This window comes from Enterococcus sp. BWB1-3 (genome assembly GCF_016745275.1).
GTDB lineage: Bacteria > Bacillota > Bacilli > Lactobacillales > Enterococcaceae > Enterococcus_L.
Map to the genome: position 1 here is coordinate 1 of NZ_JADOEP010000019.1, position 57,671 is coordinate 57,671.

Annotated in this window: 50 protein-coding genes and 3 pseudogenes (1 of these 53 running past the window's edge); 41 read left to right on the top strand and 12 right to left on the bottom strand. The window is 37.9% G+C overall.

What is annotated here, in order from left to right; genetic code table 11:
* Both IW492_RS12650 and IW492_RS12655 read left to right on the top strand, forming a co-directional pair.
* A pseudogene (locus IW492_RS12650) lies at positions 1–538 on the top strand (hypothetical protein); the annotation flags it as partial.
* A 2-nt stretch (positions 539–540) separates the two neighbouring features.
* A complete protein-coding gene (locus IW492_RS12655) occupies positions 541–1,011 on the top strand; it encodes a DUF2247 family protein (protein WP_202068004.1) in 471 nt (156 codons plus the stop codon).
* A gap of 773 nt (positions 1,012–1,784) precedes the next feature.
* Here the strand turns inward: IW492_RS12655 and IW492_RS12660 are convergent.
* Positions 1,785–2,492 carry a helix-turn-helix domain-containing protein gene (locus tag IW492_RS12660; protein WP_202068005.1) on the bottom strand — a complete coding sequence of 236 codons (708 nt, stop codon included), beginning with the start codon at positions 2,490–2,492 and terminating at the stop codon, positions 1,785–1,787.
* 200 nt (positions 2,493–2,692) lie between these two features.
* Here IW492_RS12660 and IW492_RS18540 point away from each other — a divergent pair, with 200 nt between their 5' ends.
* Positions 2,693–3,397: a transposase gene (locus IW492_RS18540; protein ID WP_202068006.1), complete on the top strand. Its 705-nt coding sequence runs from the start codon at positions 2,693–2,695 to the stop codon at positions 3,395–3,397.
* 353 nt (positions 3,398–3,750) lie between these two features.
* Here IW492_RS18540 and IW492_RS18110 read toward each other — a convergent pair.
* From IW492_RS18110 to IW492_RS12675, 3 genes and pseudogenes are all read right to left on the bottom strand, one after another.
* Positions 3,751–3,870: pseudogene (locus tag IW492_RS18110) on the bottom strand (helix-turn-helix domain-containing protein); the annotation flags it as partial.
* Between the two features lie 122 nt (positions 3,871–3,992).
* Positions 3,993–4,811: a TIGR03915 family putative DNA repair protein gene (locus IW492_RS12670; RefSeq protein WP_202068007.1), complete on the bottom strand. Its 819-nt coding sequence runs from the start codon at positions 4,809–4,811 to the stop codon at positions 3,993–3,995.
* The gene (locus IW492_RS12675; protein WP_202068008.1) at positions 4,801–6,114 is read right to left on the bottom strand and encodes a putative DNA modification/repair radical SAM protein; all 1,314 of its coding nucleotides are present in this window, start codon (positions 6,112–6,114) and stop codon (positions 4,801–4,803) included. The genes IW492_RS12670 and IW492_RS12675 overlap by 11 nt, the downstream gene beginning before the upstream one ends.
* Positions 6,115–6,282: 168 nt before the next feature.
* Here IW492_RS12675 and IW492_RS12680 point away from each other — a divergent pair, with 168 nt between their 5' ends.
* The 6 genes from IW492_RS12680 to IW492_RS12705 all read left to right on the top strand — a co-directional run bounded on the left by IW492_RS12680 (position 6,283) and on the right by IW492_RS12705 (position 13,181).
* The gene (locus IW492_RS12680) at positions 6,283–6,879 is read left to right on the top strand and encodes an alpha/beta hydrolase (protein WP_202068009.1); all 597 of its coding nucleotides are present in this window, start codon (positions 6,283–6,285) and stop codon (positions 6,877–6,879) included.
* A gap of 80 nt (positions 6,880–6,959) precedes the next feature.
* Entirely contained in the window at positions 6,960–7,178 is a 219-nt protein-coding gene (locus IW492_RS12685) for a hypothetical protein (protein ID WP_202068010.1), read from the top strand.
* A gap of 250 nt (positions 7,179–7,428) precedes the next feature.
* Entirely contained in the window at positions 7,429–8,247 is an 819-nt protein-coding gene (locus IW492_RS12690; RefSeq protein WP_202068011.1) for a ZIP family metal transporter, read from the top strand.
* Between the two features lie 228 nt (positions 8,248–8,475).
* Positions 8,476–9,528, top strand: coding sequence for an aspartate-semialdehyde dehydrogenase (locus IW492_RS12695; RefSeq protein WP_202068012.1), 1,053 nt, complete (start codon positions 8,476–8,478; stop codon positions 9,526–9,528).
* 1,070 nt (positions 9,529–10,598) lie between these two features.
* The gene (dapA, locus tag IW492_RS12700; RefSeq protein WP_202068013.1) at positions 10,599–11,471 is read left to right on the top strand and encodes a 4-hydroxy-tetrahydrodipicolinate synthase; all 873 of its coding nucleotides are present in this window, start codon (positions 10,599–10,601) and stop codon (positions 11,469–11,471) included.
* Positions 11,472–11,498: 27 nt separating this feature from the next.
* Positions 11,499–13,181: a ribonuclease J gene (locus IW492_RS12705; protein WP_202068014.1), complete on the top strand. Its 1,683-nt coding sequence runs from the start codon at positions 11,499–11,501 to the stop codon at positions 13,179–13,181.
* Positions 13,182–13,389: 208 nt separating this feature from the next.
* On the opposite strand, the gene IW492_RS12710 is transcribed toward IW492_RS12705, so the two are convergent.
* Positions 13,390–14,061 (bottom strand): GntR family transcriptional regulator, encoded by a 672-nt coding sequence (locus IW492_RS12710; protein WP_202068015.1) that lies wholly within the window; start codon positions 14,059–14,061, stop codon positions 13,390–13,392.
* A 303-nt stretch (positions 14,062–14,364) separates the two neighbouring features.
* Between IW492_RS12710 and IW492_RS12715 the strand changes: the two genes are divergently transcribed.
* The 5 genes from IW492_RS12715 to IW492_RS12735 all read left to right on the top strand — a co-directional run bounded on the left by IW492_RS12715 (position 14,365) and on the right by IW492_RS12735 (position 21,939).
* Positions 14,365–15,963: a mannitol dehydrogenase family protein gene (locus tag IW492_RS12715; protein WP_202068016.1), complete on the top strand. Its 1,599-nt coding sequence runs from the start codon at positions 14,365–14,367 to the stop codon at positions 15,961–15,963.
* A 15-nt stretch (positions 15,964–15,978) separates the two neighbouring features.
* A complete protein-coding gene (uxuA, locus tag IW492_RS12720; protein ID WP_202068017.1) occupies positions 15,979–17,055 on the top strand; it encodes a mannonate dehydratase in 1,077 nt (358 codons plus the stop codon).
* A 442-nt stretch (positions 17,056–17,497) separates the two neighbouring features.
* Positions 17,498–17,770, top strand: a complete 273-nt coding sequence (locus tag IW492_RS12725; protein WP_202068018.1) for a hypothetical protein — start codon at positions 17,498–17,500, stop codon at positions 17,768–17,770.
* Positions 17,771–18,605: 835 nt separating this feature from the next.
* Entirely contained in the window at positions 18,606–20,990 is a 2,385-nt protein-coding gene (locus tag IW492_RS12730; RefSeq protein ID WP_202068019.1) for a phosphoketolase family protein, read from the top strand.
* Between the two features lie 304 nt (positions 20,991–21,294).
* Positions 21,295–21,939 (top strand): class I SAM-dependent methyltransferase, encoded by a 645-nt coding sequence (locus tag IW492_RS12735; RefSeq protein WP_202068020.1) that lies wholly within the window; start codon positions 21,295–21,297, stop codon positions 21,937–21,939.
* A 458-nt stretch (positions 21,940–22,397) separates the two neighbouring features.
* Here IW492_RS12735 and IW492_RS12740 read toward each other — a convergent pair whose 3' ends face one another.
* The gene (locus IW492_RS12740) at positions 22,398–22,853 is read right to left on the bottom strand and encodes a methylated-DNA--[protein]-cysteine S-methyltransferase (RefSeq protein ID WP_202068021.1); all 456 of its coding nucleotides are present in this window, start codon (positions 22,851–22,853) and stop codon (positions 22,398–22,400) included.
* Between the two features lie 1,110 nt (positions 22,854–23,963).
* Between IW492_RS12740 and IW492_RS12745 the strand changes: the two genes are divergently transcribed.
* The 22 genes from IW492_RS12745 (at position 23,964) to IW492_RS12850 (ending at position 44,844) form a co-directional block, all read left to right on the top strand.
* Entirely contained in the window at positions 23,964–25,373 is a 1,410-nt protein-coding gene (locus tag IW492_RS12745) for a bifunctional metallophosphatase/5'-nucleotidase (RefSeq protein WP_202068022.1), read from the top strand.
* A 1-nt stretch (position 25,374) separates the two neighbouring features.
* Positions 25,375–26,025, top strand: coding sequence for a YutD family protein (locus tag IW492_RS12750; RefSeq protein ID WP_202068070.1), 651 nt, complete (start codon positions 25,375–25,377; stop codon positions 26,023–26,025).
* Between the two features lie 5 nt (positions 26,026–26,030).
* The gene (locus tag IW492_RS12755) at positions 26,031–26,798 is read left to right on the top strand and encodes a TIGR01457 family HAD-type hydrolase (RefSeq protein WP_202068023.1); all 768 of its coding nucleotides are present in this window, start codon (positions 26,031–26,033) and stop codon (positions 26,796–26,798) included.
* 1 nt (position 26,799) lies between these two features.
* Positions 26,800–27,441, top strand: coding sequence for a TIGR01906 family membrane protein (locus IW492_RS12760; protein ID WP_202068024.1), 642 nt, complete (start codon positions 26,800–26,802; stop codon positions 27,439–27,441).
* Positions 27,442–28,018: 577 nt separating this feature from the next.
* On the top strand, positions 28,019–28,585 hold the full coding sequence (locus IW492_RS12765; RefSeq protein ID WP_202068025.1) for a DUF1836 domain-containing protein: 567 nt from the start codon (positions 28,019–28,021) through the stop codon (positions 28,583–28,585).
* A complete protein-coding gene (locus IW492_RS12770; protein WP_202068026.1) occupies positions 28,578–29,435 on the top strand; it encodes a DegV family protein in 858 nt (285 codons plus the stop codon). Before IW492_RS12765 ends, IW492_RS12770 begins: the two co-directional genes overlap by 8 nt.
* A gap of 182 nt (positions 29,436–29,617) precedes the next feature.
* On the top strand, positions 29,618–30,286 hold the full coding sequence (locus IW492_RS12775) for an MIP family channel protein (protein WP_202068027.1): 669 nt from the start codon (positions 29,618–29,620) through the stop codon (positions 30,284–30,286).
* A gap of 191 nt (positions 30,287–30,477) precedes the next feature.
* Entirely contained in the window at positions 30,478–31,182 is a 705-nt protein-coding gene (yycF, locus tag IW492_RS12780; protein WP_202068028.1) for a response regulator YycF, read from the top strand.
* Positions 31,183–31,188: 6 nt separating this feature from the next.
* A complete protein-coding gene (gene walK, locus IW492_RS12785; RefSeq protein ID WP_202068029.1) occupies positions 31,189–33,021 on the top strand; it encodes a cell wall metabolism sensor histidine kinase WalK in 1,833 nt (610 codons plus the stop codon).
* Positions 33,018–34,331, top strand: a complete 1,314-nt coding sequence (locus IW492_RS12790) for a YycH family regulatory protein (RefSeq protein ID WP_229441183.1) — start codon at positions 33,018–33,020, stop codon at positions 34,329–34,331. Before walK ends, IW492_RS12790 begins: the two co-directional genes overlap by 4 nt.
* Positions 34,331–35,194 (top strand): two-component system regulatory protein YycI, encoded by an 864-nt coding sequence (locus tag IW492_RS12795; RefSeq protein WP_202068030.1) that lies wholly within the window; start codon positions 34,331–34,333, stop codon positions 35,192–35,194. Before IW492_RS12790 ends, IW492_RS12795 begins: the two co-directional genes overlap by 1 nt.
* Before the next feature lie 58 nt (positions 35,195–35,252).
* Positions 35,253–36,059 (top strand): MBL fold metallo-hydrolase, encoded by an 807-nt coding sequence (locus IW492_RS12800; protein ID WP_202068031.1) that lies wholly within the window; start codon positions 35,253–35,255, stop codon positions 36,057–36,059.
* Between the two features lie 223 nt (positions 36,060–36,282).
* A complete protein-coding gene (locus IW492_RS12805; protein WP_202068032.1) occupies positions 36,283–37,296 on the top strand; it encodes a lipid II:glycine glycyltransferase FemX in 1,014 nt (337 codons plus the stop codon).
* Positions 37,297–37,429: 133 nt separating this feature from the next.
* Positions 37,430–38,128 (top strand): DUF554 domain-containing protein, encoded by a 699-nt coding sequence (locus IW492_RS12810; RefSeq protein ID WP_202068033.1) that lies wholly within the window; start codon positions 37,430–37,432, stop codon positions 38,126–38,128.
* Positions 38,129–38,357: 229 nt separating this feature from the next.
* Complete coding sequence (argC, locus tag IW492_RS12815; protein ID WP_202068034.1) at positions 38,358–39,386, top strand: N-acetyl-gamma-glutamyl-phosphate reductase; 1,029 nt, start codon at positions 38,358–38,360, stop codon at positions 39,384–39,386.
* A gap of 13 nt (positions 39,387–39,399) precedes the next feature.
* The gene (gene argJ / locus IW492_RS12820; RefSeq protein WP_202068035.1) at positions 39,400–40,593 is read left to right on the top strand and encodes a bifunctional glutamate N-acetyltransferase/amino-acid acetyltransferase ArgJ; all 1,194 of its coding nucleotides are present in this window, start codon (positions 39,400–39,402) and stop codon (positions 40,591–40,593) included.
* Between the two features lie 22 nt (positions 40,594–40,615).
* Positions 40,616–41,368 carry an acetylglutamate kinase gene (gene argB, locus IW492_RS12825; RefSeq protein ID WP_202068036.1) on the top strand — a complete coding sequence of 251 codons (753 nt, stop codon included), beginning with the start codon at positions 40,616–40,618 and terminating at the stop codon, positions 41,366–41,368.
* Positions 41,365–42,519 (top strand): acetylornithine transaminase, encoded by a 1,155-nt coding sequence (locus tag IW492_RS12830; protein ID WP_202068037.1) that lies wholly within the window; start codon positions 41,365–41,367, stop codon positions 42,517–42,519. Before argB ends, IW492_RS12830 begins: the two co-directional genes overlap by 4 nt.
* Positions 42,512–43,450 carry an ornithine carbamoyltransferase gene (gene argF, locus IW492_RS12835; RefSeq protein WP_202068038.1) on the top strand — a complete coding sequence of 313 codons (939 nt, stop codon included), beginning with the start codon at positions 42,512–42,514 and terminating at the stop codon, positions 43,448–43,450. Before IW492_RS12830 ends, argF begins: the two co-directional genes overlap by 8 nt.
* A 361-nt stretch (positions 43,451–43,811) precedes the next feature.
* Positions 43,812–44,081: an IreB family regulatory phosphoprotein gene (locus tag IW492_RS12840; RefSeq protein WP_202068039.1), complete on the top strand. Its 270-nt coding sequence runs from the start codon at positions 43,812–43,814 to the stop codon at positions 44,079–44,081.
* On the top strand, positions 44,078–44,506 hold the full coding sequence (gene ruvX / locus IW492_RS12845; protein ID WP_202068040.1) for a Holliday junction resolvase RuvX: 429 nt from the start codon (positions 44,078–44,080) through the stop codon (positions 44,504–44,506). The genes IW492_RS12840 and ruvX overlap by 4 nt, the downstream gene beginning before the upstream one ends.
* A gap of 41 nt (positions 44,507–44,547) precedes the next feature.
* Positions 44,548–44,844 carry a DUF1292 domain-containing protein gene (locus tag IW492_RS12850; protein ID WP_202068041.1) on the top strand — a complete coding sequence of 99 codons (297 nt, stop codon included), beginning with the start codon at positions 44,548–44,550 and terminating at the stop codon, positions 44,842–44,844.
* A 166-nt stretch (positions 44,845–45,010) separates the two neighbouring features.
* On the opposite strand, the pseudogene IW492_RS18115 reads toward IW492_RS12850, so the two are convergent.
* From IW492_RS18115 to IW492_RS12870, 4 genes and pseudogenes are all read right to left on the bottom strand, one after another.
* Positions 45,011–45,235: pseudogene (locus IW492_RS18115) on the bottom strand (transposase); the annotation flags it as partial.
* Between the two features lie 173 nt (positions 45,236–45,408).
* Positions 45,409–45,867: a type II toxin-antitoxin system HicB family antitoxin gene (locus tag IW492_RS12860; protein ID WP_202068043.1), complete on the bottom strand. Its 459-nt coding sequence runs from the start codon at positions 45,865–45,867 to the stop codon at positions 45,409–45,411.
* A gap of 35 nt (positions 45,868–45,902) precedes the next feature.
* Positions 45,903–46,085, bottom strand: a complete 183-nt coding sequence (locus tag IW492_RS12865; protein WP_202068044.1) for a type II toxin-antitoxin system HicA family toxin — start codon at positions 46,083–46,085, stop codon at positions 45,903–45,905.
* 370 nt (positions 46,086–46,455) lie between these two features.
* A complete protein-coding gene (locus tag IW492_RS12870; RefSeq protein ID WP_202068045.1) occupies positions 46,456–47,088 on the bottom strand; it encodes a hypothetical protein in 633 nt (210 codons plus the stop codon).
* A gap of 703 nt (positions 47,089–47,791) precedes the next feature.
* Between IW492_RS12870 and IW492_RS12875 the strand changes: the two genes are divergently transcribed.
* Positions 47,792–48,022, top strand: coding sequence for a helix-turn-helix domain-containing protein (locus IW492_RS12875; RefSeq protein WP_202068046.1), 231 nt, complete (start codon positions 47,792–47,794; stop codon positions 48,020–48,022).
* Positions 48,023–49,772: 1,750 nt separating this feature from the next.
* Positions 49,773–50,408 carry a MarR family winged helix-turn-helix transcriptional regulator gene (locus tag IW492_RS12880; RefSeq protein WP_202068047.1) on the top strand — a complete coding sequence of 212 codons (636 nt, stop codon included), beginning with the start codon at positions 49,773–49,775 and terminating at the stop codon, positions 50,406–50,408.
* Positions 50,409–51,001: 593 nt separating this feature from the next.
* Here IW492_RS12880 and IW492_RS12885 read toward each other — a convergent pair.
* Both IW492_RS12885 and IW492_RS12890 read right to left on the bottom strand, forming a co-directional pair.
* The gene (locus tag IW492_RS12885; protein ID WP_202068048.1) at positions 51,002–52,300 is read right to left on the bottom strand and encodes a murein hydrolase activator EnvC family protein; all 1,299 of its coding nucleotides are present in this window, start codon (positions 52,298–52,300) and stop codon (positions 51,002–51,004) included.
* Between the two features lie 213 nt (positions 52,301–52,513).
* Positions 52,514–53,131: a helix-turn-helix domain-containing protein gene (locus tag IW492_RS12890; protein WP_202068049.1), complete on the bottom strand. Its 618-nt coding sequence runs from the start codon at positions 53,129–53,131 to the stop codon at positions 52,514–52,516.
* 206 nt (positions 53,132–53,337) lie between these two features.
* Here IW492_RS12890 and IW492_RS12895 point away from each other — a divergent pair, with 206 nt between their 5' ends.
* The 3 genes from IW492_RS12895 to IW492_RS12905 all read left to right on the top strand — a co-directional run.
* Positions 53,338–53,901: a hypothetical protein gene (locus IW492_RS12895; protein ID WP_202068050.1), complete on the top strand. Its 564-nt coding sequence runs from the start codon at positions 53,338–53,340 to the stop codon at positions 53,899–53,901.
* Positions 53,902–54,090: 189 nt separating this feature from the next.
* Positions 54,091–56,121 carry a heavy metal translocating P-type ATPase gene (locus IW492_RS12900; protein WP_202068072.1) on the top strand — a complete coding sequence of 677 codons (2,031 nt, stop codon included), beginning with the start codon at positions 54,091–54,093 and terminating at the stop codon, positions 56,119–56,121.
* A gap of 203 nt (positions 56,122–56,324) precedes the next feature.
* Positions 56,325–57,671, top strand: the 5' portion of a protein-coding gene (locus IW492_RS12905) for a helix-turn-helix domain-containing protein (protein ID WP_202068051.1). 129 nt of this gene lie beyond the right edge of the window; the window shows 1,347 of its 1,476 coding nt (coding positions 1–1,347); the start codon lies at positions 56,325–56,327; the stop codon falls past the right edge of the window.

Below are 57,671 nucleotides of genomic sequence, written 5' to 3' on the forward strand. Positions count from 1 at the left end.
AGACCTGATGCGAAAGTACGGGGATGAGTTTTCGGAAATGTTGGGGAAATATAGTGAGGAAATGCTGGAGCTGGCAGGTATCCCATCGAGTTATCTTGATGATGCAGCCAGATATGGCGATGATTTAGCGATAAGCGCCAGCAAGCATGGGGATGAAGCGGCAAGTGCTGGTAAGAAAGCCAGTGGGGCTGAAACAACTGCTAAAGACTTATCTCAATTTGAAAATCTAAAAGGAGAGTATGCTTCTAAAGAAATACCTAATGCTGACAGAATTGGTAGTGGATTGAAAGATGACCCCAGCCATAGAGCTGCAAGTTTCATAACAGAAGAACAACTTGCAAAAGGAAGAGTTACGAGTTTTACTGGTAGCGATAATAAATCTTACTCTATACTTCAAACAAATGGAGATTTTAATGGACTAGATGGCATATATGAATATATTTTAGATCCAACGGGAAAAATAACTCATCAAAGATTTATTGAAGGTGGCAAAATAACAGGTTTTCCAAATCAAAAAGTTCCTAAAGGAGGATATTAAATTTGAGTGACAAGTATGATTTTTTTAGTTTTTCTCAAACAAAAACTAACTGGAGCTGGCAAGAAATACTATCTGGGATGGAGAACAAAATAATTGACCGAAGTGATGTTATAAATTATGCTACACGTGTTCTTGAGGAAGGCATACTAGGATTTGATTGGGTTTTAAAAATAGCGATAGCTGATGAATATGAAGATATTTTACCATATATTTATGAATTGATTAATTTAGAAGATAGTGAAGAAGATAGCATGATACAAGATAAATGGAGATACTTCATTTTGAAAGAATTATATGCTAAAAAATCTAATTATGAAGATTTTAACGAAAAAGTTGAAGAAATCTATGCTGATTTTGATTATCCAGAAGACATGGCTGGATTTATTGGATATATGCCTTCAGTAGATGGAAAAAGTATGGAAGAATCTTGGCAAGAATATTTAACTAATTTTGAGGAAAAATTTGAAAACTAAATAAAAAAGGCACTCTATCGCTCGACGGGAATCGAGAAAATAGAGCCTTGACTAGTAAGAAATATGCTCACTAATCAAGTTGCCAATAGCAAACAAAAGCTAGCTGCATTTATTGTACAAAACTTCAAAGGACTTTTCTAGTCTTTTCGACTGTTTATTTGAAGTACAATCAGTTAAGTTGTAGACTATTGAAACGGTATTAGTGAGAAAACGACCACTGATACCGTTTTTTCGTGTATCAAAAATTAAAGGAGTGAAAAAATGATTCAAACAGAAAATAAGCAACCAATCAAAGAAATCAGTCATCAAGATATTTACGCACTTTGTGATGTATAGGAACAACTTCAATCATGGCAAGAAGTATTACCTGTGCTAGAAAAGTTTTTCGAGGATGAAAATAGACCCGTCAACAAACAACAAATTGCTAGAAAATACTATGCCTGTTCACAAGTCTTTATGTTGTTTTATTTGGATTTTAGCCAAACCATGCAAAGAATGGAAAAGCAGTTATTAGAGTTGCGAAGTAAGAAAAAGGTCTAGAGGTTTTAAAAGTCTATTTTGCTAGATTCTGAGGGTAAAGAAAGAAGAATTTAGAAGAATATATTTTAATGTTAAAGCAAACGATAGGCATGCTAGGCTAAAAAAGCTCGAGGAACTAGCCAAAGTATTAGCTATTTTGTGAGTTCCTCGGGCACTAATAAATGGACATGCCCGCTAATACAAGTCAATGGCGATGAAATCGACGAAGTGAACCATTTACTTGTATTAGAGTGTTATTCAGTTGGTGGCGTATATTTTTTCATAATCTGTTTGGCAGAATAATAGTTGTACAGCTCTAACAACTCATTGAAGCTAAATCGTTCAAATTCTTTCAGCAGAATATTTTTAGCTTGTTCGTCATTCGTAAGGATTTTCGTGTAATAGGTATCAGTGTCAACGTTGTATTCTTCTATATTGATGTGTTCACCTTGATTTTTTGTTTCAATAGCAGCCTGTATAACATACTGGCTATACTGGAGGAATTGCTCCAATTCAACCTCTAAAAGGGATTTTGTGATAAGGTCATTTTCCATTAACTCGTCACTAGAAACAGAAAGTGTTTCTGCTATTTTTTCTAACAAATTTGGAGAAGGTCGCTGACTACTATCCTCAAGTCCAGATAGTTGAGTGACAGAGATCCCTATTTTTGAAGCGAGTTCATCAAGAGATAACTGTTCTTCGTTTCTTAAGCGTTTTAGATTTCGTGCAAAAGGCAGTTGACTATTAAAGTCATCAGTTTCGTCGTTGCTGTAAAGTTCATTAGCGGAAACATTCAATGCTTGCATAATCTTTTCAAGGGTTTCAGATTTAGGATTTACGTGTCCTTTTTCAATTTTTAAAAGACTCTGTGGTGTGATACCAACAGCTTTGGCAAGGGATTTTTGAGAAATTTTTTTCTTTTTGCGAATAATGACGATATTTTCCCCGATATGATTGGACATGATGTCACCTCGATTAGTATTTTAATTAATAAGGTTAATTCTAACATAAATAAAATTAAATTAAAAGATAATATTCTGTTGACTTATATTTGTTTTTAGGTTAATATTCAAATATCGATAATTGCTCTTTGGGATTGTTTTGGTTGTTTGGTCGTGGTGCCATGCGCGCGACGCCAGCAAGGCAGGAGCGCAAGCAATGAGTGCCAACGACCAAAGCCTTCTTTGAGCGGTACCCATCGCCGAGGTATTTGGAAGGGATAACGGTAGAAGAGTTGGCAAGATTCCTGCGAATCCCAAGTCACAATGCCTGTTCAACGAAACGAGCGAAACAGATCCTTGGTTTAGTGGCAGAAGAGGCGACGAAAGAGCGAGACTACCAATTTGCTCGAGATACGATTATCAAGAGTATTACAAGGCAAATCAGAGCGTATCAGCGAGAGATAGCGGAGTTGGAGCAGACAGAGAAACAACTGTATCAAGAACTCGACTATCAGTTAGAAACAATGCCGGGGATAGATGTCGTTACAGCCTGTGCATTGGTGGCTCATATTGGAGATATCCATCGATTTCCGACTGCGGATAAACTGGCAAATTATGCGGGAGTGGCGCCGTTGAGATTCAGCTCAGCGGGCAAAGGAAAAGACGTACAGAACAAGTCACAAGGGAATAGAAAGCTATATTCAACGTTGTACTTCCTCGCCATACAACAGATTTATATGACGAACAAGAAAGAACCACGAAATCCAGTATTTCGAGCTTATTTCGAGCGGAAAGTATCAGAAGGTAAGACGAAAATACAGGCGTTGCTTTGTATTATGCGCAAATTAATCAAGATAATTTACAGCATGATGAAGCGAAAAACGGCGTATAATTTACCGAAAATGAAGGAAGAAATTGCGTGTTAAGAAAAGTGTGCTAAACTGTTGGTATAACAGCATTTTAGCTAATTTTTAACAGAAGTGCTTCCCCGCCCCAAGAAAGCCAGTGGGGCTAATGTCAATAAACCTCCTAGAAACTTAATTGATAATATGGATGAAATTGCTGATGATATTAGGAATATAAACAAAAAATATTCTAGTGGGCTTGAACAGAATAATTCAATAAATTTTGTATAGATTCTTTTGTTTGGATAGTAGTCTTCTAAATAATCTTGGATTAACACCTTCATCTCTATTTTACTTTTATGCTTGTTGGGTTCGATTAATTCTCATTTGATCGATCGATGAAACGATTTGATTCGACGATATTCTGAAACCTATCGGGAAATTATTGGACGAGAGATGTTGTATTCTTCAGATATTCTCTTGGTAGTTACCTTCTTCTCAAGGAGATCCTGTGAAATCTTTAGTTTAAATTCACGATTATATGTTTTTCTCAATAGAGTTCATTCCTTCCGGTAATGTAACTGATAGTCAAGAAAAGTGTATCATAGCCCGATTTTTTGACCGAGAGTGTAAAATAAACCGTGTAAGTAACCCCTATCCTAGGAATGAGGTTGCTTTACAGTTTTTCTTTCGCATCCTTCCAAAAGAGAGCACTGCTATTTTTGGAAGATAGTTTATCAGTTTGATAAAATTCAACCATATTTTCCCGAAAGCGCAGAGGAAGGTGACTCATCTGGGTTTTCTTATTTACTCTTTCCTGAATGGTTACTGATTCCAGAAATGCCGTCCATTGTTTCTGAATTGTGCCTTCTTTCGTTTGTGCATTGTTAAATTCAGGACAATCTGTATTTTCAATAAATGAAATAGTCCCCTTATCAATTAGAGCCAGCAGTCGATGCGTTGTGTCATAGATCATGATACTTTCCAACGGGTATCGCTCCGCAAAATGTGGACAGATGTATGGAAGTGAAAAATGTTTGGGTGTTATTTTACTGAAAAGCAGCTCACCTGCATATTCAAAACGAACAAATCCTGTGTAAAGATGTACTTCACCAAACAGTGATTTTAACCCCTTGTCTATTGCCAGTACAGAAGGATGTCCAATGAAATTTTTTAATGAATCTCTTGTATCCAAAGCAATTGCCAAAGCTTCTAAAAGATGGAGTTCTTTATTATCCATCGTTGCGTAAAAACCATCGTGAATAAAACGAAAATTTTCAGAGGTTAAACGCTGCTGCAGTCTGTTGACTATTTTTTCAGCGAGTGTGACATTCGTATCGATCCAATCACTGATAAAAAGACTTTCCATAGCAGTTTCCGGCGTCAAGATGATTCCTGGAAACTGTTTTTTCCTGAATGCTCGATCTACAATTGTCAGAAATCCTGCGAAGCTGCCATCATATTCCCATGTCGCTGTTGTTCTTTCAATGGACATACAGAAGCTCCTTTTCTTTGGTATGATGAAACTTTTCAGCATCGAATAGAGAAAGCTGTTCATGGTCACTTTGCGTATTTGCCTGTTTCAATGCTTTGTACTGACGAGTAGAAACGAGCGAAGCAATGATCCATTCGGGTTCTTTGATTAATCCATCCATAATGGTACCGTTACAGCTTACAAAATACTTGGCGCGTTTGACAACTACCCCTAATTTCTTTAAGTCGGTTAAATGAAGGCGATAGTATTTTCTTGCTTTTACGATATTTTGTGCACTTTTAGGACCAATGCCCGGAATTCGCAGTAATACGTCATAACTGGCAGACTGCACATCCACTGGAAAACGATCATAATTTTGAACTGCCCAGTTGGCTTTTGGATCTAAATATAAATTGAAATTTGGCTTTTCAGGAGACAGAATTTCATCTGCAGTAAAGCTGTAAAAACGCATCAGCCAGTCAGCCTGATAGAGCCTGTGCTCTCTTAATAAGGGCGGATCAGTAGTTATTGCCGGCAAAAGGCTATCCTGATTTACCGGGATATACGCTGAATAATACACACGCTTCAGTTCGTATTTATGATATAAATTTTCTGCAATTTTAACAATGGTACGGTCTGTCTCAGGTGAGGCGCCAATAATCATCTGGGTTGACTGCCCGCCAGGAACAAATGCAGGGCTGTGTCTCACAGCTGGCAACGCTGCCAGTTCCTTCTTTTTCTGAGTAATCTGCTTCATAGGCTTGTATAGCGCATAGGGATCTTTGTCCGGTGCGAGAAGCTTCAAGCTTTCTCTTGAGGGCAGTTCCACATTCACACTCATTCGATCTGCCAGATAACCTAATTCTTCGATTAATGCCTCATCTGCACCTGGAATTGCTTTTACGTGAATATATCCTTTAAAACCTTTTTCATGGCGAAGAATTTTCAATGTCTTTATTAAAAGTTCGGAAGTGTAATCAACATTTTTAATAATTGCCGAGCTTAAAAAAAGTCCTTCAATATAATTTCTCATGTAAAAATCCATCGTTAAATCTGCTACTTCCTGAGGTGTGAACATTGCCCGCGGAATTTGATTGGACTTGCGGTTAATGCAGTAATGGCAGTCAAAAATACAGGCATTTGTAAATAGAAGCTTCAATAAGGAGACACAACGGCCATCACTGGTAAAAGAATGGCAGATTCCGGCAGCTGCTGTGCTTCCCACTGTTCCTGTTCGTGTATTTTCAGTGACACCGCTGCTGGCACAAGATACATCGTATTTCGCGGATTCTGCTAAAATTTCTATTTTTCTGGTGAGATCCATAATTAATGCCTCCTTTATCGAACGTACGTTCTTGTTTTAACAAGAGATGTATTCAATGTCAAAGAGTAAATCAGACAAAATATTTGTTGACTTGACGAAGCAGTGATAAAATAAGGTTGCTTACTAAAAGTAAGTTTTTGTGTTTTAAATTAAAGGAGGTTGATATAAATGAAGTATCTTTTTGAAAAAGGAACCGGTCGAAAGTTTATTTTGCTCCATGGAACAGGCGGAGATGAGTATTCAATGGTGGATATTGCACAGCACCTTGATCCACAGAGCACAATATTGTCTTTTCGCGGTGAAATTAATGAAAATGGAATGAATCGTTTTTTTAAGAGAAATGGACTGAATCAGTTTGATATTCCAAGCTTAGAAAAGGAAACAGATCATCTGTTGGAACAGATTACAGCAATCAGCGATGAGCAGGGAATTAATATGGATGAGTGGATTATTTTGGGCTATTCTAATGGAGCAAATATAGCTGGGCATCTTTTTTTAGAAAGACAGACAGAACTAAATAAGGCGATTCTGCTCCATCCAATGTCCCTGGGAGTGGATTCCAGAACAGAACCATTAAAAGATAAAAAAGTTTTTCTTTCCTATGGAGAGGAAGATCCAATTGTGTCTTTAGATGCTTTTAAAACACTGGAAAATCAGCTCGGAACGAGAGGGACTCAAATAACTGAAGCCCATACAGAAGCCGGGCACCAGATTACTGTAAAGGAACTGGAACAAGTAAAGAAATGGCTTGCAGATCTTGAATGAGCGGATTATTTGTGGCAAATTTTTAGGGATGTTATGCTGTTAATGTAAATAAAATTATATTTTATGGGAGGTTTTCAATTATGGCAGATTTAAATGGACGTATAAACGATGCAAAGGACAAAGTTGAAGGGAAAGGAAAAGAAGCAGAAGGGAAACTCCAAAGCGGTTTGGCCGATGTAAAAAGTAAAGTCCGTGATGCTGCGGATGATGTCAAAGAAGGTGCCGAATCATTTGGCGACAAAATCAAAGAAGGTTTTGAGGATATTAAGGAAAAATTCTCTAAACATGATGACAAATAGTTAAATAGTAAATAGCGAGTATCAGTTGTATAAAACTGTAACTTCTCATTATATTTTGAAAGAACTGCGGCAAATGAAAGCTGGGGTTCTTTTTTTGAATGTTCAAAAGGTGGATAATGTATTCTTGAAAAATTAAAAAAATGAACTTTACTTTTATATTAAGGTTATCCTAAAAATTAAATAAGCTAGACTGTAAAATAGGCCTATGGTAGAATGTAGGCAACAGTAACTGAAAAAAAGAGGGATGAAAATGATTGATTGGTTAGTGTCACTTGAACCATGGCAGCAGGCTTTGGGTGGAACTGGATTTACTTACTTTATGACTGCTTTGGGATCAGCGCTGGTATTTTTTTTCAAGGACATAAAAAAAGAGGTTTTAAACTTAATGCTGGGGTTCGCTTCAGGAGTGATGATTGCAGCCAGTTTCTGGTCCTTGTTGGCTCCGGCAATTGAACGGGCTGAGGAAAACGGCAGTATTGCCTGGCTGGTGGTAAGCTTTGGCTTTGGTATGGGCGGAGTATTTTTATATATTGCAGACAAAACATTACCCCATATGCATTTTGGGCCAAATCACGAGAAAGAAGGACTTCCCAGTCACCTGAAACGGACCATTCTACTCGTTTTTTCAATTACACTTCATAATATTCCAGAGGGTCTGGCTGTAGGCGTTGCTTTTGGTGCCGCATCATCAGCTGATAATCCAAGAGCAGTCGTTTTAGCGGCCGTATCTGTTGCCTTGGGAATCGGCATTCAAAATTTTCCGGAAGGAGCTGCGGTTTCCATTCCGTTAAGGCAGGAAGGGCTTAGCCGTTCAAAAGCGTTTCTTTACGGACAGGCATCAGGAATCGTTGAACCCATCGCCGGAGTAGTTGGAGCTGTTCTTGTTACAAAAATGAGCTTGCTTCTCCCTTATGCACTTGCTTTCGCTGCGGGGGCAATGATCTATGTTGTCGTTGAGGAACTGATTCCCGAAGCACAGCAAACACTTAGCAGCAAGCGGCATTTCGCTGTATTTGGTGTAATGCTCGGTTTTATTATTATGATGATTCTTGATGTGGCACTGGGCTGACTATACCTAGACAAATAGATAGTGAGCAGTGACTGAATAGAAAACGGCAGTAGGTGAATTGTTTCGGGTAATCCCCGTGAGCCAGCTGTTGTTTTTCTTTAAATTCAGAAGAAACTAACCGAAAATATTATGAGAAATAGAATTACTTCCTATGTAGTAATTCGTTATCCTGTGGTAAAATAGAAAAAGCAACTTTCTTCAGTAAGATTGAGAGGGGATTAAGTAAGTATGGAAAAATCATATGTTGTTGCAGTGGTAGGTGCAACGGGAGCAGTTGGAACAAAAATGATTGAAATGCTGGAACAGACAAAATTACCGATTAAACGAGTTAAATTATTAGCTTCAAAGCGTTCTGCGGGTAAAGAACTGACTTTTAATAACAAAACGCTGGTCGTTGAGGAATTGGTTCCGGAATCATTTGAAGATGTTGATATTGCATTGTTTAGTGCAGGCGGGGGTATTTCTAAAGTATTTGCCCCAGAAGCGGTGAAACGAGGGGCAGTTGTTATCGATAATACCAGTCATTTTAGAATGGCTCAGGATGTTCCACTCGTTGTTCCGGAAGTGAATAAAGCTGCGTTGAAAAATCACAAAGGAATTATTGCTAATCCAAACTGTTCAACGATTCAGCTGATGGTGGCTCTTGAACCAATCAGACAGGCAGTGGGTCTAAATCGTGTTCTTGTTTCTACTTACCAGGCAGTCAGCGGTGCTGGAATCAGTGCAATGGAAGAACTGAAAAGTCAGGCGGTTGAGTATATTAACGGAGTTCCGGCTGATCAGCTGAAGGCTGATATTTTACCTTGCGGCGGAGATAAGAAACATTATCCGATTGCTTTTAATGCGTTGCCGCAGATTGATGTTTTTTCAGAGGATGACTACACGTACGAAGAGTGGAAAATGATCAACGAAACGAAAAAAATTATGGAAGATGATACGTTGAAAGTAACTGCTACGTGTGTGCGGATTCCTGTTTTATCAGGACATTCTGAGTCTGTTTATATAGAAGTAGATAAAGCTGCTTCTGTTAAAGAAATTAGAGATCTGCTGATTGATGCACCGGGAGTTGTATTACAGGATGATCCGAGTCAACAGCTTTATCCTCAGGCATTGACAAGTATTGATAAAAAGGAAACGTTTGTCGGAAGAATTCGTAAAGATGTAGATGTAGAGAACGGCTTCCATTTATGGGTAGTTTCTGATAATCTCTTGAAGGGTGCAGCATGGAACTCCGTTCAGATTGCAGAAACACTGCATGATATGGATTTGGTTCGGGTATAAATTATGCTGTAGCTTGTTTTGAAGGTGAGGGCTGTGACATTAATATGTCTCAGAGTCAAAAAATGAATAGACAGTATTCCAAAAGCAGCTTCTTTGACAATATGCCGAAATTATCGAGAGTCACTATTTTATATAAAATAGATGTTTCCTTGTGAGACACTCGTCACAGTTTAGGTTATATAAGTGATAAACAATACCTGCTTGGTTACCTCAAATTTGTGGAGCACCAAGTAGGAAGGTGTATAAGAACATGTTGCCTTTAACTGAGAGAGTAAATTGCAGGAGCATACGTATGCCCTTAACTGCGACGAGTAATCGCAGGAGCACTGAATTAGTTTTATTGTATCTACGGCTCCCATTGCGTTGAGATCCTCAATACAAAGCTTTTAGTGCTTAACAGCTTTCTTGTCATTTTCGTGAATTCCTTCTTATTGTCATAAATCACTGCGAATGACTTGTCAGAATAGATGATGCATGATATCTACCCTGTCTCTGCGATTAGTTAGCTCCTATTTAAGGATGAATGTTTACACATTCATCAGATGGTTGTTTCGCATACAGCTATCTCTTTGTACATGGAATAAATTCTGATAAATTTATCTTCATCAGAGCTGTGTATACCATTCTGCTAGCTGTTCCTGCAATAATGGGAAATCCTTGTATCTACGAGTCTCACTACACTACACTACACTTCGTTTCGATCTCATCAATTTCTAAATGGCAAAGCCACTAAGAATTGAAGGACTTCGTTTCGATCTCATCAATTTCTAAATGGCAAAGCCATTAAGAAGTGAAGGACCTTGTTTGATTCTCGATACAAATACGCCTGCTTGAGAAAGCATTGGTAACTGGAGATACGCAAAGAGCTGTCACAACCTTAACGCTTCAAACAGGAAATTTAAAGTGTAGAGTGATAAACTGAAAGATAGAGGGGATCGTGTCTGTTTGAAAGGACACCATTTTAAATTCTTGACGGCAGTTTTCTTTATTGTTTTAAATAATGAAGAAAGACGGATTTTTCTGAGATGCAATGTATATAATACTTAAAAGAATGGTTGGAGGTTAAGTGTATGGAATTAACAAATGCGTCAATAATTACTGCAATGGTTACTCCCTTTAATGAGGCGGGAGAGATTGATTTTGGTAAGCTGCCTGCTTTGGTGGAGCATTTGCTGGGAACACATACAGAAGGATTGATATTGGCGGGGACAACGGGAGAGTCGCCAACATTGACACATGATGAAGAAATTGAATTGTTTAACGAAGTCATCCGATTGGTAAACGGTCGAGTACCGATTATTTGCGGTGTAGGTACAAATGATACACGGGATTCTGTTGAATTTGTAAAAGAGATTGCAGAAATGGATGGAATCGATGCTGGTTTGGCGGTAGTGCCGTATTATAATAAGCCTAATCAAGAAGGACTTTACCAACATTTTAAAATGATTGCTGAGGCCAGTGATTTACCGATTATTTTATATAATGTGCCGGGTAGAACTGTCGCCAGCTTGGATGTGGAAACGACATTGAGATTGGCAGAAATTGATAATATTATTGCGGTAAAAGAGTGCGCTGGTTTGGATGCGCTGACCGAACTGATTGAACGGGCACCAGAGGATTTTCTTGTATACACAGGAGAAGATTCACTGGCGTTTTCAACAAAAGCTTTGGGTGGCCAGGGAGTCATTTCTGTTGCCAGTCATATATTCGGAAATAAAATATATGAAATGTTTTATTCTCTGGAAAGCGGAGATATTAAGAATGCAGCAAGCATTCAGAGAAAACTGCTTCCGAAGATGGATGCATTGTTCTCTGTGCCTTCTCCGGCACCTGTAAAAATGACATTAAATCACTTGGGTGTTTCCGTTGGTGATTTGAGATTGCCTCTTGTATCATGTACTTCTGAAGAGAAAGAAAAAATTTTGAAAATACTTGATGTTTAATCAAGCAGAAATAGAGAGGTGAAAAGAGTGAGTACAATAAGAATCATTCCGCTGGGCGGCGTACGCGAAAATGGAAAAAACATGTATATCGCTGAAGTGGAAGATGAAATTTTTGTGCTGGATTGTGGATTGAAATATCCAGAAAATGAACTTTTGGGAATTGATGTGGTTATTCCGGATTTTACTTATTTGGAAGAAAACATTGAGCGAGTTTCAGGTGTGTTCCTGACTCATGGACACGCAGATGCAATCGGTGCATTGCCATACCTTTTATCAAAAGTTCAGGTACCAGTATTCGGTACAGAATTGACTGTGGAATTAGCAAAATTAAGTGTGGGAGATCATCCTTCATCAAAAGATTTCAAGGATTTTCATATTGTTGATCCTGATACTGAAATTGATTTTGCTCATGCGACAATCAGCTTCTTCAAAACGACGCATACGATTCCCGATTCTATCGGAATCAATGTGAAAACGTCTGAAGGAAATATTGTTTACACGGGAGATTTTAAATTTGATCAGACGGCTGAACCGATGTATCAATCTGATTTCAGCAGATTGGCGGAAATTGGTAAGGAGGGTGTTTTAGCATTGCTGAGTGATTCATCTAATGCTGAAAATGCCAGTCCGGTTGCTTCTGAGCTGCAGGTTGCAGAAGAAGTGTACGATACGATTCGTTACTGGGAAGGTCGAATTATCGTTGCTTCAGTTGCCAGTAACTTGAAACGTGTACAACAGGTTTTGGATGCTGCTTATCGTTCTAACCGAAAAGTGGTTTTAACTGGGATCGATTTAGAAAAGATCATTCGAACTGCAATGCGTTTGAATAAAGTGAAGCTGCCAAGTGATGAGCTGATTATCACATTGAAAGAAATGAAAAAGTACTCTGACGATGAGCTGCTGATTTTGGAAACCGGTCGTATGGGCGAGCCTATAAAATCACTTCAAAAGATGGCAAATGGCACACATCGTTCAATTAACATTAAAGAAGGAGATCTTGTTTATATTACAACAACTCCTACTACAGCGATGGAAACAATGGTAGCCAAGACGGAAGATATTATTTATCGGGCTGGCGGAATTGTAAAACAGATTTCTGATAATCTGAGAGTTTCCGGCCACGGCAATTCAAATGATTTACAGTTAATGCTGAACTTGATGAAACCTAAATTCTTTATTCCGGTTCAAGGTGAGTACAGACAGCTTGCTGCACATGCAGATTTAGCGCATGAAATCGGTATTCCTTATAAAAATATTTTTATTACCGGACGAGGGGATATTCTTGAGTATGCGAAGAAAAAAATGTCTGCTTCAGGATCAACAACTGCTGACAACATTATGATTGACGGACTGGGAGTTGGAGATATCGGAAATATTGTGTTAAGAGATCGCCGCATCCTTTCAGAAGATGGAATCTTTGTTGTCGTTGTAACCATTAATCGTCGTGAGAAGAAAATTGTTTCTCCTGCAAAAATAACGTCCAGAGGGTTTGTTTATGTGAAGACCAGCAAGGATTTAATACAGGAAAGCGGAAATATTGTGACAGAAATCGTTGAAAAGCATCTTGATAGTAAAGACTTTGAATGGAGCAAGCTGAAACAGGATATTCGCGAACAGCTGAGTCGCTATCTGTTTGAACAGACAAAACGCAGACCAGTTATTCTTCCTGTTATTATGGAAGCTTCACAACGAAAAAAAGCAAATAATTAAGAATAGAAATGAGCCAAATGTGAGGAAGTATTCTCGAACATTTGGCTTGTTTTTTTATTTTTTCTAAGTAAATTTGCAAGTATCTCTTAAACACACAGCCATATTTTTGTACCCATCTTCTTTTTTAGTTTGTTTCTACATTTTTTCATAGGCAGCTAATCAAAGCGGAAGAGCACTCTCATAGGTGTTTGGGTCTGCCGTTTGGAACTTAGAGGTTTCTGACAAAATAGTCAGGAAAAGCCTGGATTACAGCTGCAGCATCATCATTGACTTTATGGATATGGGCTTCTACAGTTTTGCGCAATTGTACCTTGTCTTTTCTTTTAATCAATTCCAGAATTTGCTGATGCTCCTCTAAAATATTATCCCAACTCAAGTCTTTAACCTCCAGACGTAAAAAGCGATAACGATTTAATGCCCCATTCAACATTTGTAACCACTGCCATACAAAATTTTTATTAGTAATTTGATAAAAGAAACGATGGAACTCTTCATCTAAATGAAAATACTGGTCTACATTTTTTGATTCAAAATAAACTTGCTGAATTTTCAACATTTGTTCCAGCTGCTCGATTTGTTCAGGCGTTATGACGGCTGCTACTTCTTCCATGACAGTCGTTTCTATGTTTTCTCTCACAAAGCGGGCTTCAGATACTTCTTGCAAGTCAATGTGTGAGACATAGGTTCCGCTTTGAGGAATGACCACAAAAAGCCCTTCTTTTTGTAAACGGAGAATTGCTTCTCGAACAGGTGTATCGCCGATACCGATGCTTTTTACTAAAGCATTTTTCGAGATTTTTTTTCCGGGTTTCAGCTCAGCTTTCATTACCATCTCTTTAATCAGTTCGTATGCACGTGTTTGGCTATTGGCTTTTTCCATGAAATTACCTCATTTTTAGATTAATTGAAAATCATTCTATCTCATTTTACCGTAAATAATGTCAAAAGAAATACGAAGTTGCAAATTTATTTTTTGATTAAAGAAGGCGATCGGTTGATAAGTTAGATATTTTATAGTAAGATACTAATATATCAGTTTGAGTGCTGCAAGTATTTCTATTTATTATAAAGCAGAATTTATGTTTATTAAGGAAAATTTCTTATTTTATATGGGCGATTTCTATCACGTCAGTTAGTTGAACAGTCTTTTAGAACATGGAAAAATTACAAGGAGGTAGGAAAGGTGAAATTGAACAAAGCGAGTCTGACCAACAAGGAATTGATTGCTGCCGGGTATCAGATGCCTCAATATGATGTAGAAGTAATGGCTGCCAAAACCAAAGCAGCGCCTAAATGGGTACACTTAGGGGCCGGAAACATTTTCCGTGCCTTTTTAGCAGCTCACCATCAACACCTGTTGAATGAAGGAGTGACTGATACTGGAATCATCGTAGCGGAAGGTTATGATGATGAAATCGTGGATATTTTATCCAGCTATGACAATTTAACGATTAATGTGACTCTGAAAGAGAACGGGCAAGTTGAAAAGGAGATTTTGGCTAGTGTCTCTGATTATTTAAAAATGGATACAGATTCTGCTGATTTTGATACGTTAAAAGAAATATTCAGAAAATCTTCTCTTGAAATGGTTTCAATGACAATTACAGAAAAAGGATACAGCTTGGTGGATGGTTTAGGTAATCTCATTTCAGCAGTACAAACTGATTTTGATAACGGTCCGACGAAACCAGTCAGTTACTTAGGGAAATTAGTTGCCTTGTTATATGAGCGTTTTCAAGCAGGTGAATTACCGATAGCGCTCGTTTCAATGGATAATATGTCCCATAATGGTGAAAAACTGCAAGCTTCAGTATCGGCTTATGTGGATGCTTGGGTGGAAAAAGGATTGGTTCCAGCGACATTTAAAACATATGTTGAAGGCAGCAGCAACGTAACATTTCCTTGGTCTATGATTGACAAAATTACACCACGACCGGATGCTGCAGTGCAAGCCGTATTGGAAGAAGACGGATTAGAAAAAATGTTTCCATCTAAAACATTAAAAAATACCTTTGCAGCACCCTATGTCAATGGAGAAGAAACAGAGTATTTGATCATAGAAGACGAATTTCCAAATGGCAGACCTCATTTAGACAAAACCGGTATCATTTTTACGGATAGAGATACTGTAAACAAAGTAGAAACGATGAAGGTGACGACTTGCTTGAATCCGTTGCATACTTGTCTTGCGATTTTTGGTTGTCTGCTGGATTACACATCCATTCATGAAGAAATGAATGATGAGGATTTGGTGAAATTGATAAAAATCCTTGGCTACAGAGAGGGGTTGCCAGTGGTAATAAACCCCGGCATTATTAATCCCAAACAATTTATTGATGAAGTTGTTGAAAAACGACTTCCCAATCCCTTTATCCCAGACACACCACAGCGGATTGCATCAGATACCTCTCAAAAGCTGTCTGTTCGTTTTGGTGAGACGATCAAGTCTTATTTAAACTCTGATGTGCTGGATGTTCAAGAGCTGCAGGTTATTCCTTTGGTTTTTGCTGGGTGGTTGCGCTATTTGACAGGTATTGATGATCAAGGGGAAAGGTTCGATGTCTCTTCAGATCCATTGCTGGACACGCTCCAGCCAATGTTTGCTGACTTTGAGTTAGGAAAAGAGCAAGCGGATAGAAAGGTATATGCAGTGCTTTCTAATAGCAAGATATTCGGTGTTGATTTAGTGAAGATCGGTTTGGCCGAAAAAGTTTTGACCTTTTTTAATAAAATGTCAACGGCACCGGGAGCGATACGAGAAACAATTCAAACGATCAAATAAAAGGAGCAAATGAATATGAAGCTATCATTTAGATGGTATGGTCGAAACAATGATCCGATTTCATTGGATTACGTCCGTCAGATTCCAGCTATGGAGGAGATTGTGTGGGCGTTACATGATAAGCAGGCTGGAGTAGTGTGGTCAGAAGAAGAGATCAAAGATGAAATCGCTTATATTGAATCTCATGGCCTGAAGGCGACGATCGTGGAGTCTGTCAATATTCATGATGCGATCAAGTTAGGCTTGCCGGCGCGTGATGCGTATATCGAAACGTACAAAGAATGTTTGAAAAATTTAGGGAAGAACGGTGTTAAGGTTGTTTGCTATAACTTTATGCCTATCTTTGATTGGACTCGGACAGATATGTTCCATCCGCTGCCTGATGGCTCAACTTCATTGTTTTTTGAAAAAGAAAAAATTATGTCGCTGGACCCGCAGGAACTGGTCAATATGATGGAGAAAGAAAGTAACGGTCTGACTTTACCAGGTTGGGAGCCGGAGCGTTTGGCACATATCAAAGATTTATTTGCAGCTTACGATGGGTTTACCGATGATAAATTACGAGAAAATTTCAAATACTTTATGGATGCGATCATTCCGACATGTGAGGAATACGACATTAAGATGGCGATCCATCCGGATGATCCGCCGTTTTCTATCTTTGGCTTGCCGCGTTTGGTGAATACACGAGATAATATTAGAAAATTATTGGCTGTTAATCCAAGTCCATACAATGGATTGACTTTTTGCACTGGTTCATTAGGTTCAGATCCAAATAATGAGGTTGTGACTATGCTGGATGAGTTTATTGATCGCACACACTTTATGCACGTACGGAATGTCTGTGTATATCCAAATGGTGATTTCTCTGAAGTATCTCATCGGACATCAGATGGGACTGTTGATATCACTGGTGTCATGAATGTTTTGGCAAAGTATAACTTTGACGGATATATCCGTCCCGATCATGGGCGGCATATCTTTGGCGAAAATTCAACAAATGTACGACCAGGCTATGGTCTGTATGATCGTGCGATGGGTGCCATGTATTTGACGGGGAATTGGGATATGGCACAACGCTTGCACCAATAATCGTGAGAATTGATAAAAAAATATTTTTAAATAGTTGATTTGCTGGCATTGACTATACGTAGAAAATGGTGTTGGGATGGGAAATTTTGGAATTTACTGAGCTTGGCTGGGATTTCCCGCTGCACGCTGTTCCTTATGAGCCTGCTGTTTGATTTTTGCAACTTAACTTTAGTGATTAGGATGTGTTGGAAGACCTTGCGGCGAATCGTTTCGAAGGAATAGAAAGGAACAAACACCATTTGAAAAAGGAAGGGGCTTCTATTCTTCGTATAAGTCATATGCTGCCATTCCAGTTAGAGATAGAGGAATCGGCAACTCATTATCATAACTACGTGAGGTCGGGTCAAAAGCAATCAGCTCTGAGAATTAAGAAGGAATATCCGAAAATAGTCAAGGAACACTAGCCATAAAATGAATAGCTGAGAATTGAATAGGCTACACTTTGTTTGACAATTTTTCTGTGGAAAATAGAGCGTTAAAAAACACGATCTACGGTGGTTTGTTGGCGAAGCGAACCATTGACAATGAGTTGGGGGATGTTATCCGGAGGGAATCGTCTGTGCCGTTTCTAGGCTCAGGCGACAAGACAAAAACACATACCCCAGAAGGCTCATTGTCAATGGCAACCGTAACAGAACAAACGGATGTACCTCAATTATTTATAGAAACTGTCAAAAAATTGTTGCCATTCCAGAATGGATACACTCCGCTGTGATCATCTCAACTTCTGCGTATGAAACATACGAGAGTTGACAGGCTTCACTAGGATTGCTTTAGCAGAATAGATGAAGTCTTGTCAACTACTCGATGAAGGATCTGGAGGTTCTCATATTTTCAGGATTGTTGGGCTTAATTCTGAAGGAGCTGCTCCTGCGGGTACTCGTCGCAAAAAGAATTTTTGTTTTTGTACCGCTGTTTATTCGAGGGTAGATACGAAGAGAGCTTGGAACTTTATTTCTGTCCCATTCTCGATATTTCATTGTTGGATTTCTCTCAAAATTCCTGAAGAATTCGGATGTCACAATACGTTTCAGATACATCCTGATAAGATTCTTGTAAACAGTTGTTTTTAGGGTGTCAATATTTGAGGGGGCTCTTTGTTTTTTTAGTCTCTTTTAGTGTACTTTCGAAAAATAGAGCGAAATGGTTCGGATATATTTTTTAAAGTAGAAATTTGTGAATTGTTTAACTAACGATCCGAATAGCTGTAAAGAGAATCAGAAGCAATTTACTCAGTAAAATACTTCTGTACTTACATGAATTTTTCAGTACTTTTAGCTTGAAATTGGTTATCATCATTACAGCTGATTGATCAGAGGAATGAATCTTGTTTAACCTGACCTCGGTCAGATGATTGGAAAAGGTACAAATAAAAACAGCCAATATAGAAGGTCAGATTTTTATACGCATTGGTTGATTGGAGGTCCATAATTCCTATTTTAAATATGTTGGAGAATAGGGCATCATTGCTCATCCCATATTTTTTAATGGGAACGATTACTGGTATTAAAGAGCTAGTCTCTTAAATAATAAATAAAGGAGTTTTATGTATGGAAACCAAATTTGATACGAAAGAATACTTAGAGAAGGTCGATGCCTGCTGGCGTGCTGCAGATTATATCTCTGTGGCTCAAATGTATTTGAAGGACAATCCTTTATTACGCCGACCTGTTCAAAAAGAAGATGTGAAAACCCATCCAATTGGTCACTGGGGAACGATTTCTGGACAAAATTTTCTTTATGCGCATTTAAATCGTGCCATCAATAAATTTGATTTAAACATGTTTTATATTGAAGGTCCTGGTCATGGCGGACAAGTCATGGTGTCAAACTCGTATATCGATGGCAGTTATACAGAAATTTATCCCGAGTACACTCAGGATGAAGCTGGATTAAAGAAATTATGCAAGATCTTTTCATTCCCAGGAGGTATTGCTTCGCATGCGGCACCAGAAACACCAGGCTCTATTCATGAGGGTGGGGAGTTAGGCTATTCGCTGGCACATGCAACTGGTGCGGTTTTGGATAATCCGGAAGTAATTGCGGCTACAGTTATCGGTGACGGTGAGGCTGAAACGGGTCCATTAGCAGCCAGCTGGTTTTCTAATGTTTTTATTAATCCGGTCAATGATGGGGCAGTTCTGCCAATTGTCTATTTGAATGGCGGAAAAATCTCCAATCCAACGATTCTTGCTCGTAAAAGCAATGAAGACTTAACTAAATACTTTGAAGGACTGGGCTGGAAACCTTATTTTGTTGAGGGAACAGATCCAACTTTGGTTCATCCTATAATGGCGGAGACACTAGATAAAGTAATTGAAGAAATCAAAGCGATTCAATCAGAAGCTCGGAAAGGAAATGCTGAAGATGCCGTAATGCCCCAATGGCCAGTTATCATTTTCCGGACACCAAAAGGCTGGACTGGTCCGAAAATATGGGATGATGAGCAGATAGAAGGTACTTTTCGTGCCCATCAGGTGCCAATTCCTGTTGATTCCGAACACATGGAGCATATTGATCAATTGGTAAACTGGCTGAACTCCTATCGTCCAGAAGAATTATTTGATGAAAATGGAAAAATCATTGATGAGCTAAAAGAAATGGCTCCAAAAGGAGATAAACGGATGGCGACAAATCCGATCACAAACGGCGGAATCGATCCAAAGCCGATGAACATGCCGGATTGGAAACGTTATGCTGTTGATACTTCTACACCAGGTGCTGTGATAGCACAAGATATGATTGTCTTTGGTGAACAGGCACGAGATATGATTACTGAAAACCCAACAAACTTCCGTATTTTTGGACCAGATGAAACCAAATCCAATCGATTGAACAAAGTCTTTGAAGTAACGAATCGACAATGGCTGGAACTAAAAGACAGCAGCGATGAATGGCAGTCTTCTGTTGGACGAGTGATTGATGGTCAACTATCTGAACATCAGGCAGAAGGATTGTTGGAGGGGTATGTGTTGACTGGACGTCATGGCTTCTTTGCCAGCTATGAATCATTTCTGCGTGTTGTTGATTCCATGATGACACAGCATTTTAAATGGATGCGAAAAGCCAGTGCCCATGCATGGCGTAAGCAATATCCATCCTTGAATTTGATTGCAACTTCAACTGTTTTCCAACAAGATCACAATGGCTATACCCACCAAGATCCTGGTGTGTTGACCCACTTGGCTGAGAAAAAACCAGAATTTATTCGTGAATATCTACCGGCAGATGCCAACAGTTTGATGGCAGTGATGGATAAAGCGATGCAGGAAAAACAAGTCATCAATCTAATTGTCTCCAGTAAACATCCACGACCGCAGTTCTACTCTGTAGAAGAAGCAGAGGAACTGGTGGAAAAAGGTTTTAAGGTGATTGACTGGGCAAGTACAACTGGTATAGAAGAGCCGGATCTGGTAGTCGCCGCAGCTGGGACGGAACCTAATTTGGAAGCATTAGCTGCAATAAGTATTTTGAATAAGCAATTTCCTGATATGAAGATTCGATTTATCAATGTTGTGGATATTTTGAAACTTCGTCATCCAGAAGTTGACCCTCGCGGGCTATCAGATGAAGAATTCGATACATTGTTTACAGCAGACAAACCAGTACTTTTTGCATTCCATGGTTATGAAGGAATGATTCGAGATATGTTCTTCAAACGTCACAATCATAATTTGTTAGTTCATGGATATCGTGAAAATGGGGATATCACTACGCCGTTCGATATGCGGGTCTTTAGTGAATTGGATCGCTTCCATTTGGCTCAAGATGCGGCCAATGCTGTATATGGTGATAAAGCAGCAGCATTCTCGAAAAAAATGGATGAAACAATCCAGTTCCATCATGATTTCATTAGACAAAATGGAACGGATATTCCAGAAGTTACTAATTGGAAATGGGAAATGCTGAAAGTAAAAGAATGTAACTTCAGCTAAAAAAGATAGAGTAATAGGAACTTTAAAAGCAGTAAGCAAAATAAGTTTTATTGGCTGGCATGAATTCGGACTTAAACCGAACCCATGCCGCCAATTTTTTAATGACTTTAGTTAATTTAATGACTAAAGTGAATAGAAAAAAGGCAACCATTAATAATATGAAATTTCTGAACCGTTTAAACAAGTAATTTGTCGGTTTATAATCTTATTATTGATAGTCCACAACTTATAAACAAGGGTATTCATTGACCTTTCATACTTGCAATGAAATAATAATGGTATTCGTTCTGATGGAGGTATTCGTGTGAAAGACTTTGAAAAAGAGAATTATGCCGCTTATTATACAGAGGATATCGCATTGAAGTTGCCCGGATATTTTCTAATGTTTGACTTGATTTTCAAAGGTGTCTTACCTGTGGAAGCTCAAAAAAAGGTTGATAATATCCTGCTTGTGGGTGGTGGAGAGATTGAAAGCGGCATGCTATTGAAGCAGTATCCGACAGCTAGTTATACATTTGTTGATCCCAGCAAGGAGATGTTGGAAAGAGTGAAGCGATCGCTGCCTAAAAATGAACGTTTGATCTATAAAAATCAGGCTTTTGAAGAATACCAGACGGAGCAGTGTTTTCAGCTTGTTTTATCGTTACTTGTTATCCACTTTATAGAGGATAAGGAAGCTTTCCTATATAAACTATATCGTCTTTTAGATCATAAGGGAATTTGTATTGTTAGTGCTTTTTCTAATCAACATTTGGAATGGTGGAAAGAGTATGCAATCAAAAATGGTGCAAACAAAGAGGAGGTAATGCGAACCTTTTTGAATCAGGAAGAAGTAATGCAAAGTGTTACGCCAAGAAAAATAGAAGAATTTGCAAGCAGTGCAGGTTTTGTAAAAGTAGAAAAAATTGCTCAAATCCTATCTATTGATTTGTGGTTATTAAAAAAATAGAAAATTGGATGCAGACTGGCTAAAGTTGCTGCTCAAAGAGAGAGCACGCCCATTGTATAGCCCTATAACTTTAGGAAGCTATTTCTTGTGTCAGGGCTTGTTTTTATTTTTTGAAAATAATTGTGTTTCAGTTGCTGGTAAAAGAACAGCAGCTGAAACTGAGAGATGTTTCTGCAATTTTCCAATTTGATTGGTTGAGACTGTGAATGGTATAAGTTATAGTCTCTTAAAACCGAATAAACGGTATTCCAGTCTTTATATGCCTCTGCGATTAGCTATTTCCTATTTAAGAGTGAATGTCTGCATATTCATGAGATCGTCAAAGCAGCCTTATTCTCAGTATGCAGCAAGTCCTTTTGTGCTTCAAGTAATCACAGAAGCAGATGATGCATAGTATCTACTTGGTTTTGGCGGAAAAACCCTTCTGTTACCCTCTTAATTATTGGATCGATTATTCGTTACAGAGCATTTTCCAACTCAAGGAGATATGACTTTATTGAGAGTCCTTCATCATTTGTTTTGCCCAGATAGCCTGTCAGCTTCCCATTTTTTCCAATCACACGATGGCAGGGAACAATGATAGGGAATGGATTGTTCCGATTGGCCTGTCCAATGGCTCGAACTGCTTTTTCTGAATTTACTGCTTTGGCAATATCCAGATAAGAGCGGGTTTCCCCATAAGGAATATTGAGAAGAGCATCCCAGACTTTTTTTTGAAAAACTGTTCCCTTTTCAAATAATAGAGGAGTGGTGAACTCTTTTAATTTTCCTGAAAAATAAGTGTCTAATTCCAGTGCAGCCTGTTCTGTCCAGCAATTTGTCTGATGATCTGCTATTTGGAAAAAGGAAACCTCAGTCAATCCTTGTTCATTTGCATTTAGCCAAATAGGCCCTATTGGTGTAATTATTTCCATTATCTGATCCTCTGAAACTTTCGTTTTTTTCATTATACCCTAAAATTAAAGTGTAATATACTAGGAGAGAGCAGTATACTAATTTAAAGTAAAATAGGTGTCTCGGCTGTTAACCTGTCTAAAAACAGTTGAAACAAGAGGGTAAGTCCTTGGTCAGTGCTTTCTGTAAAGCTGCTTGAGTATATTTCAGCTTCGCATCAAGATATATCGTAAAATGCCTGGTTATCATTCATCATGTCCTTTGTCATTTGCTTAAAAAGTATGATTAAGGGTTTCCAAATAAAATAAGTTTTCTTGTGGATATATCCTTATTTTTTATACGAATAATTGTTTTTTATATAATGATGATATTTCTTTATGTTTGTTTTTTTAAGGTTGATTATATAGAAGTACAAGCCAAATATATTTTACTGATTCCGGCAAAGAGTGGGGAAATTTTCAGAACTTGAAAACAGCAGCTGAGGGTGAGCTGCTGTAAGAAGAAACAAACGACAGTTATGTCTTTTTCTATTTCTAGGATTTATTAGAATTGTCTAAAAGGAAAATCAGTTTATAGTGAAGATTTTTGACTACATGTATGTATCAAATATAGATAATCTTTTAGCTGTTGGGAACCTGAGCGGCTAAATTTACTTAACATGTTAGAAAGACGGATGTTTTTGAAGTATGTTACTATAATTAGTGAACAGACGCTATGAGAGAATGGCGGCTAAAGCCTCTCAGAAATAGTATGTAAGAAGGAATCAGGTGGGGGAAATACTAATCTACAGTGTTTAATTCAATTAAGAATAACAATTGTATAAAAAGGAATAGTTGAGTAATTTTAATATGGCAACTCAAAAGAAGCTATGAAAAACTGATCGATTAAATATCTGGAGCACTTGACAAGGGGCCTCCATCATTGAGCATTCTGACGATACTGAGAGCAGTAGAGAAATCTACAATCATTGCAGCTCAATGCTGCTCAATATAAAGTGTTTGCTTAGACACCTAAGATAACCTAATTAGATTGTTGCAAGGGAAGAGAATAAAAACAGGCTGTGAATCCTTGCCTATCAAGGATATGGAGATTTTAGGCAAAATTATTTTTAATAGACAAGGAGGGAATGTATGGAAGAAATTATTATACTGCATACCAATGATCTGCATTCTCATTTTGAAAACTGGCCGAAAATCAGGAGATTTCTTTTGGAGAAAAAGGCAGAAAACACCGAAGTCAGTCAAACAACAGTAACAGTTGATCTGGGAGATTTTGTAGACCGTTGGCATCCTTTGACTGAGGCAACAGATGGTCAGGCTAATATTGATTTGATGAATACGATTCACTACGATGGAGCAACCATCGGAAATAATGAAGGTGTGGGAAACTCCAAGCGTCAATTAAATAATTTATATAACGAAGCGAATTTTGATGTTCTTTTGGGTAATTTGTTTGATCCGGATACAGGTGAACGACCTGAATGGGCTGAACCCTATAAAATCATTGAAACTCCGTCTCATACGAAGATCGGCTTGATTGCATTAACTGCGCCTTTTCCTTTGACATATAAGCCGAATGGCTGGGATATTCGTCGGGTTGATGAGGTTCTTCCAGAGTTGGTTCAAGAAGTCAGACCAAAATGTGATTTGCTGATTTTACTCAGTCATTTGGGAATAGACAATGATATAAAAATTGCCACTAATTATCCAGAAATTGATGTTCTGCTGGGCTCACATACCCATCATTTGTTTAGATATGGTGAAAAAATCAACCGTACTCAGTTAGCTGCTGCCGGAAAATTCGGACAGTATGTTGGTGAGGTTCACGTATTTTTGGAAGATGGAAAAATTTTTAAAACAACTGCAGAAGCTCATCCAACTGATGAACTGCCTTTTTTTCCAAAAGACGAAGAAGAGATAATCGGGTATATGGAGCAGGGGCATGAGTTGTTAAAAAGGAAATCAGTTGCTGAACTGCCTTATGAGCTGTCTAATGAACTGGATGATAGATATCCTGTTATCTTTAAGACCCTTGATGCAGTAAAAAAGAGAGGTAGGACAGAGGCTGCTGTTTTAAATACAGGACTGTTCTTAGATGAGCTTTCAAAAGGAGTCGTTACGGAAGATGATCTTCATCGAATTTTGCCTCATCCCATGCATTTGATTCGGGTAACATTGGTTGGGGAGGATATGATTCGTCTAGTAAGAGAGATGGAAAAAAACAGGCAGTATCTGAGGAAGTTTCCGATTATGGGAATGGGCTTCCGAGGGAAAATATTTGGAGAGCTTTGCTATGACGGTATCTTCTATGACAAAGAGACAAAGAACGTTTTATGGAATGGGGAAAGGATTCAAAAAGATCGAAAATATACACTGACTACGGTAGATCATTTTTTATTTATTCCTTTTTTTCCAACAATAGAAATTGTTGGCGAGACAGAATTTTTATTCCCGGAGTTTATTCGAAATGTTTTAGGAGACTATTTGAGACGCCACTATCCAATCAATAAAAAACAAGGTATAATAAACGACAGGTGGTGAGATTGTGACGGAGAAAACTGAAGAAAAGAATGAATTAACTGCAGAAATTGCTGCTGTGATTGAAGAGATAAATGAAGAACCTGCTAAAACCAAACAGCGAGGTGAAGTAGTAACTGCTGTAGATGAAAGCCAGATTATGATTGGAGATCGTCAGTACATGCTGGTGAAAAATCATCGGGATGCTTTTGATGCAGAGAAAATAGGTGAACGTTTCAGTGATATTTTATCCAGATACGATTTCATCGTAGGGGATTGGGGATATGATCAGCTTAGATTGAAAGGCTTTTTTGAAGCAGGCAATCGAAAGGCTTCTCCTGATCAGCGGATTGACAGTTTGGAAGATTATCTTTATGAATTCTGTAATTTCGGCTGTGCTTATTTTGTACTTGAGCGAATAGGTGGAAAGCGGGAAAAACAGGGACTTAAAAGAAAGCGAAATAATAAACGAAGCAACTATCGAAATAATAATCAGGCTCATACAGAAGAAAAGAAAGGACCTGCAAAAAATCAAAAAGATTTTAAGAAAAATAAACCAGTTATTCGTAATAGAAAAGAAAACACTGGGGCAAATCAGCAGGCTGCTGAAAAGAAACCGGAGAAAAAAGAGGCGAACAATAATCGATCATTTACGATTCGCCAACGTGAGGAGTAGAAACAGTGGGAAATTACAAGGGCTATTTGATTGATTTAGATGGAACGATCTATCTGGGTAAGGAAATTATACCGGCAGGAAAACGTTTTGTTGAAAGGCTTCAGAAAACGAATCAGCCCTTTCTCTTTGTAACAAATAACACAACAAAAACGCCTGAGGCAGTTGCAAACAGGCTGGAAAAAGAATTTGATTTGCATGTTCCGGCTTCTGTTGTTTACACCGCATCTCTGGCAACGATTGATTATATGAAAGAAATGAATCAGGGGAAAAAGGTTTATGTGATTGGCGAATCGGGTTTAGTCGACTTGATTCTGGCTGCAGGATTTGTCTGGGAGGAAGAGAGTCCTGATTATGTAATTGTAGGGCTGGATACAGGAATTACCTATGAAAAATTTGTGAAAGCGACACTGGCTATTCGCAGAGGTGCCGTTTTTATAGGTACAAATCCCGATAAAAATATTCCAACGGAAAGAGGCCTTCTTCCCGGAGCCGGCTCGATGATTGCTTTGGTACAGTCAGCTGTGCAGAAAGAGCCTGTTATAATCGGCAAACCGAATTCTGTGATTATGAACGAGGCAGTTAAACTTATGGGCTTGGAGAAAACAGATGTGTTAATGGTTGGCGACAATTATGAAACGGATATACAGTCCGGTATTCAAAACGGTATTGATACATTGCTGGTTTTGTCTGGTTTTACTCAGAAAGAAGAGGTGCCAAACTTGCCGACTGCAGCGACTTATACTCTTAACTCATTGGATGATTGGGAACTGTAGCATGACAAAACGCAAAGGAGCAATTATAGAATATCTGGGATTTACCTGTCTTTTTTTGGCAGTCATTTCCCTGTGCATCGCCATCACAATAAATTTTCGACCGTTGTATCGTTTTGACATTAACTACTTAAATATTCTTGATTATACAATGATCAGCCAAAAAGAGCTGCTGGAAAATTTCGATCAGCTGATGAGCTACCTGAATAATCCTTTTGTTACAACACTGAAAATGTCTGATTTTCCAGTTTCTGAAAGCGGAGCCTTCCATTTTTATGAAGTAAAACGTCTATTTTTACTGAACTACGGGGTGTTGCTGGTGACAATTATTCCAGCAGGCTTTTTTTTACGGTACTTGAAAAAGAATGGCTGGTTATGGCGTTTAATGCGTCCCTGTCAGATTGCTTTATTTATTCCTGTGGTTTTTCTGCTGTTAATGGCTGTAGGTTTTGATCAGTTTTTTGTTCAGTTCCATGGAATCTTTTTTAATAATGATGCATGGCTGTTTGATCCTGTAACCGATCCGGTGATTAATGTTCTGCCGGAAATGTTCTTTATGCACTGTTTCCTTCTATTTTTTATTTTGCTGGAAGGGACCCTGTTCGCTGGTTTTTTAGTTGGCAGGAGAAGTTTAAGAAAAAAATAATTAATTGAATAAATTACGCGAGGTCGGGACTGTGACAAAACTATGTCTGAGATCCCTAAAACCGAATAAACGGTGTTCCAAAGCCCCTCCATGCTTCGAGGATCGGAACGAAGTGAGAACCGTAGACGCAGAAAAACGGATACAGTGTAATGTTTTGTCTCGAGAATCGTTAGACTCGTAGAGACAGTAGTTCTGGAAATAAGTCGAACGATACTGAAAATATGAGTAGCTCCAGGGAGGTATCAATTCACAGCTAGTCATTTTATGACTAGTGTTCCTTGACAATTTTCGTATAGTCCGACTTATTGTCATAAATCACTACGATTGACTCGTCAGAGTAGATGATGCATGATACCTACCTGGTTCTTGAGACAGAACACTTCTGTCTCAACCTCGCTGTTTATTCGGGTTTAGATATGAAAAGAGTTTGGACCTTATTTCTGTCCTAAACTCTTTTTTATTTTATGCATAGTATCTCTTATAAAAAAGAAATTAAAGTTGATCTAGTTTCGACAACTAGATTGAATCATTTTAATAAATATGTTATTATTTTTTTATAAAAAGGTGGTGTGTTTTTTTGAACGATATAAGAGCTTCGCTGGAACAGTGGGGGAAAAATTTGAAGGGCATTCATTTACCCAGATGGCATGAACTGCCGGATATAGAGCTGTATATGGATCAAGTAATTACTCTTGTGGAAAAATACTTGTCACCATTGATTACTACTGACAAACATACCTTGCTGACATCTTCAATGGTTAATAACTATGTAAAGCTTGGTTTGATTCCGGCACCTGAAAAAAAGAGATACAATCAAAAACATTTAGCATTTCTTGTTGCTATTACGTTGTTGAAACAGGTTCTGACCATTCCCGAAATTAAACAGGGAATTTTGTTTCAGGGGGCTGCAGTTGGAATTAGGGAAGCTTATAATCAATTTTGTAATGAACAGGAAAAAGCCTTGAAAGTTGTTGTTGCCCAGGCATTAGGGGAAGAACCTGTTTCGTCGTTTAGTGAAAATATTCCTACAGAATCTCTGGCTGTAAAAGCAGCAACCTTATCTTTTGCAACAAAAATGTTCAGTGAAAAAGTGATCGAATTGGAGCAACTATATTTAGAGAAGATGGAGAAACGTGATGAATAAACAAAAAATAGCAATACTTGTAGATTCCGGTACTGATGTACCGCAAGAACTAATTGAAAAATACGGAATATATGTGATTCCTTTGCAAATCATTTATAAAGATCGAGTATACACGGATAAAGTGGACATCACCCCGGAAGAGGTATATAAGCGTTTGCCGGTTGAAATCCCGAGTACTTCATTACCTGACGGAGACACCATTACGAAAATTTTTGAAAAGATTAAAGCAGACGGCTTTGAAAAAATTTTGGCGATTACAATTTCCAGCGGTTTGAGCGGAACATTTAATATTGTTCGTTTGATCAGTGAGGAGTTTAAAGATGTGGAAACCTTCTGTCTCGATACGAAAAATATAGGGATCGGCAGCGGACTTCAAGTGATTGAGGCTGCTAAAATGGTTGAAGCTGAGATGCCATGGGCAGAAATGAAAGTACGTCTATCTGAAAACGTTGAAAAATCCACTGTCTATTTTAATGTGGCGACATTGGAATATCTGCAAAAGGGCGGCCGGATTGGTTTGGTAGCATCTATTTTGGGAAATGCCTTAAAATTGAATCCCATTATTTCCTGTAATGAAGAAGGGGTTTACTATACTGTAGCAAAAGCTCGAGGCAGAAAGAAAAGTCTGGAAAAAACGCTTAGTCTGATTAAAGAATTTATTGGGAACCACAAAAAAGTTGTTTTGGCTGTTGCGCATGGAGAAGCAGAAGAAGAAGCCAAAACTTTCTATCAAAAGTTGAAAGAAAATTTTCCCCAAGCTGAAGAGATTTATTTTGGCACTATCAGCCCGGCATTGGTTGTTCATACCGGACCTGGACTCCTTGGAATCGGTGTTCAAATCTTGGACTGATTTTGTTATGTAATCAATTGCAAGTTCAAATAATTGCGTTAAATTAACAATATGATAAAATGAAAACTGGAACTGCTGAATCAGTCTGTTTCGGTTTTTTTGATATGGAAATTTTATGAAAAGTATTTTAAAAAGACGATTGTTATGTTAAACTCATTATTGTTGAAAGGAGATAATAAAAAATGAAAAAAGCAATTGCAGAAATTATTGGAACATTTATTTTAGTATTTTTCGGAACAGCAACCGCTGTTTTAGGAAACGGAATGGAAGGAATCGGAACAACAGGTATCGCATTAGCCTTTGGGCTGACGATTATTGCAGCAGCCTACAGTATTGGTACAATTTCAGGTGCTCACTTAAATCCTGCTGTATCACTGGGAATGTGGGTAAATAAACGAATCACGACAGTGGAATTGGCCTATTATATTGTTGGGCAAGTGATTGGTGCACTATTGGCATCCTTCTCATTACTGATGATTTTAGAAGCAGGAAGTCTGAACACTTCAAATCTTGGACAAAACGGCTTTGGTGATTTCACAGCTATGGGTGCGTTAGTTATTGAAATTATTTTAACATTTATTTTTGTTCTGGTTATTATGACTGTCACAAGTGCTAAAAAAGGAAATGCCAAACTTGCAGGAATCGTTATTGGTCTTACACTGACAATGGTTCACTTGGTTGGAATTCCGTTAACCGGTACATCAGTAAACCCTGCAAGAAGTTTGGGTCCTGCGATTTTTGCCGGCGGAGATGCATTGTCTCAGCTGTGGGTCTTTATTGTTGCACCGCTAATCGGCGGATTGCTTGCAGCGCTGGTTGCCAAATATGTTTTAGATACTGAAGAAGTATAACAAATTAAATCAACAGTTAATCAGAATCGGTCTTTAAGGACTGATTCTGATTTTTGTTTTTTGTTGATTTTCTTAAGAAAGGTGAATAGAAACAGCGAAATCAGTGAACAAAGATGAAAGACTTCAAAAAATGAGGTATAATGAAAAAAATACTGCAAAACTATGTAGGAAAGAAAAAGAGGTGTCTCTTTATGAAAAAGATTTTAGTCGTAGATGATGAAAAACCGATTTCCGAGATTGTAAAATACAATTTAGTAAAAGAAGGGTATGAAGTTTCAACTGCTTATGATGGTGAAGAAGCATTGGAAAAAGTGAAAGAAGAAGAGCCGGATTTGGTGATTCTTGATCTGATGCTCCCTAAAATTGACGGTTTGGAAGTTGCTCGGGAAATCAGAAAAACCTATGATATGCCGATCATTATGGTAACTGCCAAAGATTCTGAGATCGATAAGGTTCTAGGACTTGAATTAGGAGCAGATGATTATGTGACAAAACCATTTTCAAATAGAGAGTTGGTTGCTCGTGTTAAAGCCAACCTGCGTCGTGGAGCTGCCAGTGTTAAGGAAGCCGACGACAATACACCTTCTGAACTGTCAATTGGCGATTTAACCATTCATCCGGATGCCTATATGGTATCAAAACGCGGAGAAAAAATAGAGCTGACTCACAGAGAGTTTGAACTTCTTTTCTATCTGGCAAAACACATAGGTCAGGTAATGACAAGAGAACATTTGCTGCAGACAGTCTGGGGGTATGACTATTTTGGAGATGTCAGAACAGTGGATGTGACGGTTCGACGACTGCGTGAAAAAATTGAAGACAATCCGAGCCACCCTACATATTTGGTTACCCGAAGAGGTGTCGGCTATTACCTAAGAAATCCTGAACAGGAGTAGTGATCTATGAGGAAAAAGGTTAACTTTTTTCAATCAGTCAACTTCAAGATTGCGTTATCCTTTATCCTCCTTCTTTTGATCGCTATACAGATTATTGGAGGATATTTTATTCGTGAACTGGAGACGACGACAATCAGTGAATACAAAAAAAATATTGATTTGCAGGTGACTCAGCTCGTTAACTCATTGAGCAATCCGCTAAATAATGAGGACGACAATGTCAGCGCGGATGTTGATACAGATATAAAACGAGTCCTGAGCAGCTTTTCAAATTCAGAATTTCTTGAAGTCAGAGTGATTGACGATAAGGGAATTGTTCGTGCAACCAGTGATTTAAACCAACAGGGAGTGGTTGGTAAGAAAAATGAATACCGTAATCTGAATGAGTTTGTCGCAAAAAAATACCCTGCAGTTGAAAACGGGAAAAGGGTATATATTAATATCCAGCCAATTTATTCCCCGACCGGCGATACTGTCATCGGGGCTGTTTATGTTAAAAGCAACATTGAAAACAAATATAAGGAAGTTACGGATATCGCCCGGATATTTTTTACTGCATCATTGATGGCGGGAATTATCTCTGTCATTGTCACACTGTTGATTTCTCGTTCGATTACTCAGCCTATTGGAGAAATGAAAGAGCAGGCGCTGCGTATCGCAAGAGGCGATTACAGCGGGAAAGTAAAAATCTATGGAAAAGATGAGCTTGGACAGCTGGCGGAAACCTTTAACCAGTTGAGCGAACGAGTGGAAGAAGCGCAGGAAACGATGGAGTCAGAACGAAATCGACTGGATAGTGTGCTTACGCATATGACAGACGGAGTTATTGCAGCAGACCGGCGAGGAAAAGTCATTACTATTAACGAAATGGCTACGACTTTATTAAATGTTAAGGCAGAAGAAGCGATTGGAATGTCCTTGCTGGAGCTGCTGGATATTGATGGAGAATACACGCTGAGAAAGCTTTTAGAGGAGCCGGATGAATTACTGATTGACCGTTCCCTCTCTGATAATCCCGAGGATCAAATGATTTTGAAGGTTGATTTTGCGATGATTCGAAGAGAATCAGGTTTTATTACCGGGATTGTTTGTGTGATGCATGATGTAACAGAGCAGGAAAAAAATGAACAGGAACGCCGTGAGTTTGTTTCCAATGTTTCTCATGAACTGCGTACGCCTTTGACAAGTATGAGAAGCTATATAGAAGCGCTCAATGAAGGAGCTTGGGAAAATCCCGAAATCGCACCGCATTTTCTGAAAGTCACATTGGAAGAGACAGACCGGATGATCCGCATGATTAACGATCTTCTGAATCTTTCCAGAATGGATTCCGGAAATTCTGAATTGCAGATGGAGTATGTCAATTTTAATGAATTAATAAATTTTGTACTGGATCGTTTTGATATGATGGTTGAAAATGACGAGAAGAAATTTGTCATTCGCCGTGAGTTTACCAAGAGAGATCTTTGGGTTGAACTTGATATGGATAAAATTATACAAGTACTAGACAATATTATGAATAATGCCATTAAATATTCTCCAGATGGCGGAGAAATTGTCTGCCGTCTGTTGGAAACCCACAGTAGTGTTATTTTCAGCGTAACAGACAGAGGACTTGGTATTCCAAAGAAAGATTTACCGAAAGTGTTTGAACGCTTTTATCGAGTGGATAAGGCGCGGGCGAGAGCACAGGGCGGTACAGGACTGGGACTGGCAATCTCAAAAGAAGTAATGAAGGCTCATAATGGGGCGATCTGGGTTGAAAGCCGAGAAGGTCAGGGATCAACATTCTATATTTCTCTGCCTTATGAACCTTATGAGGAGGTTTGGTGGGAATGAAAATGACTATTACTGAGAAACTGATTCGGATCGGTCTGATTCTGATGGTTTTGCTAAGTCTCTATTTCAGCTATTCAATTTGGAGCAGTTCTTCAATTAAAGAAGATAGCTTGGAAAATGAGGGGCAGGTCACTTCTACAACGAAAGAAAGATCCAGCAGCGATGTTTTTCTCCCTCTAAGAATTGTCAGAATGGAGAATGACGAGATAACTGTAAGTACGAGCGAAAGTCTAATCAGCTCCATTCAAAAGGTGTTGAGCAGCAGTATAATTGACCAGCTTTCTTTGGTAAGCAGCGGAAGCGAAGAAGAATACGAAAATTACTATTCAGATAAAAGAGGATTTGAATTTCTTTATGAAGGACGTTTCCTGCTAAGTGAATATCTGTCCGTGTATAATCTTCCGATTGATCTTACTGATATCTCGTTGGCAGAAGAAGTCTATTTCAGCAGTATACAAGTCGATTTTGATGGAAAAAGAATCTATTTTTTTGATTTTGAGAATAAAAATGTTTACTCAGCATTTATCTCGATTGACCAGGAAAAGATAGAAAATTTATTGAAAAAAGACGGAATCAACTATTTTAAGGCTATTGAACGTTCGTCAATTGCAAATAAGCAATACTATATGATGAGCGACCTAAAACTTAAAAAATACAGCTATATTTTAGCATCTCAGCCTATAACACTTTTCAGAAATGCTTTTTTTGCCAATCCGGACAGTGTTCATACAAATGAGGACAGTAACGATCTTTCATATACAAGCGGGGTTGAAAAGCTGGTTATTGACGAAGAAACGAGTACAGTGTATTTTAGTGGAAATCTCCAGGTATCTTCTGAGGATCATAATGTGTATGCTGACAGTTTTGGCTATATGAAAAAATTGGGAACCAATATTGGGAATATACGCTATTTTGATTACTCAGATAATAAAGTGAATTACCGTACATTTGTGGAAGGTTTTCCTGTTTTCAGTGAAAATAATAAAGGGCAGGTCAAAGTCACCATTGATGGAGAAGAATCTGAGCAGCATAAAATCAGCATTGATACAAGTGTTGATATGATTCAGGTACCTATCCCTTCTGAAGAAGAAGTTACTTTACAGGACACTTCTGATTTGTTGGATGAGCTGCTTGCTTACGGTGCAGATATCGAAGGAATTGAATCGCTGATTATCGGCTATAGCTGGCAGACAATCGAGGGTATCACCCAAGTTGTTGATTTAACACCGGAATGGTATATTTTGTATCGTGGACAATGGTATCCGGAGCGCGAATTGCTGCAGAAAATCGTGAATTTGGAGGTGCAGTAATGGATTTTAAGCGGATTGAATGGATTTTTTTCCTGGTTTTCTTAGGGGTAAATATCTTTTTATTCAGTATCTATCGGGAAGGTCTGCAGGATGAAAGTTACGTCTCTTATTCCGAGAAAACAGAAAGCCTGGAAACGCGTCTGAAAAAAGATCAGATTACGCACAAAAAGGAATTGTCTACTAAACGCTCTGAAGGTTACTACCTAAGTGGAGAACAGACAAATTTTTATATGGCTATTCAGGAACAGCAGGCAGCTAAAAATGACTATTCCTATTTAAAAAATATTACCGTGACTGAAAATGGCGTCATTGATTATCCAAGTAATCACTACATTGATCCAGATGAAGTTAATGAGACGTTTTCCGGCTTTCTTAGGGATGAAAAAAGTGTCTTATACGGCAATGAATATACGTATTTACCTCAGTTTTCTAATTTAAACGGTGAATTTCCCGAACTCGTTGCAGCACAATCATATGGAGGTATTCCAATTCATGATGACACGGCTCAGATTACCTTGTCGCTTGAAAAAAGCGAGACAGATGATTTACTTAGAATCGTACAGTATTCGCAGTCTCATATTGGAAATCTGGAAGAGCTGAGAGAAAAAGCAGATCTTTATTCAGAACAGGATGCCATAGAAACACTTTACGTAAACAATAAGATCCCCAGCAACTCAACTATTACTTTTTCAAAGCTGGCTTATTCGCAGATATACAAGATCAGAGAAAAGAATGTTTATGTTCCTGTCTGGTTTATCGGGATATCTTCCAATTCAACGACTCTGCAGGTTGAGCAGGTGAACGCCATGAGCAATACAATTATTACCAGTAATGCGGTTATCAGGGTGGAAAAAGATAATTGATCGTTGTATACTATATACTGATTACATGAAAGATTAAAGGAAGGGAAGCGTAGGAAAAATGAAGCAGGAAAAGGCATTTAATGTCAGTGTGCTTGCCAGCGGAAGTACAGGCAATTCCCTTTTTATAGAATCAAAGGAAAAGAAAATTTTGGTAGATGCCGGGTTAAGCGGTAAGAAAATCACATCACTATTATCTGAAATAGACCGTAAACCGGAAGAGCTGGATGCTATTCTGGTCACTCATGAACACAGAGATCATATTCATGGGGTAGGAGTACTGGCGAGAAAGTATAATCTGGATGTTTATGCCAATGAAAAAACTTGGCAGGCCATGGATTCAATGATTGGCAATGTGAAACTGGAGCAAAAGCATATTTTCGAAATGGGAAAGGTACTGACGTTAGGTGATATGGACATTGAAAGCTTTGGTGTCTCTCATGATGCGGCAGCTCCTCAATTTTATAGATTTTATAAGGATAATAAATCCTTCGTTATTTTGACAGATACAGGCTACTGCAGCGATCATCTCCGGGGGACTGTGCGAGATGCAGATGCCTACCTGATTGAAAGCAATCACGATTTGGGAATGCTTCGTGCCGGTGCCTATCCATGGAGCCTGAAACAACGTATTTTAGGGGATCATGGGCATTTGTCAAATGATGATGGTGCGTTGGTTATGGCTGATGTGATCGGTGCTCATACAAAACGAGTTTATCTTGGACATTTGAGCAAGGAAAATAATATGAAGGAATTGGCGCAAATGGCAATGACTTCTATTTTGAAAGAGTATGGACTTGGTGTCGGTCACACGTTCAATGTTTATGATACTGACCCCGAATCAGCAACAGATTTGTTTTCGATTTAATAATTTAAACAGAATGCATAATGAAGGTGCGACATAAGTGATATGCTGCTCCTATCTAGGACAGAGAAATAATAAAATCCTAGATAGGGGTATTTTGTATGGGAAAAATTGATATCTACTTCTGTTGTCCGATTTTTAGAAGTTTGACAGTTTTAAGGTATGTCTAAGCTTGTTTTCGTATTATTTATTTGTAAATGATACGAAAAAAGGACGGAAAAAATATATGCCTATAATCAACAGTACAAATCATTCGGAAATGGAAACACATGATACATTTATTCGAAATGCAGCGTTCAGTTCTGTGACTCAGGAAACAGGATGGAGCTATGTGAAAAATAACTGGGAACCTCTATATGTTTATTTAGAAGAAGAAGGTGACATTGTTGCTGCGATGTCTGTGTTAATGGTTAAAAATATTGGAGAAAAGAAATTTGCCTACGTTTCAAAGGGACCGGTGATGAATGAATTTTCTTTAGAATATATAAACAGACTAGTCCGTGAAGCAGAAACAGAATTGAAAAAGCAGCAGGTTTTTCTATTAAGAATGGATCCTGAATTTCTTTACTGTGAGGAAATTAACAAGAGTTTGAGAGCAGCAGGATTTATTGTAAGGAATCGGGAATTAGGCGGGAAAGACACGATTCAGCCAAGATATAACATGGTTGTCAATTTAGAAGGAAAATCAGAAGAAGAGGTATTGGAAGGATTTTACAGTAAAACCAGATACCGTATTCGCTATGCCGAAAAAAAGGGATTGGAGAGTAAAGTCTCTTCTAACCGTAAGGATTTGGACATTTTTTATAAATTATATGCCATGACTAGTGAACGGCACAAGATTTCTTATAGACCTCAAGACTATTTTGATCGATTGGCAGATGCATTTCTTGACTGCGGCAGAATGAAGATTATCCTTGTTTTTATTGATGGCGTACCTGATGCCGGCGGACTTTGCTTCATATCTGGAAGGAAGGTCTGGTATATGTATGCAGGAAGCACCCATGAAAATCAAGGTTTGATGGCACCCTATTTAGTGAACTGGGAAGGAATCAGATGGGCAATTAAAGAGAAGAAAGACGGCTATGATTTTGGCGGAGTATTCAGTTTAAACAATGAGGATGGCTTATATCAGTTTAAAAATGGGTTTGTACGTCCGGAGCCGCCGAAAGAATTTATTGGTGAAATTGACAAGATCTATGATCAAAAGGCTTATAAAGTGTTCTTGAATCAGGAAAAATAAATCAATATTTTTGTAATTTTCAGAAAAATTAATGTTATAATGAGAGAGCGATTGATCAAAATGATGTTTACAGCTGAAATCAGTCAGGGGCGCCTGATTGATTTCATGCCTTTTTATTACAGGAGGGGACTAAATGATTTTGTTAGGATCAATTGTCAACGGACTGGCAATTGTTGTCGGGAGTTTGGCGGGTGCGGTTTTACGCAATTTAAGTGAGGCAACGAAGGATACAGTTACAAAAGGAGTTGGATTAGGCGGAATTCTTTTGGGTATTCAGATGTCAATCAAGTCGGAATCATTTATTCTCGTTTTAATCAGCATGTGTCTGGGAGCAATGGTCGGTGAGTCATTGAGAATTGAAGATCGAATGAATCAGTTTGGACTTTATCTTGAACGACGGTTTGCTAAGTCAGGAAGTAATTTTGCAGAGGGCTTTGTCACTGCTTCACTGATTTTTTTAATTGGCTCCATGGCAATTATAGGAGCTGTCGAAAGTGGTGTTTCAGGAAATCATCAAACGCTTTATACTAAAGCTGTAATGGATGGGTTCATGGCGATTATGCTGACAGCTTCTCTGGGAGTTGGCGTACTTTTTTCGTCGATTCCGGTATTTTTGTACCAGGGATTGATTACAATCTTTGCGAGCGTATTAATTAAATATGTTCCAGACCCTTTGATGGATGAATTGATGGCCGGCATCAGTGCAATCGGCGGCTTGATGTTTTTGGGGATTGGAATGAATATTGCTGGAATTACAAAAATCAGAGTATCAAATTATTTACCGGGTATTCTTATTTTAGCAGCAATTATAATCTGTCAATATTACATGTAAATAAAATGAAGCTACTTCAATATACAGCTGACCGGGGCGAACCTGATCAGCTTTTTTTGCATGAAAAAATACACATTCGGCATGAATATGCATTTGAATAGGGTTTTGATGTATATTTTTCCTTTTTATCTATATAAATTAATAAAAAACCATTGACGAATTCCCTGTATAAAACTATAATGTGAAAAACATGTCTTTTATTAAAACGAAAAGGAAAGGGTTAAAACAAATGAAAGTATCCATTATTGGAGCAACCGGATATGGCGGTTTGGAGCTCATTCGTTATTTAGTCAATCACCCTCATGTAGAGATAATATCGATTCATAGTCAAACTGAAACGCAGGCTGTTGATCAGCAGTATCCTCATTTGAAGGGAATACTGTCGATGAAGCTAACAGCGGTTGATCCCGAAGAAATAATGAATCAGAGCGACCTAGTCTTTTTAGCTTCACCATCTGGAATCTCAAAAAAACTTGCATTACCATTTATAGAAAATGATTTTCCTGTAATAGATCTTTCTGGTGATTTTCGTTTAAAAGAGGCTGGAGCTTATGAAAAATGGTATGGAACAGATGCTCAGCATTTTTCCTCAATTGAAAAATTTGATTATGGACTTGCAGAATTTAGAGAAAATCTAAACAGTAAGTTTATTGCAAATCCCGGATGCTATGCTACAGCCTCTGAGCTTTCACTTGCCCCATTGTTGCAAAATCAGCTGGCAGAATTGGATTCAATTGTTATAGATGGAAAATCTGGTCTTTCTGGAGCAGGGAAAGGAATGTCAGCTTCCAGTCATTTTTCACATGTAAATGAAAACATGAGTGTTTATAAAATGAATAAGCACCAGCATATCCCTGAAATTGTTCAGCAATTCCAACACTGGGCACCTGAACTAAAGGGAATTCAATTTACGACTTCCCTGATTCCGGTGACAAGAGGAATACTTGTGACTGCTTATGTTAAGTTGAAGGACGTGTTAAGTTGTGTACAATTGGTGAATCTATACAAATCATGTTATATGGAAAAACCGTTTATCCGAATTCAGGAAGAGGGATGCTTTCCCTGTATTAAGCAGGTTGCGGGCACAAATTTTTGTGACATCGGGCTTGCAGTAAATAAGGAAATGAAGATGGCAACAATTGTTACAGTTATTGATAATTTAGGAAAAGGGGCAGCCGGACAGGCGATTCAGAATATGAATCTTTTTGCAGGTTTTTCTGAAACAGATGGACTCATGCAAGTGCCGATATATCCATAGGGAGATAGTGAGTATGAAAAAAATAGATGGAACCATCGCTTCACCAAAGGGATTTTACGCTGACGGATACCATAGTGGATTGAAACGGAAGAAAAAAGATATTGGCTGGATTTATTCAGAATACCCTGCTCGAGCTGCTGCCGTTTTTACAACGAATGCTGTTCAGGCCGCACCAATTAAAATTACCAAAGAGGTACTTGCTTCAGATTCCTTGCAGGCAGTGGTTGTTAACTCAGGAAATGCCAATGCATGTACAGGAGCAGCCGGTTTGACTCATGCAAAAGAAATGCAGAAGATAGCAGCAAAACAACTCGGTCTTTCCAGCAGCCAAGTGGCTGTGGCTTCGACCGGAGTTATCGGGCAGGAACTGCCCATGGATAAAATAGAAAATGGAATTGCTCATTTAAATAAAACAGGCGGAGAAGCACCCGCTTTTCATGAAGCGATTTTAACCACCGATACACGAACAAAAGAAATTGTTCTTGAAGCAGTTATTGAAAATAGAAGGGTAAAGATGTCCGGTGTGGCAAAAGGTTCTGGTATGATTCATCCAAACATGGCAACAATGCTTGCTTTCATCACTACGGATGCGGCAATGTCCAGAGAGCTGCTGCAGACTATGTTAAAGAAAATAACTGACGAAACTTTTAATCAAATTACTGTGGATGGAGACACTTCCACAAATGACATGGTTTTGCTCATGGCAAATGGAGCTTCTGGAATCTCAGAGATACAGGAGCATACTCAGGAATATGAAATTTTTCAGGAAATGCTTTATCAAGTGATGAAAACATTGGCAATGATGATTGCACAAGATGGAGAGGGTGCAACAAAGTTAATTGAAGCAACAGTAACGAATGGAAAAGATCCGTTGTCTGCGCGAATGATTGCCAAGAAAATTGTTGGCTCCTCTCTTGTGAAAACTGCGATGTTTGGTGCAGACCCTAACTGGGGCCGAATCATTTGTGCAATTGGTTATGCTGACCCATTCGTTAATCCGGAAAATATTGACATTTTTATAGAGGGTCAGCCAGTATTACTCCACAGCCAGCCGCAGCACTTTGACGAACGAGTCATGAAGGAAAAGCTGGGAAAGGAAACCATTACAATAACTGTTGATCTTCACGAAGGAGCGGCTGCCGGCAAAGCCTGGGGTTGTGATCTTACTTATAAGTATGTCGAAATAAATGCACTCTATCATACATGAGATAGAAGAAAGGAACAAAAAGATGAAGGCTTTAATAGTTATTAAAATCGGGGGAGCAGCCGGAGACACATTGACTCCAGGATTTTTCAGTCAGATTCATGCATGGCAGGCAGAAGGAAAAAAAATTATTATTGTCCATGGAGGCGGGCACTATATTTCTGAGATGATGGATTGCCTGAATATTCCCGTCTACTATAAAAATGGGTTGCGGGTAACGACGGATGAAGTATTAAAAATCACTCAAATGGTATTGATTGGACAGGTACAGCCCATGATCACTGTCCGTTTTCAGCAGGAAAATCTTTCAGCTGTGGGCTTGAATACATCAAGCAATAAAATTATTTTAGGTGAGTATCTGGATAAACAAACCATGGGTCATGTAGGGAAAGTGATCGATATCCAAACAGATTTACTGCTTGATTTACTTGAAAAAGATTATATTCCGATCGTTGCTCCTTTAGGAATAACTGATTCTGGAGAGTGGCTGAACATTAATGCCGATGATTCCGCCTGTCAGATTGCTTCGGAATTAAAGGCAGAAACATTATTTTTGTTAACCGATGTTGCAGGAATCAAATACGGAAACGAATATATTAAAGAATTGCGGATTTCCGATATTGAGTCGCTGATTGAGGAACAAGTGATAACCGGGGGTATGATTCCCAAAATAAAAGGTACGGAAAAAGCTATCAAAGAAGGTGTGGGGACTGTACATATTACTAATGATATCTTAAGCAAAGGAACAGTCATAATAGGAAAGAAGGTAGCGATATGAGTTATTTGTTTCCAAACTATCTTAGAAAAAGCATTGAATTTGTTGAAGGAGATAAATGCAGCCTGATGGATGCTCAGGGAAAGCGTTATTTGGATTTAACCAGCGGGATTGGGGTTGTCAACCTTGGATATAATCATCCTGTGTTGAATCAGACACTTCAGGAGCAATCGCAAAAAGTCTGGCACATTCCAAATCTTTATAAGAATAGTTTGCAGGAAAGAGTTGCTGAGAAGCTTGCTGATGGAAAAGAGTATGTTGCTTATTTTTGTAACAGCGGAGCTGAAGCGAATGAAGCAGCTATTAAACTTGCTCGAAAAGCCACAGGTCGAACAAAAATTATTTCTTTTCTTCAATCATTTCATGGGAGAACATTTGGTGCAATGAGTGCCACAGGTCAGGATTCAATTCATGCAGACTATCATCCGCTGGTTCCAGGCTTTATTTATGTTCCTTACAATTCTCTTGAGGGTCTTAAAGAACATCTTGATAATGATACTGCTGCTGTAATTGTAGAGGTTATTCAAGGAGAGGGCGGTGTTATACCCGCAAAACAGGAATGGTTGAAAGAACTGAAAGCAGTCTGCCAAGACAATGGGAGTCTGCTGATTGTTGATGAAATACAAACAGGAATTGGTCGGACGGGTACCTTTTATGCGTCAGATGGTTATGATCTTGTACCTGACATTATTACATTGGCCAAAGGGTTGGGGAATGGTTTTCCAGTTGGTGCAATGCTTGGAAAAAAAGAACTCGCAGCTTCTTTCGGACCTGGCAGCCATGGCTCTACATTTGGCGGAAATCTTTTGGCAATGAGCATTGCAGAGAACGTAATCGATCTGATTAATCAGGAAGAATTTTTATCAGATGTAGCTGTAAAAGGCAAGAAGACAATTGACGAGCTTTCCACAAGATTAAAAGAAAATAGGGTAGTAAATGAGGTAAGAGGCACAGGATTGATGATCGGAATCGAACTGATAAACAGTCAGATTTTGGCGCAGGCCATTGATAAATTACAATTAGCTGGTGTACTGGTCTTGAAAGCAGGAAGTAATGTTCTGCGGCTTTTACCACCGCTGACAATCACAGAAAAGGATCTGGCAAAAGGAGTTGACAAAATCTGTCGAGTATTGGAGGAGATAGCAAATGACTGAAGGACTATATGGAAAAAGTCTGTTGGATTTAACTGAACTGACAGAGGAAAATTTTATTGAGATTATACAGCTGGGAATTGGTATGAAAAAAGATTCAGAAAAATACAAGACGGTATTATCAGGTAAAATCTTGGCTATGATTTTTGAAAAAAACAGTACACGTACCCGAGTTTCTTTTGAAGCAGGTATTATTCAGCTTGGCGGTCAGGCAATTATTCTGGATACTAAAAGTACGCAAATGGGGCGGGGAGAACCAGTTAAGGACACTGCAAAAGTCATTTCTTCTTATGTGGACGGAATCATGATTCGTACATTTTCAGATCAGATGATTCAGGAATTTTCAAAAGAGTCTTCCGTTCCTATTATTAATGGACTGACGGATCATCATCATCCTTGTCAGGTTCTTGCAGATTTTATGACTATTTTTGAGATAAAAAATAAGCTGAAAGGTATTAAACTTGCTTATGTTGGTGATGGAAATAATATGGCACACTCTTATCTTCTTGGCGGAAGCATCGTTGGTATGGACATTGCCATTGCATCACCAAAAGAGTATCAGCCTAACCCGGAATATGTCGAACAGGCACAGAAAATTGCAAACACCTCAGGGAGTCAGATTATTATAACTGATGATCCATATGAAGCTGTAAAAAATGCAGATGTTGTGGTAACAGATGTATGGGCAAGTATGGGAGATGAAGGAGAACAAGAGATGCGTACACAGATTTTTCACGATTATCAGGTTAACGACTCACTTGTTCAGCAGGCAAAATCCGATTATATGTTTTTACATTGTTTGCCGGCTCATAGAGAAGAAGAGGTATCTTCAAAGGTGATAGATGGAGATCATTCTTACATTTATCAGGAAGCTGAAAACCGTCTTCATGCGCAGAAAGCTTTATTGGTTAAACTGATGGCAAAAGAGAAGTAGACGTGGAAAAATTAGATATTGTTAACCAGCAGAGGATTCGGAAGAAAACAGGACTTCCGAATTTTTTTTATTGTTTCCAGAAGTTTTGAGAATAGGTAATTTCTTTATTAATAATGGCTTGAAAGTGAATAAAAAGCTAGATAGCTCTGGTTATCTCAAAAAAAATGAACCGATTGAGGATATTGAGCAAAGAGAACTGAAGGATGAAATTTATAAGATATAATAGAAATGCAGATTTTTTAGCTGTTCTTTTAATAATTTTATCTATATTAGTTTATATTGGAAGAATTTTTGTTTGTAGTTTTAATTACTTTCTAGTAGAATGAAACTGTATGTAATGAAAGAAAAGAGGTGTAGATAAATGGGTTTTACAGATGAAACAGTACGTTTTGACTTTGATGAAAGTCGTAAGAAAGAAGTAAGCGAGACGTTGGCAACTGTCTACCGGGCTTTGGAAGAGAAGGGTTACAACCCAATTAATCAAATTGTGGGATATTTACTTTCTGGAGACCCGGCCTACATTCCTCGTTATCAAGATGCGCGGAATTTAATTCGCCGTCATGAACGGGATGAAATCATGGAGGAACTTGTAAAGCATTATCTATCAAGTTATGGTATCAACCTTCGATGAGAGTGATGGGGTTGGACGTTGGATCAAAAACTGTTGGAGTTGCTGTCAGCGACCTTTTGGGATGGACGGCACAAGGTATAGAGATTATTCGAATCGACGAAGAAAAACAGGAGTTTGGTTTTGATCGTTTAGGTGAACTGATCAAAGAGTACGAAGTGACCAAAATGGTGGTTGGTCTGCCTAAGAATATGAATAATTCTATCGGACCAAGAGCTGAGGCCTCCATGGCTTATGGAAAACAAATCGAGGAAAGATTTCACTTGCCGGTTGTTTTTCAGGATGAACGGTTAACTACTGTTCAGGCAGAACGTATGTTGGTTGAACAGGCAAATACTTCTCGTGCAAAACGAAAAAAAGTGATAGATAAGGTAGCAGCTGTAATGATTCTGCAAAATTATTTGGACGGTGCAGGAAAAAATGCGTAACAGTATGTTTCCAAATTATTTATAGAAGAGGGAGAACGACAATGACAGAGCATAATCATGAGGGACATGAACATATTACGTTAGTAGATGAACAGGGGAATGAAACTTTGTATGAAATTCTTCTAACTGTTGACGGACAGGAAGAATTTGGTAAGAATTACGTTCTTCTATATCCAGCCGGCGTACCTGAAGATGAAGATGTGGAATTACAGGCTTACGCATATATTGAAAATGAAGAAGGCACAGAAGGTGAACTGCAGCAGATCGAAACAGATGCTGAATGGGATATGATCGAAGAAGTGTTCAATACATTCATGAGTGAAGAAGAAGAAAAGTAAGAATATATGAGCTAAGCCCTTGATATATAAGGACTTAGCTTTTTCTATTATTCGTTTGAATATGATAACGAATATGATTCGTTTAGAAATTTAAGTGGCACTTTGTCAACGAATGTTGGTAAGAAAAATCGAGAGAAATAGAGTCGAGTCTAGAGAGAAATTTTCTCTAGGCTTTTTTGTTCAGTTTGAAATGCGCTTCGCCAAAGCAGAGATTGATCCTGAGTTTGACGTTATAAAAGCTTCTGAATCCATAAATATTGCGTTTGAGTACCTTGATATGATTGTTTAAGCTTTCCAAAGGGCCGTTAGAATAAGGTTGTTCAAGGGATCGCTTAATCTTCTTTGACATTTTTTTGAAGGTTTGTATCGTTTTTTGATAGTTTTCTGGAAGAGACATCTTCCAGAAGCGATTGGTGGAAATAAGAAAAATTTTTCTCTCTAAAAAAGATGCCAGTGATTTCTCACCAACATCATAAAGTATAGAGCCCTTAGAAATGCTAAGATTGAAATTACTATAGTAGGGTACAAAAACCCCCAACATCTTAAGAAGCTGGGGACTAAATTCTATACATTGAGTTTTTTATCAGCAATGGCATCGGTGAGAGTTTTAGAGAAATTTAAGTGCATCTCCCGGCCTAGTTTATCAGCCCATTTTGGGATGGTAAGAGTTTTTTTAATAGGCTCTTGGCTATCTAAGTATTCAGAAACATCCACGCTGACCATTGATATAAATGATTTTTCCGGATCGTAAGTATAATTAAGCTCTTCATCATTTTTAAAAGGGTTATTCCCAACAAGTGATAGCTGGCTGATTTGTGACGGTGTAGGGACTTTCCGGCCGTTTTCTATATCATCAGCCAGAGTTATGCCTAACCAATCAGAAGCCATATACATTGCTTCTGTAACCGTATCGCCGCAAGTTCCGCCGAAGTTCTCAAAATCCGGGAAAAAGACGGAATACCCTTCGCTATAACCGTCTTTTTCTGGTTCAAAGTAAAATAATGCTGGAAAAGTTACTAACATTCTTATTCTCCTCCCATCGTTTTAGAACAAGCGGGCTATCTAAGCCCAGCTTGTTTCAATATCCCCATTTCTAACCCCTTCTTGATCTTTTGGGGGACAGTTATAGGTCGGTTAACTCCTGGATACCTCACCTTAACGTGTGAGCCTTTGCCGCCTTTGACTTCTACGCCTCCGTTGGCTACTAGAAGTTTAACCAGTTCTTTTTGTGTCATTGGCATTGTGCACGTATACCCCCTGACATCTATCATTGTATACGTGCTGCACGTGTTTGTCAATGGATTTACTGAAAATGTTGATTTTATCGTGTTGGACAAAAATGTCTGTCCCGTGTATTTTATGCCCTTTTCAACCGTGTTTACAATGTTGCTAGACTTTTATGGTAATTTCTATTGAAGGGGGTGTAAGACATCCGTATAGGCTAACATTCATATTCTTTAGAACCTCATATTCATTCACGTATGGGACTTAATAAAACTTAACTTTTAAAATAAATAGTAAATTAAGCGGACTTAGCAAAACTTGGTTTTCAAATGGACAGGAATTTCATAACCCTGATAAAACCTGATATTTAAGTACTATAAGTGGTAGCTATTGCTCTTTGTTTCTCTTGATTTTCACTAGTTTTGGCAGTTTTAGCTTATTTTGGAATTCTGGGTTAAAGAATTTTCTCCATTTAGATTGATGCCAGTAAATGCGCATAAGTCTTGACTTATTGTATCTAGTTTCGTATTCAAAATTAAAACTAAAAGTTGTTAGCTTATTTACGAAAAGACCGTGTGATGTTTCGGTTTCTAAATAATAAGTGCTTTTGTTGTATATCGTCTCTGCGGATTCACCGCTTAAGAAAAAAGCGTAGAAACTGGAAGAATAAGAGTATGGAGCTATCGTAATTGGCAACAATGATGTAGATTCATCTGTCATAACGGAAATTCCAGTTCTGAAAAACGATGAAACAGTACGTTTCTCAAAGATTAATTGACCATCATTTCCTGCAAATATTTTTCCGTTTTCGTCTAATATATTTGTATCATAAATAGTTAAAGGCGTAGATGATTCATTGATAAAAGTAATCCTGGCAAAGAGAATCTCTTCTTTTATGTTTGGCATGAAGTTGTCAGCCGATATCCCTAAACGATAAAGTCTGTTAAAGTGCTGGTTAGCAAAAGTGTATAACGAGAGAGCGGAGGATAATACCGAAATAATTAAAGCAAATAAGCCCATAGGAACACTTCATTTCAATCAAGTATATTTCAGCAAACTACTTGCTGATAGGAATAGTATAACATTTCAAAACGAAACACAAAACAAACACAGTCTAATTTCAAAACAACACGGATAGAAAGCCTAAAGTAAAGGGATTTATAGACATTTCTTTCTTTTGGAACGCTCCTTTTCAATCGGAACGTTGAAATGTCCAGAACCTGACAAATCCTGACTTTTATTTTATATATACAGTCGCATACAGAAAAACCTCACTCCTGTTTTTGAGTAAGGTTCATCCGGCACGCTTTGCATTCCTTAGAGTTTTTCGCTTCGTCTTAAACTAGATATTTGATCGTCTATTTTATTGGTTAAGTCATGAAAATCGGCAACGAAAGCATTGAAAATTTTCGCCTGTGCATAGTATTATTTGGCTAGTTGCTGCTTGTTAACTGGCCGCTTCTTATCGCTGAAAAAGCTTTCTAATAGTTTTAGCGGCTCTTTCCATGAATTGAGTGTTCCACCAGGTCGTACAAGGTATAAATATCCTGGTGAGTAATCTTTTTAACCGGTTGCTTGTTTTTAACCGTTTTGCCTTGCTGTTCTTCTATTGTCCGCACCTCCATACTACTAAAACCCATGTCTATATAAACAACAGCACAGGAATATCTTACTATATCATGTTCATACAGACAACAAAATTTTGGATATGAGGGAAATTCTAATGGGTGTAGATCATCATGAAATAAAAGTGGAGATACTAATAAATAAGCTATTGGCTGAAAGGAATATGTCATTAAGAGAATTGGCGAGGCTATCCGGCATAGAACCATCAAATTTAAGTAACCTTGCGAATGGAAAACGAAAGAAGATTTATTTAGAACATATCGAACGGATCGCAGATGCTTTGGAAATTGATGATATTTCAAAAATCATAAAATTAACGAAGAAATAGGGTAAGCCTTGAATGTGGGTACAAAAAAAGATGGCCCTTTACCATCCTTTTTATGTTGTAGCCTTATGTATAAGCGCCGCAGCTTATGAAAATTTTTAGTGAATGCCATTTTGAATGCCAACAGTAAAATACTTGTTGATATTCAATGCTGTTTTTCTTCTTCTATTTTTGATTTAATTAATGAGATGATACCCTTAAAAATCTAGTGAAATCTGGCTATCATTCATGAGTGAAGAAGAAGAAAAGTAAGAATATATGAGCTAAGCCCTTGATACATAAGGACTTAGCTTTTTCTATTATTCGTTTGAATACGATAATGAATATGATTCGTTTAGAAATTTAAGTGTTATGCCAGTTTTTAAACTGTTCTTTCTTTCGATTCTAATATTGACTAGATGGATAAAGCTTAACGAGGGTCTTCTTGAGCAAAATTGTCAGTCTCACTGATGCTAGTGGGATGGCTAGTCCTGTTTGTTTACTCAGTAACAAGCTAGCAGGCTGGTATGCAATGCATTTATACTGGCGAATGTCTTAAGGTCATACAAGAACTTGCTCCTACGCTTCTTCGAATGCTCGTCGCCTATCCAGTAGTCTTATATGTAATACAGATAGGCTGTACATTTCTTGGATTAGAAGCATAGCTTGGTTTTGAAGCGATCAATACACTGGACAATTGTCATGATTATTTCTTCTAAATAGGGAAATGAAAAATAAAAAAACTGACCACCATAAGGCAATCAGCAAAGATTGATAGTTAGTAGTGTGGAGAATATATTTTTTTCTGTAAAAAATAACTGTGCTGCAAATTAGAACTATGTGCACTAACTACCAATGACTTTAGAAAGCAGACTCATATTGGAAATGATGTTACGCATTGTTAAGAAAATCTCTTCCCCAAGATATTCCCTCATGCTAATTAGTATAACTGGTAAATAATAATTTAGTGTGAACAAGATATGCAAATTCGCATATTTTTATGAATGAATAATGAGTGTTATTTAAGAATTTGATAAGAAAACGGGGGGTTTTTGGTGGTACTCTTGTTACAGATAACGTTACTACTTTTATGAATAAGACATAAACCAAAAAGATTTAAGTAGTTTCCTAGACAGGATTACAAGAATGGTCCTGCAAAATTTAAGGATCACTTATAAAAAAATGTGTTAAGCTAAAAAGAAGAATTGTCACTTCCAAAAATATTTTGGCTGTTCAAAAAAGGTGAAGAGTTCCTATCAGATATTCGAATGTTATGTCCGCACATTATACTACTGTTAAATAAGAGCAGTCTGTTAAGAGAACATTTTCCTATTAAGAAATGGTAAGAGTTATGTTTGAGTTAGTGAAAAACGAAAAGATTGGACGGTCAAGAATTTCTGCAAGGTTAAAGGGAGATAGGGAATAAGCGGCTGCGTTTGCCAGCTTTCTTTATATAAAAATTTGTAGTGGAATTGCCAGTTCCACTTTTGTACTGCCGTTTATTTGGGGGTAGATACGAAGAGAGCTTGGAACTTTATTTCTGTCCCACTCTCCTTTAAACAGTGTGTGTCCACTTGTTTTAGCAGAATACTGGACGAAGCTCTAAGAGACCTGTGACATTAGTATATCTAGAACCCTTAAAACCGAATAAACCGTATTCTGTAAACTGGAGAGTAAAATAGAAGTTGACTTTTTATTAAGGTACCTGTAATGTATGTTTCAAAGGTACCTTATATATAGTGAAAGGGATTTAATTGAAGCTGGAGGAAATCGAATGGAAAATTCAAACTTATTGGAATATTACTTGAAATTTGAAACATTGCTGCATAGATATTTTGCTTGGAAGAGAAGAGAGGAGGGACCACGCGGCAATCCACATCGTGGTCAAGGAAGGATTTTAAGTATTTTGAAGTTGCAGCCTGAAATTAGTCAAAAGGAAATGACCTATTTATTAGATATGCGACCACAGTCACTTGGAGAATTATTGACAAAGCTGGAGAAAGCAGAATTTATTACTCGAAAACCTTCTGAAACTGATCGTCGTGTTATGATTATTACCTTAACAGAAGCTGGTGCAGATGAAGCAGAAAAAATGAATAATGTAGAAGAAAAAAATATTTTTGACTTACTTAGCCAAGAAGAACGGGAACAATTTGAAGCAATTATTGCAAAGCTGGCCAGGGCGATCAAGGATGAGCTTCCTGAAGATGCTATGCATTCAGGGAAATATCGTCATTCTGAATTTGGTGGATTTGAAGGGCATCGCAGAGGATTTGGAAAACGGAGAATAGAAGATTTTCATCCTCACGGAAGAGATGGAGAACTTGGAGACTTTCAGGGTTATTCTGGATTTGGAGGATTTCCTCATAGATTTGGGCCTGATTGTTCAGGAGGAATTGAAGATGAATAGGATGAAGTTGCTTCAAAATTAGGAGAAGCTAAAATACTCAGTTAAAATATAGAAGAACGAGGTTGTAAAAATCTTTGATTTTCTAGGGGAACGAAGGGCTTTGCTTCTACGGTTCTCACCTTATTCTGATCCTTGAAGCACACAGAGACTGGAATATCTTTAAGGAGTCAGGAATACTAATACTCTAATCGTATTTTCTACGGTTAGTCAAGGAGGTAATAAAAAGCTCTTTGATTTTTCAAGTATGTAAAAAAATAGGGGCTAGAGGATACATCAGGGAACTATCTGAAATTTTTATCTGGTCTGTGACATAATCTGCTCATAAGCATTTGTTCTTATTAATTGCTGGAGGTTGTATACACACTGGCGTATACTGTATAATTTCAGACTATGGAATACATGTACTTCAGAAGCTTGCTCATACAGGCGGCTGCGGCAATCTCCTCTTTTTTTAGGGTTATATACAGACTTGAAGTTCGTAGGTCATGCTTGAGCTTCCGTTCACTTTCGCTATATTCTATCAATAGACAATAGCGGGTAAGATATTCCGTCGAATACCTACCCGCTAATTCTGGTATGTTTTGCTATTTTAATTAAAGACCTAAGAAAGGAGCTGGATTTACATAGCCAGACCAAAGTCCAGTTGAGATAGCAAAGTGCAAGTGAACTCCTGTTGAATTTCCAGTTGTACCCATATACCCAACTTGTTGTCCGATACTTACTGATTGTCCTTGGTTGACAGTTGTGCTGCTAAGATGAGCATACATTGAATAATATCCATTACTGTGCTTAATAATTACGCAGTTTCCTGACATACTGTCATATCCTACGTAGGCAACTGTTCCTGTGGCAGCAGCCATAATAACTGTACTTGAGCTTCCGCCAAAGTCAATCCCTTCATGGAAAGTACCGGAAAGTCCGGTTGGATCTTGACGATAACCATATCCGCTAGTAACAACTACACTGGCAACGGGCGTTCTCCAGCCGCTGCTTGTTTCTGTATAATCAGTGTTTGTATTATTTGTATCTTCATAAGGTGTCGTTCCAGTTGTTTCGGGAACAGCAGCAGTAGCTGTTGATTTATCTGCAACAGCTTGTGCAGCAGCTTCTTCAGCGGCTTTTTGAGCTGCTGCCTGGCGTTCTTTTTCTTGTTGTTCTGCTAAGGCTTGAGCTTCAGCCATTTTTTTCTTTCGTTCTTCCAGTGCTTTAAGCTCTTCTTGTTTCTTTCGTTCGGCTTCAGCCTTTTGTTCTTCAAATTGCTTTTTTTCAGCCGTTTCTTTTGTCAAGCTGGCTGCAAGTTCATTCAACTTAATTTCTTGATCTAGCTTTGCTTGAGCAAGAGCATCTTCTTGTTCAGCCAGTTCAGCTGTTTTCGCTTCCAACACTTTTACCTGTTCCAAGAGGGAATTCTTTAAGAGATTTAATTCCTCTTTATCTGCTTTCTGAGCTTGAATAATATCGTTGTTTGCAGTAACGATTGTATTTACAGCTAAAACTTTTGAAATCGCATCAGAAATGGATGTGGCATTTAACAAAACAGAAATCATTGATGTATCCTGACCTGCTTGAGTTGCACGTGCCTGTGCTTCAAGCTGTTCGCTGCGCTTTTCAATCTTTACTTCAAGTGCAGCAATTTCGGTGTTCATTGTATTAAGCTGCTGTTCAGTATCTTGTTTCTCTGCCAAGACAGCATAGTATTCTTTTTCAAGTGCAGCAATTTCTTTTTCCAGAAGAGCTGCATAGTCGGAAGCTTCTTTCTGAGAGTTAATGATTTCGTTGATTTTTTGGTTCTTTGCTTCAATTTTGTTGTCGATTGATTCAGCAAAAACTGAAACAGGTGCAGCATTTAATAGTAAAACAAATGAAAGAGTCAAAATAATCTTTTTTTTCAAATCTAAATCCTCACTTCTTTATAGATAAAATTACATATTCTTTTCTTATAAATGTGTTATTAATGAGTTATTTTTTTACAGCATAAATCTGCTAAATGAATTCTAATTATTAGTATACCTTAAAATATTAAAACAAGGCTGTATTTTAATATTTTTAATCAGAAAGAAAAGACCAGAAATAATTGTAACATAGGCAGCTGTTTTTTCAAATGGTCATTTTGATGTATTTTCATTAATATAGTTTTGTAAAAGGTCGGTAAATCTGGAATCATCTTCTATTAGAAGTTCAGCACCTGCAGCCCATAGTTTCATCTTTTGAGGCTCTTTTGAAAGCTTGTCAATAAGCGGCAGCAGCTGTTTACGATAGTTGCTGTCACTTTCAATATGATATTCCGGTTCACTTTCTGCAATCAAAGAGTGAGCTTCTGACAGCTGATAAGGATAGGCTTGTTCGAATAATTTAGGAAACACAGTTCTTGCTTCTGTTAAAATTTTCAGATCATCACCGTAAGAGATATGTCTTGCATGCAATGTATTAATTAATTGATCAAGCTGCTCTTCAGAGATTCTAAGAGAGGGTGTAGACGCTGTCAGCAAATTCTCCACGTAATTTTTAAAGTCTCCGAATTTGATCCATTCTACTGTTGTATTTCCTAAAATAGCGATTTTTTCCAATCTGTCAGTTTTTGGCAGATTATTTCCCTTTTCCCAGTTATTCACTGTACTTGCACTTGAATTCCCAACTAGTTTTGCAAAGGAAGCCATGGAATAATTATGTTTCCGACGAATACTTCTTATGCGATTTCCTACTTCTATTAAGTTGTCTGCCACTGATCGTACCTCCGATAACGTCTTTATAGGTAAATATACCATATTTTTTCCATCTCTTCATCCCGTTTTTTCTTCATTTTTCTATTGAGTTCACATAATAATCATGATATCATTTTATTACCGAAATATTTTCAATTATTGGTGATAATGTTTCTGGAATTTAGTTTTTTTGAATGCCAAAATAAATTCATTTTTAAGGAGGAGCTATGAAAGGAACAGAGATTATAGAAGAAAGAAACAGGCAAAAAGTATATCGTATAATAAATGAATTGAACCAAACAAGCTCAGCTGCTGATTTAAATCCTCGATCCCTTGATTCCTGTACTCAGCAATATGAAGAGACTGTTCAAAAATTGTTCGTTGCGACTGTATTTTATAAAGGGATGAATCAGGCATGCATGGCTTATAAGCATATTGTCAAAAAAGAATATAGAAGATTTTGCAAGCTGCTCATCCAAAAAGCAGAAGATGAATCATTAAAAGAACGGGCTTTGAATAATCTACGCAAAAAAAGGAACAGATTATTAAAAAAAGCTCCTTCACGATTAAAAAAGGAGCCGGGCTTTGAAATTTTTTATGCACTGACTGGCGGTTTCAGGAAAAAATACACCCCTAATCGAAAATCAATAGAATTGATGTACAGAGAAATGGAATCAGCTTCTGCCAATCCACTTCATTCAATCTATTATGCAATATGGTGTGTAATGAAATATCTGGGCTATTTCAAAGAGTACACACTTTGGCAGCTTCGTTCGATAAGGTCAAATTAAGGTTTACAACAGAGAAAGTCTATTAGTGTAATGAGAATTCATCTTGTGCTATCCTCTAATTAAGTGAGAGAAATCTTTCAAAGAAAATTTGAGGAAGGATGACTTGCTATGGAAGAAGATCATAATCACAGCTTGGAACAAGGAACTCCGAACGTGGCAGGGCAGGATGCGAAGATGCATGATACAGTTATGACTGAGTCTGCTGAACATCAACATGTGCATTCATCTGGACATGATATGTCAGCCATGGACCATTCCATGCACATGGGAGATTTTAAAAAGAAGTTTTGGTTATCACTCGTTTTGGCAATCCCTATCATTTTTCTATCTCCTATGATGGGTATAGATTTACATTTTCAATTTACATTTCAAGGATCAGACTGGCTGATTTTAATTTTGGCAACTATTTTGTTTGCTTATGGCGGACAGCCGTTTTTAACAGAAGCCAAATCAGAACTGCATCAAAAAGCCCCGGCAATGATGACGCTGATTGCTATGGGGATAACAGTTTCCTATTTTTACAGTTTATATGCATTTGTTATGAATCGTCTATTTCCGAAAGATCATGTAATGGATTTTTTTTGGGAACTGGCAACGCTGATTGTCATCATGCTGCTGGGACATTGGATTGAAATGAATGCAGTGTCCAATGCTGGGGATGCTCTCAACGAAATGGCTGCTCTTTTACCTGATACTGTATATCGCATGAATGTTGAAGGTCAGGAGGAAGAGGTTCCTCTGGCTGAAGTTAAAAAAGGCGATCACTTGGTTATTCGTTCTGGAGATAAGATTCCAGCTGACGGCAGAATCATCAAAGGACAGACCTCCGTGGATGAATCAATGGTAACGGGAGAAGCTCATCTTGTCAGCAAGTTAGAGGGTCAAACAGTCATCGGAGGATCTATTAACGGCAGCGGCTCAATTGAAATTGAAGTAGTAGGAGTCGGAGAATCCGGCTATTTATCGAAAGTCATGAATCTCGTTGTTCAGGCCCAGTCAGAAAAATCTAAACTGGAATCATTGTCAGACAAAGTTGCAAGAGCACTTTTTTATGTAGCATTGACAGTCGGAATTTCAGCATTTGTTATCTGGTTCTTTTTGGCACGAGATTTGGCGGCAGCGTTTGAACGAATGGTCACAGTATTTATTATTGCCTGTCCACATGCATTGGGATTGGCGATCCCTTTAGTAGTTGCCCGGTCCATGTCTATTTCAGCTAAACACGGTCTTTTGATTAAGAATAGAAACGCATTGGAACGTGCAAATGATTTACAATATATTTTTTTGGATAAAACGGGAACTCTAACCGAAGGCAAATTTACTGTTACTGGAATAGAATTGTTTTCTCAGTTGTATAGTCGTGAAGAAAGCCTGAAATATATTGGGGCATTGGAAAGCAATGCAAATCATCCCTTGGCTATTGGTATCATGAACTATCTGAAAGAAGAAAAGATAAAGCCATACAATATAGAAAAGCTACAGAGCCTCTCAGGAGTCGGTCTGACGGGGAATGTCAATGGAAAAACAGTAAAAATTGTCAATGAAAAGGAGCTGGCTCATCTTTCTTTTTCGATAAATCAACAGAAAAAGCAAAAGTATTTAGAGCAGGGGAATACCTTGAGCTATTTATTAATAGATAATCAACTTGTTGCATTAATTGCTTTGGGGGATATAGTTAAACCAGAAGCAAAGGTATTCATCAGTCGTTTGAAAGAACAGCAGATAACGCCGGTTATGCTGACTGGAGACAATAACGTTTCAGCTAAAATCGTTGCGGACTATCTGGGAATAACTGAATTTTATAGTGAGCTCTTACCAGAGGATAAAGAAGCACAAGTGAAAAAATATCTTCAGAACAATTATAAAGTAATGATGGTGGGAGATGGGATTAATGATGCACCCAGTCTTGCTCGTGCAACAATTGGTGTCGCAATCGGTGCAGGAACAGATGTTGCAATTGAGTCAGCAGATGTTGTTCTGATTGACAGTGATCCGTTGGACATTCTTCGGCTTTTGGATCTGGCTAGGCATACACGAAGAAAAATGATTCAAAATTTATGGTGGGGAGCAGGTTACAATATTTTGGCTATTCCTCTGGCAGCCGGAATATTGGCACCAATTGGTATTCTTTTAAATCCAGCTGTCGGAGCGATATTTATGTCTTTAAGTACGGTAATCGTTTCATATAATGCGATGACCTTACGTATAAAAGGTGAGTGAAGTGCACAAATAAATGCTTGGTTTTGAACTTTAAAATATACTGGAAATAAATTTATCTGACATATTTTTGGATTTTATTTATTTTTTGAATGGAATTGCTGCAAAACAGCTTGATTCCATTCTTTTTTTATGAAAAAATAATTTAATAATAGAAATGCGTAGTTTGTTTTGTAGAAGATAATGGGAATACTTGGAGAGCTATTATGAAAATTCAGGAAATTTTAGGCTTTGAAACAAGAAAAATGTTGGAAATCTTAACTCTTTTTCAAAGTAGACTGGAACCGATTTCGGCTAAATTTGTAGCGGAGCAGCTTTATATTCATGCAAAAACAGCAGAGAAGTATTTATTGAGACTACAGCAATGTATGAAAGATTATGGTTTCAGCAAATGGCTTCAGCTTGAATTTCAAGAGAATGATAAAGTGATTTTGAGGATGAAAAATACTTGGTATCTGGAAAAATTTCGTTTAATGATTATTTTTAATACCCCTGAAATCTTTCTTTTAGAAAAAACTCTGACAGCAGACAAAATATCCATCAAAGAGCTGGCTTTACGTTTAAATGAAAGTGAAGCCCTGGTAAGAAAGAGAATTACCAAGCTTCGCCAATGGCTGAAAAGCTACCAGCTGACATTAAAGCATCATACACTGGAATTGACTGGCAGCGAACACCAAATCAGAGAATTTATCTTTCAAATTCATCGACTAATTTTTCAAGAGAATATTCAGTTGAAGGATTGTTGTCTGGAAAATCAAATAAATCAGTTAACTCAAGACTGTATACTTTTTTTCCAAATGAAAATGAATCATTTGCAGGAACAATATTTGAGACTGCTAATTCAAATTCAGTTGAACAGGGTGAATACGGGAAACCCGGTAATGCTTAAAACGGATTTAAAAAACTATTGTTTGAGAAATCAATTGTTTCAAAATTTTTCAAAACAGATAAAGAAAAACAGTTTTTTCAAATTATCCCAAGTTGAAGAAATGTATCTGTTCCTCAATGTGAAAGCACATTTTTCATTTACATTTGGTAAATTGATACAGGAAAAAATTGTCTACGAAAATTCAGCAGCTAAAACAACCGTTTATAAATATGCATCCAGTGGAGCAAAAGGATTAAGAAAAATCTTTGAACACAATGAGCTTATTATTGACATACAAATTTTTGTATCGCTGCTTGGGTTTCATTTGTATTATGAGATGAATGCAGGATTTCTGTATGAAGATCTTTCGGCATTAAAAGATTTGGTCAAATACTATCCAAATACGTTTGAGCGAGTGACAAATATGGTAAGTATTCTTAAAGAAGAGTTTAATCATTTTAATAAAATTGATGGGAACCAGTTATTGTTACGATACTTCTTTATTCTTTCAGAGGCATGTTCACCAATTATTCTGGAAAAGCGGAAGAATATTTATTTTGTCCTTGAATGGAATTTAGAGCAGAAAAAAAGGTTTATTAAAAAGATAGCCAATTTTTTTACAGATAGAAAAAACATTCGTTTAATTGATGGCGGGCTTCATACTGAATATCAGAACGCAGATGTT

Coding starts and splice junctions, on each gene's coding strand:
- IW492_RS12660 (WP_202068005.1), bottom strand. CDS start 2,492: ATGTCCAATCATATCGGGGAAAATATCGTCATTATTCGCAAAAAGAAA.
- IW492_RS12670 (WP_202068007.1), bottom strand. CDS start 4,811: ATGTCCATTGAAAGAACAACAGCGACATGGGAATATGATGGCAGCTTC.
- IW492_RS12675 (WP_202068008.1), bottom strand. CDS start 6,114: ATGGATCTCACCAGAAAAATAGAAATTTTAGCAGAATCCGCGAAATAC.
- IW492_RS12680 (WP_202068009.1), top strand. CDS start 6,283: ATGAAGTATCTTTTTGAAAAAGGAACCGGTCGAAAGTTTATTTTGCTC.
- IW492_RS12685 (WP_202068010.1), top strand. CDS start 6,960: ATGGCAGATTTAAATGGACGTATAAACGATGCAAAGGACAAAGTTGAA.
- IW492_RS12690 (WP_202068011.1), top strand. CDS start 7,429: ATGATTGATTGGTTAGTGTCACTTGAACCATGGCAGCAGGCTTTGGGT.
- IW492_RS12695 (WP_202068012.1), top strand. CDS start 8,476: ATGGAAAAATCATATGTTGTTGCAGTGGTAGGTGCAACGGGAGCAGTT.
- dapA (WP_202068013.1), top strand. CDS start 10,599: ATGGAATTAACAAATGCGTCAATAATTACTGCAATGGTTACTCCCTTT.
- IW492_RS12710 (WP_202068015.1), bottom strand. CDS start 14,061: ATGGAAAAAGCCAATAGCCAAACACGTGCATACGAACTGATTAAAGAG.
- uxuA (WP_202068017.1), top strand. CDS start 15,979: ATGAAGCTATCATTTAGATGGTATGGTCGAAACAATGATCCGATTTCA.
- IW492_RS12730 (WP_202068019.1), top strand. CDS start 18,606: ATGGAAACCAAATTTGATACGAAAGAATACTTAGAGAAGGTCGATGCC.
- IW492_RS12740 (WP_202068021.1), bottom strand. CDS start 22,853: ATGGAAATAATTACACCAATAGGGCCTATTTGGCTAAATGCAAATGAA.
- IW492_RS12745 (WP_202068022.1), top strand. CDS start 23,964: ATGGAAGAAATTATTATACTGCATACCAATGATCTGCATTCTCATTTT.
- IW492_RS12760 (WP_202068024.1), top strand. CDS start 26,800: ATGACAAAACGCAAAGGAGCAATTATAGAATATCTGGGATTTACCTGT.
- IW492_RS12770 (WP_202068026.1), top strand. CDS start 28,578: ATGAATAAACAAAAAATAGCAATACTTGTAGATTCCGGTACTGATGTA.
- IW492_RS12775 (WP_202068027.1), top strand. CDS start 29,618: ATGAAAAAAGCAATTGCAGAAATTATTGGAACATTTATTTTAGTATTT.
- yycF (WP_202068028.1), top strand. CDS start 30,478: ATGAAAAAGATTTTAGTCGTAGATGATGAAAAACCGATTTCCGAGATT.
- walK (WP_202068029.1), top strand. CDS start 31,189: ATGAGGAAAAAGGTTAACTTTTTTCAATCAGTCAACTTCAAGATTGCG.
- IW492_RS12790 (WP_229441183.1), top strand. CDS start 33,018: ATGAAAATGACTATTACTGAGAAACTGATTCGGATCGGTCTGATTCTG.
- IW492_RS12795 (WP_202068030.1), top strand. CDS start 34,331: ATGGATTTTAAGCGGATTGAATGGATTTTTTTCCTGGTTTTCTTAGGG.
- IW492_RS12800 (WP_202068031.1), top strand. CDS start 35,253: ATGAAGCAGGAAAAGGCATTTAATGTCAGTGTGCTTGCCAGCGGAAGT.
- IW492_RS12805 (WP_202068032.1), top strand. CDS start 36,283: ATGCCTATAATCAACAGTACAAATCATTCGGAAATGGAAACACATGAT.
- IW492_RS12810 (WP_202068033.1), top strand. CDS start 37,430: ATGATTTTGTTAGGATCAATTGTCAACGGACTGGCAATTGTTGTCGGG.
- argC (WP_202068034.1), top strand. CDS start 38,358: ATGAAAGTATCCATTATTGGAGCAACCGGATATGGCGGTTTGGAGCTC.
- argJ (WP_202068035.1), top strand. CDS start 39,400: ATGAAAAAAATAGATGGAACCATCGCTTCACCAAAGGGATTTTACGCT.
- argB (WP_202068036.1), top strand. CDS start 40,616: ATGAAGGCTTTAATAGTTATTAAAATCGGGGGAGCAGCCGGAGACACA.
- IW492_RS12830 (WP_202068037.1), top strand. CDS start 41,365: ATGAGTTATTTGTTTCCAAACTATCTTAGAAAAAGCATTGAATTTGTT.
- argF (WP_202068038.1), top strand. CDS start 42,512: ATGACTGAAGGACTATATGGAAAAAGTCTGTTGGATTTAACTGAACTG.
- IW492_RS12840 (WP_202068039.1), top strand. CDS start 43,812: ATGGGTTTTACAGATGAAACAGTACGTTTTGACTTTGATGAAAGTCGT.
- ruvX (WP_202068040.1), top strand. CDS start 44,078: ATGAGAGTGATGGGGTTGGACGTTGGATCAAAAACTGTTGGAGTTGCT.
- IW492_RS12850 (WP_202068041.1), top strand. CDS start 44,548: ATGACAGAGCATAATCATGAGGGACATGAACATATTACGTTAGTAGAT.
- IW492_RS12860 (WP_202068043.1), bottom strand. CDS start 45,867: ATGTTAGTAACTTTTCCAGCATTATTTTACTTTGAACCAGAAAAAGAC.
- IW492_RS12865 (WP_202068044.1), bottom strand. CDS start 46,085: ATGCCAATGACACAAAAAGAACTGGTTAAACTTCTAGTAGCCAACGGA.
- IW492_RS12870 (WP_202068045.1), bottom strand. CDS start 47,088: ATGGGCTTATTTGCTTTAATTATTTCGGTATTATCCTCCGCTCTCTCG.
- IW492_RS12875 (WP_202068046.1), top strand. CDS start 47,792: ATGGGTGTAGATCATCATGAAATAAAAGTGGAGATACTAATAAATAAG.
- IW492_RS12880 (WP_202068047.1), top strand. CDS start 49,773: ATGGAAAATTCAAACTTATTGGAATATTACTTGAAATTTGAAACATTG.
- IW492_RS12895 (WP_202068050.1), top strand. CDS start 53,338: ATGAAAGGAACAGAGATTATAGAAGAAAGAAACAGGCAAAAAGTATAT.
- IW492_RS12900 (WP_202068072.1), top strand. CDS start 54,091: ATGACTGAGTCTGCTGAACATCAACATGTGCATTCATCTGGACATGAT.